This window comes from Acinetobacter genomosp. 33YU (assembly GCF_001990725.1).
GTDB classification, from domain to species: domain Bacteria; phylum Pseudomonadota; class Gammaproteobacteria; order Pseudomonadales; family Moraxellaceae; genus Acinetobacter; species Acinetobacter seifertii.
In genome coordinates, this window is record NZ_LFZQ01000010.1 from 118,245 (window position 1) to 175,915 (window position 57,671).

At 39.0% G+C, this 57,671-nt stretch carries 55 protein-coding genes, 6 tRNA genes, 1 other RNA gene, 2 pseudogenes and 1 riboswitch (2 of these 65 cut by a window edge); of the genes and pseudogenes, 35 read left to right on the plus strand and 29 right to left on the minus strand.

Annotated elements, in window-relative coordinates; genetic code table 11:
- Window positions 1-2,319: the 3' portion of a DUF6160 family protein gene (locus tag AC056_RS13230; protein WP_213033494.1), read on the plus strand. Its footprint begins 93 nt before the window's first position; only the last 2,319 of its 2,412 coding nucleotides appear in the window; its start codon lies beyond the left edge, outside the window; it ends in the stop codon at window positions 2,317-2,319.
- A gap of 159 nt (window positions 2,320-2,478) precedes the next feature.
- The gene (locus AC056_RS13235; protein WP_077163861.1) at window positions 2,479-3,432 is read left to right on the plus strand and encodes a DUF6160 family protein; all 954 of its coding nucleotides are present in this window, start codon (window positions 2,479-2,481) and stop codon (window positions 3,430-3,432) included.
- Between the two features lie 77 nt (window positions 3,433-3,509).
- On the opposite strand, the gene AC056_RS13240 is transcribed toward AC056_RS13235, so the two are convergent.
- Together AC056_RS13240 and AC056_RS13245 are read right to left on the minus strand one after the other, a co-directional pair.
- Window positions 3,510-4,454 (minus strand): tRNA dihydrouridine synthase, encoded by a 945-nt coding sequence (locus AC056_RS13240; RefSeq protein ID WP_139344660.1) that lies wholly within the window; start codon window positions 4,452-4,454, stop codon window positions 3,510-3,512.
- An 84-nt stretch (window positions 4,455-4,538) separates the two neighbouring features.
- Window positions 4,539-5,348, minus strand: coding sequence for a cytochrome C assembly family protein (locus tag AC056_RS13245; RefSeq protein WP_004703432.1), 810 nt, complete (start codon window positions 5,346-5,348; stop codon window positions 4,539-4,541).
- 140 nt (window positions 5,349-5,488) lie between these two features.
- Between AC056_RS13245 and ffh the strand changes: the two genes are divergently transcribed.
- Window positions 5,489-6,901, plus strand: a complete 1,413-nt coding sequence (gene ffh / locus AC056_RS13250; protein ID WP_004703430.1) for a signal recognition particle protein — start codon at window positions 5,489-5,491, stop codon at window positions 6,899-6,901.
- Window positions 6,902-6,950: 49 nt separating this feature from the next.
- Here the strand turns inward: ffh and AC056_RS13255 are convergent, their stop codons facing one another.
- Both AC056_RS13255 and AC056_RS13260 read right to left on the minus strand, forming a co-directional pair.
- Window positions 6,951-7,685 (minus strand): pantothenate kinase, encoded by a 735-nt coding sequence (locus AC056_RS13255; protein WP_077163863.1) that lies wholly within the window; start codon window positions 7,683-7,685, stop codon window positions 6,951-6,953.
- A gap of 15 nt (window positions 7,686-7,700) precedes the next feature.
- Entirely contained in the window at window positions 7,701-8,453 is a 753-nt protein-coding gene (locus tag AC056_RS13260) for a biotin--[acetyl-CoA-carboxylase] ligase (RefSeq protein ID WP_077163864.1), read from the minus strand.
- Between the two features lie 30 nt (window positions 8,454-8,483).
- Here AC056_RS13260 and AC056_RS13265 point away from each other — a divergent pair, with 30 nt between their 5' ends.
- The 7 genes from AC056_RS13265 (at window position 8,484) to AC056_RS13295 (ending at window position 19,056) form a co-directional block, all read left to right on the plus strand.
- Window positions 8,484-9,287 (plus strand): sulfite exporter TauE/SafE family protein, encoded by an 804-nt coding sequence (locus tag AC056_RS13265; protein WP_068936127.1) that lies wholly within the window; start codon window positions 8,484-8,486, stop codon window positions 9,285-9,287.
- A gap of 252 nt (window positions 9,288-9,539) precedes the next feature.
- Entirely contained in the window at window positions 9,540-10,235 is a 696-nt protein-coding gene (locus AC056_RS13270) for a GntR family transcriptional regulator (RefSeq protein ID WP_019457052.1), read from the plus strand.
- Between the two features lie 10 nt (window positions 10,236-10,245).
- Window positions 10,246-13,695, plus strand: a complete 3,450-nt coding sequence (gene smc / locus AC056_RS13275; RefSeq protein WP_077163865.1) for a chromosome segregation protein SMC — start codon at window positions 10,246-10,248, stop codon at window positions 13,693-13,695.
- Window position 13,696: 1 nt separating this feature from the next.
- On the plus strand, window positions 13,697-14,719 hold the full coding sequence (locus tag AC056_RS13280; RefSeq protein ID WP_077163866.1) for a cell division protein ZipA C-terminal FtsZ-binding domain-containing protein: 1,023 nt from the start codon (window positions 13,697-13,699) through the stop codon (window positions 14,717-14,719).
- A 94-nt stretch (window positions 14,720-14,813) separates the two neighbouring features.
- Window positions 14,814-16,850, plus strand: a complete 2,037-nt coding sequence (gene ligA, locus AC056_RS13285) for an NAD-dependent DNA ligase LigA (protein ID WP_077163867.1) — start codon at window positions 14,814-14,816, stop codon at window positions 16,848-16,850.
- Between the two features lie 255 nt (window positions 16,851-17,105).
- Window positions 17,106-17,570, plus strand: a complete 465-nt coding sequence (ftn, locus tag AC056_RS13290; protein ID WP_001214863.1) for a heteropolymeric bacterioferritin subunit Ftn — start codon at window positions 17,106-17,108, stop codon at window positions 17,568-17,570.
- 292 nt (window positions 17,571-17,862) lie between these two features.
- Entirely contained in the window at window positions 17,863-19,056 is a 1,194-nt protein-coding gene (locus tag AC056_RS13295; RefSeq protein ID WP_077163899.1) for an MFS transporter, read from the plus strand.
- A gap of 68 nt (window positions 19,057-19,124) precedes the next feature.
- Here the strand turns inward: AC056_RS13295 and AC056_RS13300 are convergent, their stop codons facing one another.
- Window positions 19,125-20,555 (minus strand): alpha,alpha-trehalose-phosphate synthase (UDP-forming), encoded by a 1,431-nt coding sequence (locus AC056_RS13300; protein WP_213033495.1) that lies wholly within the window; start codon window positions 20,553-20,555, stop codon window positions 19,125-19,127.
- Window positions 20,543-21,394 carry a trehalose-phosphatase gene (otsB, locus tag AC056_RS13305; protein WP_139344661.1) on the minus strand — a complete coding sequence of 284 codons (852 nt, stop codon included), beginning with the start codon at window positions 21,392-21,394 and terminating at the stop codon, window positions 20,543-20,545. The genes AC056_RS13300 and otsB overlap by 13 nt, the downstream gene beginning before the upstream one ends.
- A 354-nt stretch (window positions 21,395-21,748) precedes the next feature.
- On the opposite strand from otsB, the gene AC056_RS13310 reads away from it, so the two are divergent.
- The 5 genes from AC056_RS13310 (at window position 21,749) to bioD (ending at window position 26,404) form a co-directional block, all read left to right on the plus strand.
- A complete protein-coding gene (locus AC056_RS13310) occupies window positions 21,749-22,480 on the plus strand; it encodes a hydrolase (protein ID WP_077163868.1) in 732 nt (243 codons plus the stop codon).
- A 93-nt stretch (window positions 22,481-22,573) separates the two neighbouring features.
- Window positions 22,574-23,854 (plus strand): adenosylmethionine--8-amino-7-oxononanoate transaminase, encoded by a 1,281-nt coding sequence (gene bioA, locus AC056_RS13315; protein WP_077163869.1) that lies wholly within the window; start codon window positions 22,574-22,576, stop codon window positions 23,852-23,854.
- A gap of 1 nt (window position 23,855) precedes the next feature.
- Complete coding sequence (locus tag AC056_RS13320; RefSeq protein ID WP_077163870.1) at window positions 23,856-25,013, plus strand: 8-amino-7-oxononanoate synthase; 1,158 nt, start codon at window positions 23,856-23,858, stop codon at window positions 25,011-25,013.
- Complete coding sequence (bioC, locus tag AC056_RS13325; RefSeq protein WP_077163871.1) at window positions 25,010-25,759, plus strand: malonyl-ACP O-methyltransferase BioC; 750 nt, start codon at window positions 25,010-25,012, stop codon at window positions 25,757-25,759. Before AC056_RS13320 ends, bioC begins: the two co-directional genes overlap by 4 nt.
- On the plus strand, window positions 25,760-26,404 hold the full coding sequence (gene bioD / locus AC056_RS13330) for a dethiobiotin synthase (protein ID WP_004703405.1): 645 nt from the start codon (window positions 25,760-25,762) through the stop codon (window positions 26,402-26,404).
- Between the two features lie 62 nt (window positions 26,405-26,466).
- On the opposite strand, the gene rluB is transcribed toward bioD, so the two are convergent.
- From rluB to AC056_RS13355, 5 genes are all read right to left on the minus strand, one after another.
- Window positions 26,467-27,390, minus strand: coding sequence for a 23S rRNA pseudouridine(2605) synthase RluB (gene rluB, locus AC056_RS13335; RefSeq protein ID WP_004703404.1), 924 nt, complete (start codon window positions 27,388-27,390; stop codon window positions 26,467-26,469).
- Window positions 27,391-27,431: 41 nt separating this feature from the next.
- Entirely contained in the window at window positions 27,432-28,025 is a 594-nt protein-coding gene (gene scpB, locus AC056_RS13340) for an SMC-Scp complex subunit ScpB (RefSeq protein ID WP_004703403.1), read from the minus strand.
- On the minus strand, window positions 28,022-28,813 hold the full coding sequence (locus AC056_RS13345; RefSeq protein WP_031944538.1) for a segregation and condensation protein A: 792 nt from the start codon (window positions 28,811-28,813) through the stop codon (window positions 28,022-28,024). The genes scpB and AC056_RS13345 overlap by 4 nt, the downstream gene beginning before the upstream one ends.
- 224 nt (window positions 28,814-29,037) lie before the next feature.
- Window positions 29,038-29,655, minus strand: a complete 618-nt coding sequence (locus AC056_RS13350; protein ID WP_077163872.1) for an L-threonylcarbamoyladenylate synthase — start codon at window positions 29,653-29,655, stop codon at window positions 29,038-29,040.
- 89 nt (window positions 29,656-29,744) lie between these two features.
- Window positions 29,745-30,407: an elongation factor P hydroxylase gene (locus AC056_RS13355; protein WP_049066122.1), complete on the minus strand. Its 663-nt coding sequence runs from the start codon at window positions 30,405-30,407 to the stop codon at window positions 29,745-29,747.
- Between the two features lie 96 nt (window positions 30,408-30,503).
- Between AC056_RS13355 and AC056_RS13360 the strand changes: the two genes are divergently transcribed.
- The 6 genes from AC056_RS13360 (at window position 30,504) to lysM (ending at window position 34,178) form a co-directional block, all read left to right on the plus strand.
- Complete coding sequence (locus AC056_RS13360; protein ID WP_077163873.1) at window positions 30,504-31,064, plus strand: YceD family protein; 561 nt, start codon at window positions 30,504-30,506, stop codon at window positions 31,062-31,064.
- A gap of 74 nt (window positions 31,065-31,138) precedes the next feature.
- Window positions 31,139-31,324: a 50S ribosomal protein L32 gene (rpmF, locus tag AC056_RS13365; RefSeq protein ID WP_000290730.1), complete on the plus strand. Its 186-nt coding sequence runs from the start codon at window positions 31,139-31,141 to the stop codon at window positions 31,322-31,324.
- 152 nt (window positions 31,325-31,476) lie between these two features.
- The gene (fabD, locus tag AC056_RS13370; RefSeq protein ID WP_004703394.1) at window positions 31,477-32,463 is read left to right on the plus strand and encodes an ACP S-malonyltransferase; all 987 of its coding nucleotides are present in this window, start codon (window positions 31,477-31,479) and stop codon (window positions 32,461-32,463) included.
- Complete coding sequence (fabG, locus tag AC056_RS13375; protein WP_000191300.1) at window positions 32,460-33,194, plus strand: 3-oxoacyl-ACP reductase FabG; 735 nt, start codon at window positions 32,460-32,462, stop codon at window positions 33,192-33,194. Before fabD ends, fabG begins: the two co-directional genes overlap by 4 nt.
- An 84-nt stretch (window positions 33,195-33,278) precedes the next feature.
- On the plus strand, window positions 33,279-33,515 hold the full coding sequence (gene acpP, locus AC056_RS13380) for an acyl carrier protein (RefSeq protein WP_001279871.1): 237 nt from the start codon (window positions 33,279-33,281) through the stop codon (window positions 33,513-33,515).
- A gap of 189 nt (window positions 33,516-33,704) precedes the next feature.
- Window positions 33,705-34,178 (plus strand): peptidoglycan-binding protein LysM, encoded by a 474-nt coding sequence (gene lysM / locus AC056_RS13385; protein ID WP_004703391.1) that lies wholly within the window; start codon window positions 33,705-33,707, stop codon window positions 34,176-34,178.
- A 45-nt stretch (window positions 34,179-34,223) separates the two neighbouring features.
- On the opposite strand, the gene AC056_RS13390 is transcribed toward lysM, so the two are convergent.
- Window positions 34,224-34,991: a hydroxymethylpyrimidine/phosphomethylpyrimidine kinase gene (locus tag AC056_RS13390; protein ID WP_077163874.1), complete on the minus strand. Its 768-nt coding sequence runs from the start codon at window positions 34,989-34,991 to the stop codon at window positions 34,224-34,226.
- Between the two features lie 97 nt (window positions 34,992-35,088).
- Here AC056_RS13390 and AC056_RS13395 point away from each other — a divergent pair, with 97 nt between their 5' ends.
- Window positions 35,089-35,763, plus strand: a complete 675-nt coding sequence (locus tag AC056_RS13395) for an HAD-IA family hydrolase (RefSeq protein ID WP_077163875.1) — start codon at window positions 35,089-35,091, stop codon at window positions 35,761-35,763.
- 58 nt (window positions 35,764-35,821) lie between these two features.
- Here the strand turns inward: AC056_RS13395 and ribB are convergent, their stop codons facing one another.
- Entirely contained in the window at window positions 35,822-36,481 is a 660-nt protein-coding gene (gene ribB / locus AC056_RS13400; protein ID WP_077163876.1) for a 3,4-dihydroxy-2-butanone-4-phosphate synthase, read from the minus strand.
- Between the two features lie 90 nt (window positions 36,482-36,571).
- Window positions 36,572-36,722, minus strand: a riboswitch (FMN riboswitch).
- Between the two features lie 175 nt (window positions 36,723-36,897).
- On the opposite strand from ribB, the gene AC056_RS13405 reads away from it, so the two are divergent.
- Both AC056_RS13405 and AC056_RS13410 read left to right on the plus strand, forming a co-directional pair.
- Window positions 36,898-38,679, plus strand: coding sequence for a DUF2157 domain-containing protein (locus AC056_RS13405; protein ID WP_077163877.1), 1,782 nt, complete (start codon window positions 36,898-36,900; stop codon window positions 38,677-38,679).
- Window positions 38,679-39,239: a GDYXXLXY domain-containing protein gene (locus tag AC056_RS13410; RefSeq protein ID WP_077163878.1), complete on the plus strand. Its 561-nt coding sequence runs from the start codon at window positions 38,679-38,681 to the stop codon at window positions 39,237-39,239. Before AC056_RS13405 ends, AC056_RS13410 begins: the two co-directional genes overlap by 1 nt.
- 52 nt (window positions 39,240-39,291) lie before the next feature.
- Here AC056_RS13410 and panD read toward each other — a convergent pair whose 3' ends face one another.
- The 11 genes from panD to AC056_RS13465 all read right to left on the minus strand — a co-directional run bounded on the left by panD (window position 39,292) and on the right by AC056_RS13465 (window position 45,364).
- Complete coding sequence (gene panD / locus AC056_RS13415; protein ID WP_004703382.1) at window positions 39,292-39,672, minus strand: aspartate 1-decarboxylase; 381 nt, start codon at window positions 39,670-39,672, stop codon at window positions 39,292-39,294.
- A 130-nt stretch (window positions 39,673-39,802) separates the two neighbouring features.
- Window positions 39,803-40,384, minus strand: a complete 582-nt coding sequence (gene pth / locus AC056_RS13420) for an aminoacyl-tRNA hydrolase (RefSeq protein ID WP_077163879.1) — start codon at window positions 40,382-40,384, stop codon at window positions 39,803-39,805.
- 20 nt (window positions 40,385-40,404) lie between these two features.
- On the minus strand, window positions 40,405-40,701 hold the full coding sequence (rplY, locus tag AC056_RS13425; RefSeq protein ID WP_002050375.1) for a 50S ribosomal protein L25: 297 nt from the start codon (window positions 40,699-40,701) through the stop codon (window positions 40,405-40,407).
- A gap of 97 nt (window positions 40,702-40,798) precedes the next feature.
- Window positions 40,799-41,749 (minus strand): ribose-phosphate pyrophosphokinase, encoded by a 951-nt coding sequence (locus AC056_RS13430; protein ID WP_004703381.1) that lies wholly within the window; start codon window positions 41,747-41,749, stop codon window positions 40,799-40,801.
- A gap of 36 nt (window positions 41,750-41,785) precedes the next feature.
- A tRNA-Gln gene (locus AC056_RS13435) sits at window positions 41,786-41,860 on the minus strand.
- Window positions 41,861-41,952: 92 nt separating this feature from the next.
- Window positions 41,953-42,027, minus strand: a tRNA-Gln gene (locus AC056_RS13440).
- Window positions 42,028-42,045: 18 nt separating this feature from the next.
- Window positions 42,046-42,120: transfer RNA gene (locus AC056_RS13445), tRNA-Gln, on the minus strand.
- Between the two features lie 26 nt (window positions 42,121-42,146).
- Window positions 42,147-42,221, minus strand: a tRNA-Gln gene (locus AC056_RS13450).
- Window positions 42,220-43,053 (minus strand): 4-(cytidine 5'-diphospho)-2-C-methyl-D-erythritol kinase, encoded by an 834-nt coding sequence (gene ispE / locus AC056_RS13455; RefSeq protein ID WP_004703380.1) that lies wholly within the window; start codon window positions 43,051-43,053, stop codon window positions 42,220-42,222. Before ispE ends, AC056_RS13450 begins: the two co-directional genes overlap by 2 nt.
- A gap of 18 nt (window positions 43,054-43,071) precedes the next feature.
- On the minus strand, window positions 43,072-43,650 hold the full coding sequence (gene lolB / locus AC056_RS13460) for a lipoprotein insertase outer membrane protein LolB (protein ID WP_077163880.1): 579 nt from the start codon (window positions 43,648-43,650) through the stop codon (window positions 43,072-43,074).
- Between the two features lie 4 nt (window positions 43,651-43,654).
- Window positions 43,655-45,364: a tetratricopeptide repeat protein gene (locus tag AC056_RS13465; protein ID WP_174744443.1), complete on the minus strand. Its 1,710-nt coding sequence runs from the start codon at window positions 45,362-45,364 to the stop codon at window positions 43,655-43,657.
- A gap of 88 nt (window positions 45,365-45,452) precedes the next feature.
- Between AC056_RS13465 and hemA the strand changes: the two genes are divergently transcribed.
- Window positions 45,453-46,736: a glutamyl-tRNA reductase gene (gene hemA / locus AC056_RS13470; protein WP_077163881.1), complete on the plus strand. Its 1,284-nt coding sequence runs from the start codon at window positions 45,453-45,455 to the stop codon at window positions 46,734-46,736.
- Here the strand turns inward: hemA and AC056_RS13475 are convergent.
- Together AC056_RS13475 and AC056_RS13480 are read right to left on the minus strand one after the other, a co-directional pair.
- A complete protein-coding gene (locus AC056_RS13475) occupies window positions 46,733-48,598 on the minus strand; it encodes a DNA primase (RefSeq protein WP_077163882.1) in 1,866 nt (621 codons plus the stop codon). The genes hemA and AC056_RS13475 overlap by 4 nt on opposite strands.
- A gap of 158 nt (window positions 48,599-48,756) precedes the next feature.
- Window positions 48,757-49,893: an outer membrane protein assembly factor BamD gene (locus AC056_RS13480; RefSeq protein ID WP_077163883.1), complete on the minus strand. Its 1,137-nt coding sequence runs from the start codon at window positions 49,891-49,893 to the stop codon at window positions 48,757-48,759.
- A gap of 71 nt (window positions 49,894-49,964) precedes the next feature.
- On the opposite strand from AC056_RS13480, the gene rluD reads away from it, so the two are divergent.
- The 3 genes from rluD (at window position 49,965) to AC056_RS13495 (ending at window position 52,541) form a co-directional block, all read left to right on the plus strand.
- Window positions 49,965-51,017, plus strand: a complete 1,053-nt coding sequence (gene rluD, locus AC056_RS13485) for a 23S rRNA pseudouridine(1911/1915/1917) synthase RluD (RefSeq protein ID WP_004703372.1) — start codon at window positions 49,965-49,967, stop codon at window positions 51,015-51,017.
- Between the two features lie 11 nt (window positions 51,018-51,028).
- The gene (gene pgeF, locus AC056_RS13490; RefSeq protein WP_077163884.1) at window positions 51,029-51,766 is read left to right on the plus strand and encodes a peptidoglycan editing factor PgeF; all 738 of its coding nucleotides are present in this window, start codon (window positions 51,029-51,031) and stop codon (window positions 51,764-51,766) included.
- 223 nt (window positions 51,767-51,989) lie between these two features.
- A complete protein-coding gene (locus tag AC056_RS13495) occupies window positions 51,990-52,541 on the plus strand; it encodes a flavodoxin family protein (protein WP_019456634.1) in 552 nt (183 codons plus the stop codon).
- A 51-nt stretch (window positions 52,542-52,592) separates the two neighbouring features.
- Here the strand turns inward: AC056_RS13495 and smpB are convergent, their stop codons facing one another.
- Window positions 52,593-53,069 (minus strand): SsrA-binding protein SmpB, encoded by a 477-nt coding sequence (gene smpB, locus AC056_RS13500; protein ID WP_004641603.1) that lies wholly within the window; start codon window positions 53,067-53,069, stop codon window positions 52,593-52,595.
- Between the two features lie 135 nt (window positions 53,070-53,204).
- Here smpB and coaD point away from each other — a divergent pair, with 135 nt between their 5' ends.
- The 7 genes and pseudogenes from coaD to AC056_RS13530 all read left to right on the plus strand — a co-directional run bounded on the left by coaD (window position 53,205) and on the right by AC056_RS13530 (window position 56,201).
- Window positions 53,205-53,696 (plus strand): pantetheine-phosphate adenylyltransferase, encoded by a 492-nt coding sequence (gene coaD / locus AC056_RS13505; RefSeq protein ID WP_004703369.1) that lies wholly within the window; start codon window positions 53,205-53,207, stop codon window positions 53,694-53,696.
- Window position 53,697: 1 nt separating this feature from the next.
- Window positions 53,698-53,961: a YfhL family 4Fe-4S dicluster ferredoxin gene (locus AC056_RS13510; protein WP_004703368.1), complete on the plus strand. Its 264-nt coding sequence runs from the start codon at window positions 53,698-53,700 to the stop codon at window positions 53,959-53,961.
- A gap of 27 nt (window positions 53,962-53,988) precedes the next feature.
- An RNA gene (gene rnpB / locus AC056_RS13515) (RNase P RNA component class A) lies at window positions 53,989-54,343 on the plus strand.
- A 64-nt stretch (window positions 54,344-54,407) separates the two neighbouring features.
- Window positions 54,408-54,484 (plus strand) — tRNA-Met (locus tag AC056_RS13520).
- A 148-nt stretch (window positions 54,485-54,632) separates the two neighbouring features.
- Window positions 54,633-55,559 (plus strand): annotated as a pseudogene (locus AC056_RS13525) (porin); the annotation flags it as partial.
- A pseudogene (gene cntB / locus AC056_RS19695) lies at window positions 55,560-55,967 on the plus strand (carnitine monooxygenase, reductase subunit CntB); the annotation flags it as partial.
- A gap of 157 nt (window positions 55,968-56,124) precedes the next feature.
- Window positions 56,125-56,201: transfer RNA gene (locus tag AC056_RS13530), tRNA-Met, on the plus strand.
- Between the two features lie 43 nt (window positions 56,202-56,244).
- On the opposite strand, the gene AC056_RS13535 is transcribed toward AC056_RS13530, so the two are convergent.
- Window positions 56,245-57,273 carry a hypothetical protein gene (locus tag AC056_RS13535; protein WP_077163886.1) on the minus strand — a complete coding sequence of 343 codons (1,029 nt, stop codon included), beginning with the start codon at window positions 57,271-57,273 and terminating at the stop codon, window positions 56,245-56,247.
- Window positions 57,266-57,671, minus strand: the 3' portion of a protein-coding gene (locus AC056_RS13540; RefSeq protein WP_049065950.1) for an NAD+ synthase. It continues 1,220 nt past the right edge of the window; only the last 406 of its 1,626 coding nucleotides appear in the window; its start codon lies beyond the right edge, outside the window; its stop codon occupies window positions 57,266-57,268. The genes AC056_RS13535 and AC056_RS13540 overlap by 8 nt, the downstream gene beginning before the upstream one ends.

Consider the following 57,671-nt stretch of genomic DNA (forward strand, 5'->3'; position numbering starts at 1 on the left):
GAAGCTTTAACAGATGCTGATTTGAGTGCAGTCAACGGTCAAGATGGAATCTCGATTCAAACGACTTTTAATGAAATTAATATTGATAATGCTTATTGGGATGACCATGCGGGCACACCAACAAGTGCTGATCAGGTTTTAAGAGCGCAAGCCAGTGGCGTAAAAATACAAAAAAGTAATGCGTCCACCCAAACCTTAGGAACAAACTACCGTTTAGATGTGGGAAGTAATACAGCTACAGGTAAAGCTGGCATTGATTTTTCTATGCAAAGTAGCCCATCCCTCATTACCGTAAATAGTGTCAAAGTTTGTAATAGCTCTGCTACATGCTCCCCTACGCTAGGGCAGTTGGCTATACAAACAACTTCTCCTTTAAATTTAGCACTGACTACTCAAGATGGTCTATTTAGTCCAAATAGCCAGTCAAATATGACATTAGGAATAAACAACGCAAATATTTATTTAGGCCAGTTAGATGCACGCAGTCAGCTCAATCAACTGATATTAAAGAATTTTAACTTTAATTTTGTTGGTAAAGGTGTCATGTTCATCGATCCCGTTAGGGGCATTGTTTTACAAACTAATACTGGATCAAATGTAGCTGCTGTTGGGCAAACACCAAGTACGACTTATGGTTATGTAGACTTTAATCGGGTAGCAGACTCAGCTTCGGGCTTAACAGCTGGTACTTATGTAGATAGCAATGGTAAAGCGACTAATTCGGGTCTTAACATTGAAGTAATGCTTAGCTCTAATGTTGATAAAACTAATCCTTATGGACTAGATGCGACCAATACACCGCAAAATTCAAAAGGTTTAATTCGGCTAGGTGCCAGTGGACGTATGGTAAATAGTTATTTACAAGTCCGTGGTATGGATGGTTCTTCAGATACTACAACTTTAGGTACTGCAAATACTGCTTCGGGTACGAGCTCAAGTAATAGTACTTTGGGTAATACTGGAATTGCCTTCCGTATGAAAGGTGAATTCACTAAAGATAATGATTCAATGCTGGGTTCAGATGGTAAAGCCACGACTTTAGAAATTGGTGGGGCAGGTTTAAATGCTTATGGTTTCGAGTTCGGCAATTTAACAGGTCTTAACTCAGCTACGCGCGGTTATTTTGATAGCGGAAATATTTATTTAAATCTTGCTGATACAAAAACATTATTAATGCCAAATAATGCGACCTTAAACAGTATTCGTTTAGGGTCGGGTACTTTAACAACCGCCGCCGATTATCAACATAATATTCACCGTGATACGGTGACTAATCCATTTAGTTTGATTCTTGCAATGCGTGGAGCCGAGTTTCAAGCATTTTCAAGACGAGGTCGTTTTACCACAAGTGCGAATGTTGCTGCTGCCAATCAATTTGCAGATAACGGTTTAACTAACCAATGGGGCTTGGCTTTACCTTTTTATAATTTAAATGCCAATGCCGCAGTTTACGGTTTAGATGCGCCTGCAAATAGCGCTTTTTACTATACAAAAAATGCTAACGGTAAACCCATTCAAAATGTTGTAGGTACTTCCGGAACAACTTCGCGTTTAGGATTTGGTGTCGCTGTTGGAACAACAGGTCGAGATACAGGCGGTACAAAAACAACTTCAATTTTATTAATTGATGGTTCTCCAAATGCTAATAATGCGGGCAATCCTACCGACTATTACATGGGCTTACGTAATATCGATATGTTCTTAAAAGGTAATGGCAGTATTGGTTTAGAAAATGGCAGTCTCAATATTAGTTTAAGAGAGATGCTCATTGCTTTATCAACTGAAATTGCAGCGGGCTATTTGCCAGGCGCTAAATATAAAACTTGTCCGGCAACAGGGTCTTGTACCTCACCAATTGATAACTTTGCCAGAAATAATGACGTTTTATTTGGCTTAAAACTACGCTTAGGTGGTGATTTAAATTTATCGATTGTGCCAAATAGTTCAATCGCTGATGGTAGTGCTTTAACTGTACTCGGTGATTTCACAATGCCAGCCACAGCAACTGGAAATACAGTTCAAATTAGTGACCCAATTGATGGTTCGGCAATTGGTTTTGATAATATTACCGGAAAGCTAGCATTTAATACTGCTTTAGTAGTGGGCAAAGATACAGCAAGTGGTTTAGGTAAAGTGGGGGTAAATACCGCAGTCTACTTTAACCCTGATAAAAGTATTGATGGTGCTTTACGTGTTAAAGATATTAATTTCTATCCACCTTCAACAGGTGCAGGCGCACGTTTAGGTGAGCTTGCTATTACGGGTGGGCGTTTAAATAGTAACTTTAGCATCGTACCGAGAAATGGTGCTTTTAACTAACTAGAATAAAGTGGCGATATCGCCACTTTTTATAAAAATTTATTTTGAATGTGATTGGATTTGCATTCGTCGGTTATATCGATAATTGTTTTGTACCCATCTATTATTCTGTTAATCTGAACAAATAATAAACGTTTGTCTCTTAAGGATTAGAGCGACATGAAAAATAAAAATATAGTGTGCTGGTTATTACTTACCAGTAGCTCAAGTGTTTTTGCGATGCAGCCTTTAGATGACCAAAGTCTTTCAGCGGCGACAGGTCAAAATGGTTTAACGCTAGGCATTCAGGCCGATAAAGTTAAATTTAATCAGGTTGCATTGATTGATACCAATGGCATCGCCTCTACGTCTTACAATAGTAAAGCTGGTCTTGTCATTGCAGGGAACTCTACGAATCCTGTTCCAAGCATAGAGTTTATTAAAGCAGCTGTATCGACTAATCCTTCTTTTAATATTGCTATTGATACCGATGCAGGTGCGGGTAAGTCTTTTGTAAATTTAGCTGTCACGATGGGTAGTGATGTAAATGGGATTCGACTTACACCGTTTTCAGTTTATTTGGCACCTAACACTTCAGTATCTAGCCCTGCTGATTATGCGGTGAGTAGTTATGCGCCAAAATCCATTTTTAGTTCGGGAACCACGGTAAATACAGGAGTAAAAGAGCTTGTTCGCTCTACAGGTAATCTTGATATTAACTTTGTGCAAACCAATAAACCTCGTTTAAACATTCAGTTGGGGCATGCTGCTCAGTCTGTTATGGTTAAATTTGGTGGAGCACTTCAATCTATTTGTTCTGCCGCTGCGGGTTGTCCAATTACGTTAGTGTCCGATACTACAGGTGCTTCATTTGGATTTAAATTTGCAGGAACAAATGCAGCTACAGGTTTTCTTCTTGATGGGTTTTATGCTGGGGTCGATCCAACAGGATTAACTTTTGGTAATGTAGGTGCATCTAGTAAATTTGATGCATCGCTTAACAATGTCACTTTAGGAAATTTAGCAACACAAAGTACAACAACTTTTAATAATTTACCTAACGGGTCTATGGGGAGTTTTGGAGTTACAGGCGCTTCAGTGACTGACTTTAAAATGAAAGTAAGCGGTTTCTAAAAAATAATTACTTAACCTGAAATACCAAAATAGGGTGGCTATATCAACAGTCACCCTATTTTATAAATTTTAAGTAATTAGCTATGTGATGAGCTAGTTTGTTCTAATTGATGAACAATTTCATCTAAAGCCTTAATACGTTTTACTTGATCCCACAGTTCTTTGGCTTGAGGGTAGGCTTTGGTCATCATGCCTAACCATTGTTTATAACGACCAACCATCCCAATTTCTGTTTTTGCCTGACCATTTAAAAAACGGATTTGTAAGTCAACCAATTGCTCCCAACTAAATATAGCCTCATCCATATTTTTACGAATGCATTGTGTTAAATCAGGAGTCGTTACAGCACCGCGACCAATCATTAAATCTTCACAACCAGATTGCTGTTGGCAGGCCTTTGCATCTGCATTGTTCCAGATTTCGCCGTTAGCAATGACATTAATTTTTAAAGCTTCTTTGATTGGTAGAATTTTTTCCCAATAAGCTGGTGGTGTATAGCCATCTGCTTTAGTTCGCGCATGTACTGTTAACCAGCTTGCGCCAGCATCTTCAACCGCGTGCGCATTTTCCATGGTGTGGTTTTCATCGAGATAGCCTAAACGCATTTTTGCTGAAACAGGAATATGCTCTGGTACAGCATCACGGACAGCTTTAATCAGCATATGTACCACGTCTGGTTCATCAAGAAGTACCGAACCACCTCGGTGTCGATTTACGGTTTTGGCAGGACAACCAAAATTAAGGTCGATCGCAGGAGCACCTAGTTCAACCACTTTGGCTGCATTTGCTGCCAGCATATCTGGATTGTTTCCTAAGAACTGCACATGAACAGGTGTACCTGCTGCTGTTTTACCGTCGTTCTTTAACTCAGGGCAAAAACTATAATAGATATGGTCTGGTAAAATACTGTCTGTAACTCGAATAAACTCGGTTACACACCAGTCGAAATCACCAACAGATGTGAGGGTATCCCGCATGATCGGGTCAGTTAAACCTTCCATTGGAGCGAGTATGAGTTTCACAGTCTGTGCCACCTGATTAAAACAAAAACAGCGTTATACGGGATATGTATAACGCTGTCTAGTAGTGCTGAAATTTTAATTGTTTTATCGGCCTAATATCATTTCAAGTACAAATTTACTGCCAATAAAACCAATTGCTAAAAGTGCAAAGCCAATTAGCGTAAAACGAATCGCTTTTTGACCGCGCCATCCAAGTTTGTAATGCCCAATCAGTAATGAGCCATAAATAATCCATGAAATAATACTAAATACGGTTTTATGAGCGAGGTGCTGAGCAAAGAAACTGTCAACAGTTAAAAAGCCAAATGCGAGAGCAATGGTTAATAAAATAAAACCAGTAATAATTAAGTCAAATAACAACGATTCCATGGCCTGAATAGGCGGGAGTAAATTGACCCAAAAGCGTTTTTTTTGTTTCTTTTTGAGTTCACGATTTTGGAACCATATTAAGATCGCGTGTATAGTTGCCATCAGTAAAACTGCATAGGCGGAAAGTGAAAGAATAATATGAGTATCTAGGCCTAACGAATGCTGTTCAATAAATTGATCAGGTTTACTAAAGCCAAAACCTAAAATAAGTCCAATCGCTGCTACAGGAATACCGAGTAAGTTTAAAGGTACAATTGGACGGAAAGTACTAAAAATTAAACTTAACAACAACATAAGCCATGAGGTAAAGGATACTAAATTAAAAACATCATAGTTAATTCCTAATGGTGTCAGCATGGCATTACATAAAACTGTACCGTGTAATAGCAGTGCCAAGGTTGTAACAAAAGCAAATAACCATGGGTTTGGTTCACGTTTTGACATTAAACGTATGAACAGATACCAGAAAGAAGTGGTATATGCGATGAGTGCCAAAATTGTGTAAACCAAGGGGAGGCTAATCATGTCAAACCTTTTTCAGGATTAATTCATCTAGATAAGATATAAATTCGCTGCGAACTAAAGTATCCTATAGCATTCTATGCATAAATTTTCTATTTCGAGAAAGATTTTTTTGCAACTAGCCATTTTAAGCGGATTTTGCAATGTTTGATACCTTAACAGAACGACTCACACAGAGTTTAAGAAATGTTACTGGCTCAGGGCAGCTGACCGAAGACAATATTAAAGATACCTTACGTGAAGTACGTATGGCTCTTCTTGAAGCCGATGTCGCGTTACCTGTAACTCGTGAATTTATCGCGAAAGTTAAGGAAGAGGCATTGGGCCAAGAAGTGATGACTCAGTTATCTCCAGGCCAGGCATTTGTAAAAATTGTTTATGACGAACTCACCAAGATGATGGGTGAGGCGAATGAAACACTGGATTTAAGTGCTAAGCCTCCAGTTGTTGTATTACTTGCCGGTTTACAAGGTGCAGGTAAAACGACAACTGCTGCCAAATTGGCACGATTCTTAAAAGAACGTCAAAAGAAAAAAGTAATGACGGTTTCTGCCGACGTTTACCGTCCAGCAGCAATTAAGCAGTTAGAAACTGTTTCGGCAGAAGTTGGTGCAGGCTTTATTCCATCAGATCCTTCTGAAAAGCCAATTGACATTGTTAACCGTGCAATTGAACAGGCAAAAATCCAGTTTGCTGATGTGTTGATTGTCGATACAGCAGGTCGTTTACATGTCGATGAAGACATGATGGACGAAATTAAAGAATTACATGCAGCAGTTAAACCGACTGAAACTCTGTTCGTGGTTGATGCCATGACAGGTCAGGATGCTGCAAATACTGCTAAAGCATTTAATGATGCTTTGGCACTTACTGGTGTGATTCTTACTAAAACTGATGGTGATGCGCGTGGTGGTGCGGCACTTTCTGTACGTGCAATTACAGGTAAACCAATCAAGTTCTTGGGTATGGGCGAAAAGCTTGATGCCTTAGAACCATTCCATCCGGACCGTGTTGCCCAACGTATTTTAGGTATGGGTGACGTACTTTCTTTAGTCGAAGAAGTTGAACGTAAAATCGACAAAGAAAAAGCCGAGAAAATGGCGAAAAAATTGCAAAAAGGTGGAAGCTTCAACTTTGAAGATATGCTAATGCAATTTGAGCAAATGAAAAAAATGGGCGGCATGATGGGCTTCTTAGACAAGTTGCCTGGCATGAGCGGTGCAGGAATTCAGCAAGCAATTGAGCAAGCGAACCCTGAAAAGCAAGTCAAAAAGATGGAAGCTATTATCCAGTCAATGACTGTTAAAGAGCGCCGTAACCCTGACCTGATGAACCCAAGTCGTAAAAAACGTATTGCGGCAGGTTGTGGTATGGATGTTGCGGAAGTGAATAAACTCATTAAGCAACAGGCGCAAATGGCTAAAATGATGAAGAAGTTTGCGAATCCATCTGGTATGAGCAAAATGATGCGTTCTTTAGGCAATATGCAAAAGCAGTTTGGCGGCGGCGGTGGCGGAATGGGACCACTGTTTGGTAACAACGACCAAAAGAAATAAATTCATAAAATAAAAGGCGCTCAGAGCGCCTTTTATTTTGTTCTGTGTTTTAGTCTTTAGGGTAATGAGCAATATATTGTTGCAACCCTTTAAGTAAAAGATCTGTTTCAACAGTAGGTTGGTACTTCTGTAGAAATTTAGCAAAAAGAGAGGCATCACCACCAGTCAGCAGCAGCTTTTTAGGAGATTGCTGCATAATATTTTCGATGGTACTAATGAGGCCTAATAAAATACCGTGGTGTACTGCATCTACAGTGTTATTGCCCGGGTTCAGATTATCAAAAGCTGAATCTGGAATTTTAATACCTTTGGTATTTTGAATGAGTGCATCGCGCTGCAAATATAAATTAGGGAGGATGTAACCACCTAAATGTTGTTTGCCTTGCGTTAAATCAATCGTAAGCGCTGTTCCACATCCAATAATGCAATAGTTTTCTTGTTCCTCAGCAACAGCAAGTACTTGTAACCAGCGGTCAATTCCGAGCTGACTTGGCACTTCATAGCCACATTGTAGGCCTGCATATTTCGAGTGGACTTTGGCAAAAACCACTGGAATTTCAAGCCATTTTAAAATCTGCTGAATACGTTGGTTGTTCTCAGTATCGAGAACTGAAGAAATTCCAATTCGATGCAGACCTTGGTGTTTAAAGTGTTGGATTAACCCAAGTAATAAATCGGCAGGAGACTGCAAATGTAGCTCGGCTGCATGTTCAATAATTTGCTGATTTTCAGTAATCCAGTATTTTAAACGGGTGTTTCCGATATCAAGCCATAAACTTTTCATTGGGAAAATACCTGATTACTGAGTTGATTGTGGTCTTAAACGACCTTGATAAAACTGCTGTGGTTCTGGAGTTTCAAGAATTACCGCACCTTCATTAGAAATTCCAACAAAACGGCCATGTACCAATCCTTGACTATGTTCAAACTGAACTAACTGATTAAGCCATGCTGCATGGTGGTTAAAACGACCTGCTAGGTTATAACAACCATGATCAAACCAGCGAGCTGCATTTTGAATTGCAATATAAAGCTCTGAAATTAGCTCAAGCCGACTCATTTGCTCTAGACCTAAATCTTCTAAAGAGGTGATTGGCTGATCACTATCAGTCACTGGTGGTGTCTTTAAATTAATACCTACGCCAACAATAGCCTGATGTTGGGAAAGTGGTTCGACCAAAATTCCACCCCATTTCCCATGCACACTATACAAATCATTTGGCCATTTCACTTGTAAGCTTAAAGCTTGTAACTGCGGGATTTGCAAAATATTTAGAGCAACTTCAAGTGCTAAGCGACCATCTAAGGGTGTTCGAGTTTGCACCAATGTGCTTAAATAAATGTTTCCTTCAGGTGAAATCCACTGCCGTTGATGTTGACCTCGCCCTTGAGTTTGTTGAGCACTGCAAACCAAGCCTGTTGTAATGCCTTTTTGGGCAATTTCACGAATATCATCATTGGTCGAAGTTGTGGTTGCTTTTAATAAAACCACTTCTGGAAGCTGGTTTTTTGCGCTTAAAAGTTGTTGTAGTTGGCGAGTCTCTAAATCCATGTTGAATATGAGCAGAGTGGTAAAACATTTATGGAGTTAATCATATATTTACTCATTGGCGCAATTGCTGGTTTTACTGCCGGATTGTTTGGGGTTGGTGGTGGACTAATTATTGTACCAATCCTCTATGTCGTGTTTACTCAGTTGCACTATGACCCAGCGGTAATCATGCATATTGCAGTCGGAACATCGCTTGCCACCATTATTGTGACATCATTTAGTTCAGTTTCTGCCCATCATAAAAAAGGTGCAGTCCTCTGGCCTGTTTTTCGTAATTTGGCACCTGGGCTAGTGATTGGTTCATTCTTGGGGGCGGGTATTGCTGATTTGATGTCTGGTCAGCATTTACAGCTTCTTATTGGTGTTTTTGCTGTTGTAATGGCCTATCGTATGTTTAAAGGCGCAAATGTGGTTGTTGACCCATCACGCCAACTTCCTTCGACGCCTATGCAATTTATGGCAGGTGGTGGTATTGGTATTGCCTCTGCAATTTTTGGTATTGGTGGCGGTAGCTTAACTGTTCCGTATTTAAACCGTCATGGCGTAGTCATGCAAAAAGCAGTCGCGACTTCTGCTGCTTGTGGTTTGCCTATTGCTGTTGCAGGTGCGATTGGCTTTATGTGGTTTGGTGCTAAAGAGCACATTTCTGTACCTAACACGATTGGTTATGTGCACATCTATGCATTTATTGGTATTAGTGTCATGAGTTTTGTGACGGCTAAACTTGGTGCTAAGGTTGCGCATGCTTTATCGCCACAAATGCTAAAAAAATGCTTTGCTTGTTTGCTCGTGGTGGTTGGAAGTTACTTTATTTATAAAGGCATTATGAATTAAAAATCGCTTTTATTCAGAAAAATATAGAAAAGAAAGCTTAGACTCACAAAGTTTAAGCTTTTTTTATTTGAAGCTTTTAAAAGCCTAAAGATAGGTTTTTTATCCGATTTAAGTATGGATTTTGGGTGGGTTGGCTTAAAATGCAATAAAATTGTCAGACAATGACATAGTTTTTAATAGATGGGATCAGTTAAAAACAAGAATGCGAAAGAAAAGCATGGATTAATGCATATAAAAAGTAGCGGGTGATTTATGAATCTCGAAGAGACAGAAAGTCTTTCTGAGCAAATTGTCAAATATATTAGCGAACAGATTATTAGCGGCGAATTGGTCGAAGGTGAACGCATACAAGAGCTTCGTATTGCGAAAGAGCTCGATGTAAGCAGGGGATCAGTTCGTGAAGCATTATTATTACTCGAACGTACGCATTTAATTGAAATTTTTCCGCGTCGCGGTGCAATTGTCTCAGAAATGTCTGCACAACAAGTGAAAGCACTGTTTGATACAAACGTGATGCTATTAGGGCATATTGTACAACGCATCAGTGAAACATGGCGTGCACACGAAGCTGATCAATTACAGCTGTTACAAGAACAATTATTTGAGCATGTAAAAGCAGGCGATATCGAAAAATTCTACGATGCCATTTTCCAATATCTCGCTGAACAGCAAGATATGGTGGGTAATCCTTATTTAATGAAATTCTATAAAGAATTATTACCTTCACTACGTCGCAGTTATTTTTTGACCTTAAATACCTCTAAAAGGGAACTGCAAGAAGCGTTTGCATTATTTAAACTCGTGACTGATGCAATTTTGATCCGAAAATCACAACAAGCCGCTTTATTTATGGAAGATTTTTGTCGACACTTACGTAACCTTGTGTTGGAATCGCTGACACGAATGAAACAGATTGAATTGGCTTGGGCAAGACGCTCACGCCGCTAGTTAGGGCATTATGCGTTTAAGCAGTTTAAAACTTTCCGGCTTTAAATCTTTTGCAGATAGTACAACTTTAAATTTTAAGGCGAACCGCACAGCAGTGGTTGGTCCAAATGGTTGTGGCAAATCCAATGTTATTGATGCGATCCGCTGGGTGATGGGTGAGTCAAATGCTCGTCAGCTTCGTGGTGGTAGCATGCAAGATGTTATTTTTACCGGAACATCCAAGCGTAAGCCAGTGGGTGTTGCTAGTGTAGAACTGCGTTTTGACAATACCTATGGCAAATTGGGTGGAGCCTATAACGCTTATAATGAGCTCGCTGTCCGTCGTCAGGTGACCCGTGAAGGTAAATCTGAATATTTCTTAAATGGTACACGTTGTCGTCGTCGTGATATTACCGACATTTTCTTGGGAACGGGTTTAGGGCCACGCTCTTATGCTGTGATTGAACAGGGCATGATTAACCGTTTGGTTGATGCCAAGCCTGAAGAAATGCGTATTTTTATTGAAGAAGCAGCGGGTGTTTCACGCTATCAAGCTCGTCGACGGGAGACTTTGCAACATCTTGAACATACTGAGCAAAACCTTTCACGTTTAGAAGATATTGCGCTTGAGTTAAAATCTCAGCTTAAAACGCTAAAACGCCAGTCAGAAGCAGCGGTTCAATATAAAACCTTAGAAAGTCAGATTCGTACCCTAAAAATTGAAATTTTGTCTTTTCAGACAGATAAAAGTGTACGCCTACAAGAAGAATATACAGTTCAAATGAATGAACTGGGCGAAACTTTTAAGTTAGTTCGCTCTGAGCTAAGTACAATTGAACATGATTTAGAATCGACCAGTGCTTTATTTCAGCGACTTATTCAGCAGTCTTCACCGTTACAACAAGAGTGGCAGCAAGCTGAAAAGAAACTGTCTGAACTTAAAATGACTCTAGAACAAAAACAGAGTTTATTTCAGCAAAATAGTACGACACTGGTTCAATTAGAACAGCAAAAAGCTCAGACGAAAGAGCGTTTACAACTTTCTGAACTACAGTTTGAAACATTGAATAATCAGCTAGAAGAACAAACTGAAGCTTTAACAACGGTTGAACATACTGCAGCCGAAGCAGAACAGAACTTTGCTGGCTTACAAGCACAGCAAAAACAAGCACAGCAACAGTTTGAACAAGTAAAAGCTCAGGTTGAAAAACAACAGCAGCAAAAAATGCAAATGTCTGCGCAAATTGAGCAGCTAGGCAAAAATGTTCAGCGCATTGAGCAGCAAAAAGAAACGCTGCAACATCAGGCAAGTCAGATTCAATCGCAAGTACACGAAGATGAACAAGGCGAGCTTGAGCAACTACAGCAGCAGCTTGGTCGTGAAATCTCAACGTTAGAGGCTGAAATTGAGCAATCTGTGCAACAGATTGAACAGTTTCAACAAGCGCATCAGGCAACCAAAAATCAGCAACAAACACTGAAAACAGAAATACAGGTTTTATTATCTGAGCAGAAAAACTTAAGCCAGCTTGTTGCTAAACAAAGTCCAAAGCAAAACCAAGATACGCTACGTTTAATGCAGGCTTTAGAGTTAACGGAGCAGGGTAAGCCACACGCGCAGATTATTGAAAAGTTTTTAGCAAAATGGTTGCAGGCACATATTGTTGAAACTGAACAAGCCTTTCAGGAAGGAATTGCTCGCCAGTTAAAACCGTCAGAACAAACAAGCAAATTTAAAGGAAATTTGGCCTGTTTAAATGACTGGATTGCATCACCACAGCTTTCAATATTTTCAAATGTAGCGATTGCGCAAAATTTATCTGATGCTTTAAATGAGCAAAAGCAACTGCAACACGGCCAGTCTGTTTTGACTTTAGATGGCTACCATGTCGGGCAGGATTGGGTAATTGCTCTTATGTATGATGACGAAAGTCAAAGTGCACAAGGTATGCTCAGCCATCGTATTCGTCTAGATGAAATTGAACAAGTTATTCAAAAGCAGCAACCCGAACTACAAGCATTAGATCAAGTTACTGTTCAGGAAAAAGAAAAACTCGTACAGCTACAAGCAGACTTACAGCAGAAACAACAAGTTATTAAACAAAAACAAAAAGACTTGCAGCAGCTAGACGTGCAAATTGCTAAACAGCAAACTGCGGCACAAGCATTTTTACTGCAAAAACAGCAATTGAAAGATCAACTCGCTCAGTTAGACTTGCAACTTGAAGAAGATGCAATGCAAAAAGACGATCTTGAAATTGATTTGCATGCGCTTGCGATGAAGTTAGAAACTATTTTACCTGACTATAAAACTTTGCAATTTCGGGTAGAAGAATTAACAGAGCAGCTTGAAGAACAGCAACAAGTCTTGCAACAGCAGCAGCAAGAACGCGAGATTTTACGTCGGAACAGCACGCAGACGACACAACAGATCGAATTGCTTGAGAAAGATATTTCATTCTTACAGAGCCAATATCAACAAATTAATGCACAAATGGAGCAAGCGAAAAAGTTTGTTGACCCTATTCAGTTAGAGTTACCAAACCTAGAGTCCGAGTTTCAACAACAATTTGCTCAAACTGAAAAGTTGCAAAAGAACTGGAATGAATGGCAGCTTGAACTCAATAGTGTGCAGGAAAAGCAACAAATACTCACAGACCAACGTCATCAATATCAGCAAAAAGATGAGCAAGTTAGAGAACAACTTGAAGCGAAACGGTTAGCATGGCAAGCAGCCAAATCTGACCGTGAGCATTATCAAGAACAGCTTAAAGAGCTAAATGCTGAACTTCAAACGGGCTTGAAAATAGATTTAACCGAGCACCAGCAAAAACTGGAAAAGGTACAAAAGCAGTTTGAAAAAATCGGTGCGGTTAACTTGGCAGCCTCACAAGAGTTTGAAGAAGTTTCTCAGCGTTTTGATGAGTTGAGTCACCAAATTCAAGACTTGGAAAATACGGTAACTCAGTTAAAAGATGCGATGAAAAGCATTGACCAAGAAACCCGTAAGCTGTTTATGACAACTTTTGACCAGATCAATCAAGAGTTGCAAAACCTGTTTCCAAAGGTTTTTAATGGTGGTGAGGCAAGTTTAAGTCTGGAAGATGACTGGCAATCTGGGGTTAAGCTCATGGCGAGACCACCTGGAAAGAAAAATAGTTCTCTAGCATTACTTTCCGGTGGAGAAAAAGCGTTAACGGCGTTAGCATTAGTATTTGCTATTTTCAGGTTAAACCCGGCACCATTTTGTGTACTCGATGAAGTAGATGCACCACTCGATGATGCGAATGTACAGAGATATTGTAATTTGGTAAAAGAGCTTTCTGAACATGTACAATTCATTTACATTACACATAATAAGCTGGCGATGACCATGGCAACTGACTTGTTGGGTGTTACTATGCCTGAACCGGGCACATCAAAATTAGTCACTGTCAATTTAGAACAGGCAAAAGAATACGGGTTAGTTTCGGAGTCATAGAATGGAAATCAATACGATTATTGGCATCGTTGTTGCCATTATTATCATGCTAGTTGGCTTAAGAATGATTTTAAAAAAGCCGAACCACGCTGAACCCTCGCTAGACAGTGATTTGCATATTAATCCTGAAAGTAATCAACCGGTTATCCCTCGTCATGTACGAGATCAACTTGAACAGCCTGAAGCGGTCGCAGCATCAGCAAATGTGGCTGAACGAGTGGAACCAACTTTAAGCGAGCGAGTACAACCAGAAGAAAAGGAAACAAAAGAAGTAGAACAAGTTCAAATAGACCAGACACCGGCACCCGTTGTAAATACGCCAGTAGAAGAAGTCAAAGCTGAAGAAACTACTGTAAGTCCAACTGCAAGTGAAAATAGTTCAGTTGAGTTAACTGATACTGTTTCTGCTGACCCAGAAGCTATAAGCTCATCTGAACAAAAAGTTGCAGAAGATCAGCCAAAAACTGAACCAGAATTAAGTTTAAATCCAAATATTGAAACTGCTGAAATTGCTGAATTTGAAGGTGAAAGTAATATTTTGGATGTTCATTTACATGAGCAACAACGTTATGACGACGAAAGTGCATTAGCAGTAGCAGAGCAAATTATTGCATTAAATGTTTATCCGAATCCGCGCCGTGCGTTATCGGGTGATAAAGCGCTGAAAGTACTTTTAAAATATGGCCTACGTTACGGTGAAATGTCTTGTTTCCATCGTTATGAAAATACCGATGAACCAAGTGCACTCATGTTCTCTGTACTTCGTATGACAGATAACGGTCCTGCTGGTTTCGATTTGGAAACTTTATCTGCTGAACAAGTTCAAGGCTTGGCATTTTTCCTTGCACTTCCAAACAGTAAAGCAGTTACGGGTTTTGACATGATGACCAGTATTGCAGGCCTAATTGCTCGTGAAATTGATGGTAAGGTTTATGATGAAAATAACCTCGAGTTTACGCCGCAGTTAAAAGAACACTGGCGTCATCATGTGATTGATTATCGTCCTGCACAGGCAACAGCCTAGTTTAAATTTTTTGTATAGGTTGCGATAATTGCAACATATCTAGTCGCAGCTCAGGGTGGAGAAATTTCCACCCTTTTTTATGGTGAATAATATAATGGCAATAACTTCCGTGATCGAACAGATGCGTCAGCTTATTCAACTGATTGCAAAGCATAACCATGCCTACTATGTCATGGATCAGCCGACAATCTCGGACAGTGAATACGATCATTTATTTCATCAGCTAAAAGCTTTAGAAGAGCAAAATCCTGAACTTATCCAAGCTGATTCACCAACAACGAAAGTAGGTGGACAAGCACTTTCAAAATTTGAGAGTGTGACGCATGTAGTGCCAATGCTTTCACTGGGCAACGTATTTAACCAAGAAGATTTATTTGCATTTGCACGCCGTGTAGAAGAGCGACTACCAAACCAAAAAGTACAATACGAAGTTGAGTTAAAACTTGATGGTCTTGCGATTTCTCTATGGTATGAAAATGGAGTCCTAGTTCGTGGTGTAACTCGTGGCGATGGTGAAACGGGCGAAGACATTACGCAAAATGTAAAAACCATTCGTAACTTGCCTAAAGTTCTGCACTCTGAAAAGTACGAAATTCCACGTTTGCTCGAAGTTCGTGGCGAAGTACTCATGCCAAAGTCTGGTTTTGAAAAACTCAATGCTGACCAAGAAGCAAAAGGTGAAAAAACCTTTGCTAACCCTCGAAATGCAGCAGCAGGAAGTTTAAGACAGCTTGACCCGAATATTGCTGCTAGTCGGCCTTTAGCATTTTATGCATATGGTATTGCGCAGTGTGAGCCAAACCATAACTTAACGACCATGCATGATAGTTTGCAATGGCTAACAGAGCTTGGATTCCAAATTGCTGAGCGTCAATACTTGTGTAACTCAATTCAAGAAGTACAGCAGCGCTACGAACAAATTCAGCAAGAGCGTCCAAACCTCCAAGTTGAAATTGATGGTATGGTCGTAAAGGTTGATGACTTAAAGCAACAACAACAACTTGGTTTTTTAAGTCGTGAACCACGCTGGGCAACTGCTTATAAATTCCCTGCACAAGCTGCACTGACCACTGTTGAGCAGATTGACTGGCAAGTAGGCCGTACTGGGACTTTAACACCTGTAGCACGCTTAAACCCTGTTTTTGTGGGTGGTGTGACTGTTTCTAATGTGACTTTGCATAATATTGGTGAAATTCATCGTCTAGATGTACGTGTTGGTGACACGGTAAGTGTTTATCGTACGGGTGACGTTATTCCTAAAGTAGAAAAAGTTTGGCCAGAGTTCCGTCCCGCTGATGCAGAAGTTGTTCATTTACCTGAAAACTGTCCAGTATGTGCATCTCCTGTAGTTATGCCTGAAGGTGAGGCTCTTGCACGTTGTTCTGGTGGTTTATATTGTGCTGCACAGCGTATTGAGGCTATTCGTCACTTTGTATCGCGTAAAGCTCTGGATATTGAAGGTTTGGGTGATCGTTGGGTTGAGTCTTTATTACACCTCGATTTACTCAAAGATGTTGCTGATATTTACCATTTACATGAACACAGAGAAACGCTGTTGGGCATCGAAAAAATGGGCGAAAAGTCGGTACAGAACCTTATTGATGCCATTGAAGCCAGTAAGAAAACAACGCTTGCGCGTTTTATTTATGCCTTAGGTATTCGTGGGGTCGGTGAGACAACTGCCAGAATGTTAGCCAATACATTCCAGACATTAGAGGCTCTTAAAGCTGCTGATATTGAAGCTTTGAAGAAAACTCCTGATGTAGGCGATATTACTGCTGAATGGATTGCTGATTTCTTCTTGGCACCGCATAACATTGAAGTACTTGATCGTTTAATTGCTGCTGGTATTCATTGGGATGCACCAACAGCACCAACACGACAACCATTAAACGGTGAAAGCTGGGTACTTACAGGTACACTAGAGCAAATGACACGTGATCAGGCGACTCAAATGCTGCAAGCATTAGGTGCACGTGTAAGTGGTAGTGTATCGAGTAAAACTAAATGTGTGGTTGCGGGTGAAAAGGCTGGTTCAAAACTAGAAAAAGCAGCGAAATTAGGTATTCCTGTCATGAATGAAACAGATTTCTTATCACTCATGGCGGGTTATGGGCAGACTTTGAGCTAAAAGACTTAGCGAAATAAGAACCATTGATTTTAGTTACAAATTTATAAATTGATGGTTCATGCCATATTTGAACGCTTGTTTTGAGCTTATAAATCGGACAAGCGTTTCTTTTTGCAGAGGAAATTTAAATAACTTAAACTGCAAATGCGTATGTTTCTCATTTTAATTTGATAAAAATCATAAACTTAACTATTTTTTGTTTTGCAATCATTTTTAAGTTTGCCCATAATAGACTCATACGATAGGAGATTTATTATGCGTGGCAATCCAGAAGTCATAGACTATTTAAATATGCTCATTGGCGGAGAGTTGGCTGCCCGTGATCAATATCTGATCCATTCTCGTATGTATGAAGATTGGGGTCTAAACAAGATTTATGAGCGTATTGACCATGAGATGCAAGAAGAAGCTTCTCATGCTGATGCAATTATTCGTCGTGTATTGTTTTTAGGTGCTAAACCAAACATGCACCGAGAGGATATCAATGTCGGTACAGACGTTGTATCTTGCTTAAAAGCTGATTTAGCACTTGAATATCACGTGCGTGAAAAATTAGCGACAGGTATTAAACTGTGTGAAGAAAAAGGCGACTACATTAGTCGTGACATGTTACGTCAACAATTATCAGATACCGAAGAAGACCATACTTACTGGCTTGAAAAACAGTTGCGTTTAATTGAACTGATTGGCCTACAAAATTATATTCAGTCTCAAATTTAATGATTTGAAGAACCTAGCTTAAGCTGGGTTTTTTATTCACTCGTTTTAATAAAACAAAGTCACTGCTAGACGTTAATATTGTCAAATTGAATATATTCAAAGCCTTACTATATAAGGCTTTGGTAGTTACAAAAAAGTCAGAAAAATTGTGTCAGACCCCATGTTTTTTTTATGGAATTGGATATAATTTCGCCAATAAAAACCCTTGCCTGAAACTTAATATGGCAAGGGTTTTTCTATGGGGAATCGGTTGGTATGGATCGCCAATGGTTTTATGGTGAGCTTCGCGTATATGTTATTTTCCAAGTCTGCTGTTTTAGATACAGCTTCTCTCTTAAGCACACAACGATTAGCAACTCGTCTCAGCTTTTTTAGCTTGGGCTTTGCGATATCTGCTTGGGCACCACTCATTCCTTATGCACAGCAACGTTTAAACCTAAATCATGCAAATTTTGGTCTATTGCTTCTTTGCATGGGAATCGGTTCAATGATCGCTATGCCTGCGACAGGAGCTTTAGTTAAGCGTTGGGGATGCCGTCCATTAATTGCAGTGGCAACCATACTTTTAATGGTGTTATTACCAAGTTTAACGATCTGGCATAGTCTTGTATCGATGGCTGTGGCGTTATTTATTTTTGGTACAGCAGCAGGCAGCCTCGGCGTTGCTATCAATTTGCAGGCAGTTGTGGTGGAAAAACACAGCTTACGTGCACTCATGTCTAGTTTCCATGGTATGTGCAGCCTTGGTGGTTTAACAGGTGCCATGCTTGTCACCACGCTACTAGCAATTGGCCTTTCACCACTCATGAGTACGCTGTCTGTGGTCATGATTTTACTGGTCGTTAGCTTTGTTGCTATTCCATCTGCTTTAACAACCTTTGAGCAAGATGAACAAGGTGCAGCTGAAATAACTGACGCACCTAAAAAAACTTCGCGCCCGAATGGTACTATTCTCTTGATTGGAATGATGTGTTTCATTGCCTTCTTGTCAGAAGGTGCAGCAATGGACTGGGGTGGTATTTATTTGACTAGTAAATATCAGCTGAATCCTGCCTTTGCGGGGCTGGCTTATACATTCTTTGCACTTAGTATGACAAGTGGTCGTTTTGCAGGACATCTCTTGTTAAAACAATGGGGGGAGAAAACCATTGTGACCTATAGTGCAATTGTTGCCGCGCTTGCTATGGTCACTATTGTGATGGCACCTGTTTGGCAAGTTGTAGTATTGGGTTATGCACTTTTAGGTTTAGGATGCTCTAACATTGTGCCTGTTATGTTTTCTCGTGTTGGCCGTCAAAATGACATGCCTAAAGCAGCAGCGCTTTCTTTGGTTTCAACTATTGCATACACAGGGTCATTAAGTGGTCCAGCTTTAATCGGTTTAATTGGTCAGTGGACCAGTCTAACCACAGTCCTATCTGGGGTAGCTGTCTTATTAATCATGATTCCTGTACTCAATCGCTTTACGCTTGTGAAGGCAAAGTAACTTAAGCTAACTCACCAGCCGAAAAGAACATCGAGAAAAACTTCTCGATGTTCTGTGAGTGTGAATTATTATAAGACATGATAAGTGGGTAAATACTTATCTTGTAATGAGAATTTAGATTTCGTGAAAGTCGGAGCATTTTCTAAATCTTTCAAGAAATTATTACGCCAATCACTCAAGTCCGTGGTTGCTAAACCCTCTATTAACTGTTCATAACGATTAATACGTTCAGCTTTAGACATCTCTAGAGCGGTTTTTAGAGTATCCATCATTGCTGCTCGATCTATTGGGTCAACAATCAAGGCCTGAGTCATTTGTTCAGCTGCACCAGCATATTTAGATAAAATTAGTACACCTGGGTTTTCTGGATCTTGAGCCGCAATATATTCTTTTGCGACCAAATTCATACCATCACGTAGTGAACTAATCCAACAAATATCAGAATTGCGATAAATATGCATTAGGCTGTCATGTTTAACGGTGTCATAGCAGCAATCAATTGGACGCCAGTCTTCCTGTGCAAACTCTTGATTAATCAGCTCTAACTTGGTTTTAAAACGTTGATATAAACGTTGATAAGCTGGAATATCTGTACGTGAAGGTGTTGCAACTTGTAGATGACGTACTAGCCTATGATATTCAGGATTGGTTTCCAAAAAGGTTGCAAATGCATTGAAACGCTCAAGTAGACCTTTTGAATAATCAATACGGTCAACACCGATAATAGTTTTTTGACGTGGAATATCTTCAAAGTTAAATACATTTGCTGTTTGAAATGCCTGTTGGGCTTGGCGCTGAATAAGTTCAGGTTGTACACCAATAGGGTAGGACTTAATCAATACTTGACGCTTTTTATAACTGATTCGGTCGCTTAGTATTTTTTGAGCTTCAAGTAAGCCCATACAGGTTTGCATACATGTGTTTTGGTCAGCTTGGGTTTGTAGACCAACTACATCATATTGGCAAAGGTCTTGTACTAGTTGTAATGCAACTGGAATTTTGCGCCAAATGTTTAAGCTTGCAAAAGGAATATGTAAAAAGAAACCGAATTTATTCTGTATTCCTAATTCGCGGCAATGACGAGCTACACTAAAAAAGTGATAGTCATGTACCCAAATAACATCATCCGGCTGAGCAATTTGTTTTAATTTTTCGGCAAATAAACGATTGACCCGTTGGTAAGTATTATATTCTTCAGCATCATATTCGATCAGATCGTCTCTATGATGCATAGCAGGCCATAAGACCTTGTTAGCAAAACCGCAGTAATACTGTGCATATTGCTGATGTGTAAGAGGGCAGGTAATGTAGTCAATCCCATGAGAATATGCCTGATCGAATTCAGGTGCTTCGGTATCGGTAATTTGTTGACCATTCCAGCCCAACCAAATACCGTTACTGTCATTTAATGCGTCTTGTACAGCTACTGCAAGGCCACCTGCTGAAGCCTTACCTGATGGCATACTTATTCGATTCGATAACACGATTAATTTAGACATATTTGTTCTCCATTCTGATCTTGACTATTTTTGACGTATAACTTTTTTATTTTTTCGAGAAAGAAAAAAAGAAAATTAGAAACGCTATTAATATCTTTTAATCTATATTGAGCTTCTGTTTCACCAGAAGCTACTTTAATTGAAGTGCCAAATTGTTGATTAATAAATGTGAAACCCGATTCATCTGTTAAGTCATCTCCTATAAATATCGGATGAATTGACGGTAAATTAAGATGATTTAATATAGTTTGAATTGCTTTGCCTTTATCTGCCTGTTTAGGTACTAATTCAACTACAAATTTTCCTCTATTTAATTTTAGTTGAGGATGAAAATATTTAACCTGTTGCATAATATAAACTGCATTATTTTCTAATTCTGGATTTTTTCGATAATGTAAAGCAATAGAATATCCTTTATCCTCAATTAATAAATCGGGATATTTTTCACAAGATTTTATAATATCTTCTTTTAATTTATTAAAATTAATATCACTTAAGTCTGGACGAATATAAGTGCTAGAGTCAAAATAAATATCTAAACCATGTAGCCCGGCTATAGGAACTTCAATAGACTGAAGCAGCTTACTCGCCGTTTCAACATCACGACCTGTTACAGCAACCACTGGTATATTTAATTCAATAATTTTTGTTATAACTTCTAATGTAGTATTAGGAATAAAACTATGTTCAGGGTGAATTTGAAATGGAGCTAATGTTCCATCAATATCTAGAAATAAACAATAATTTTTATCTGAAGGTAAGGTATTTATAATATCATTGGGTGTAACAAAATATGTATCTTTTTCTCTCCCATCAGATATTATACTTTGACTATTCATATTAATCTGCCCAATATTTTCGATCAATAATTAATCTTCTAGCATTAAAATGAATTGATGAGTCATTTTTTTTAATAAAAAAACATAAGTATTAACATTAATTACATTGCACAATGGATTTATGGGTGAAGTGTGGATTATGTTGTTTTTTGATTTGCTTCAATGTTTAGATAATTAAAGTTTTGTATGTTTCATATGAATAATTTAGGCCTTAGTTATCAATATATTTCAGAATATTAAACGCCTCTAAATGTCTAATTTTACTTTGTGAAATTTAATTTTATATTGATTTTAAAAGATATTTAAAATTGATATTAATATATAATCTTGCAAAAGTTGGCTGTGGACAGGCATATGAAGTTACAAAATAAAATCTTATTGATTACAGGTTGGGGAGTAGGCATAGAACCTTTGCAATCACTTAAATTGCACTTGGAAAAAGCTGGTTTTGAAACACAACTGATTAATATTTTTAATGTTTTAGATCGTAACTTTCAAGCACAGCTTGATTTAGTGGCTGAAGTTGATGTGGTAATAGGCTGGTCTCTAGGTGGGCAGTTAGCAACTCAACTGGTTGATATTCTTTACAAGCAAACAGGGCAAACAAAAACTTTAATTACGCTCGCTTCAAACCCTTGTTTCGTTGCTCATGATAATTGGCAAACCTCAATGCCTGCCGATGTATTTAGTCAATTTAAAGCGTCTTTTTTACAGAACCCACAAACCACTTTAAAGCGTTTTTATTATTTGATTACACTTGGCTCATCTCAAGCGAAACAAGATTGGATGAGTGTACAAAACATCGCAAATCCACCCGCACAGGAAATACTGGTAGACGGTTTAAAAATGCTAGAACAGTTAAACTTGGTAGATAACTTAAAAAACTATTTAGGTCTACAGCTTCATCTGTTTGCTGAGCAAGATAATGTCATTCCTTGCAAAATTATCGAGAATTTTAAGGATTTCGCTACAGAAAACATGACTTATAAGTTACTAAAAGACGCTACACACGCTTTTCCGTACTTACAGGTAGAAAGAACAATTGAAGAAATCTGCCAATTTTTAACAATTCATCAGCAAAGTTAATAAGCTTTGATTGATATCGCAATTTTCTTTCATTATTAACAGGTTTAACATGTGTTCAATGAGAGATTTGAACGCTGTAAAAGGGTATAGAGGATGACCGATAATTTTGATTTGGAACATATTTGGCATCCATATACTTCAATGACCCAACCGTTACCAACATTCAAAGTTAAGCGTGCTTATGGTGCGACGATTGAACTCGATGATGGTAGAACTTTAATTGATGGCATGTCCTCTTGGTGGTGTGCAATTCACGGCTATAACCATCCTGAACTCAATCAGGCAGTGACAGATCAATTACAGAACATGTCACATATCATGTTTGGGGGGTTAACTCATGATCCTGCGATTGAGCTTGGTAAAATTCTTTTAAAAATTACACCGCCAAGTCTCGATAAAATTTTCTATGCAGATTCAGGGTCGGTTGCCGTTGAAGTTGCTCTGAAAATGGCTGTGCAGTTCTGGGCAGCACAAGGCCAACCGCAAAAAACAAATTTTATTACTACGCGTTCTGGTTACCACGGTGATACATGGAATGCGATGTCTGTATGTGATCCTGTTACAGGCATGCACCAAATTTTTGGTAGCAGCTTACCGAACCGTCTTTTCGTGGCTGCACCACAAACCAAATTCCATGAAGAATGGAACCAAAAAGATATTGCCGAGCTAGAACAAGCCATTCAGCAAAATCATGAAGATCTTGCCGCACTCATTATTGAACCAATTGTTCAAGGTGCAGGGGGCATGCGTTTTTATCATCCTGAATATTTACGTCAGGCTAAAGCGCTTTGCGAGAAGTATCATCTGTTATTAATTTTTGATGAAATCGCTACTGGCTTTGGCCGTACCGGTAAGCTTTTTGCGTGGGAACATGCTCAAGTCGAACCGGATATTATGTGCTTAGGTAAAGGTTTAACAGGCGGCTATATGACGTTATCTGCGACCTTAACAACAAAGCATGTTGCAGAAACGATTAGTCGCGGTGAGGCTGGAGTATTTATGCACGGCCCAACCTTTATGGCCAATCCGCTTGCTTGTGCTGTTGCCTTAAAAAGTACGCAATTATTAATTGAGCAAGATTGGCAGGCCAATATTAAGCGAATTGAACAACAGCTTAGCCAATATTTAATGCCTTTAAATCAGCTTGATTATGTTGCTGATGTGCGAGTGCTCGGGGCGATTGGTGTAGTGGAACTCACCTTTAATGTTGATATGAAGATTTTACAGCAACAATTTGTAGATCGTGGAATCTGGATTCGTCCTTTTGGCAAACTGGTTTATGTGATGCCACCTTATGTCATTACTCAACAAGAGCTAAGCGATTTACTTGAACAATTGGTTGAAGTTGTTAAAACATTGCAGGGAGCGCATTAAGATGTCATTGCTTGATCATTTTGCTACCGAGTTAGATGAGTTAAAACAACAAGGTAACTTTAGACAATTTACCCAAAATGTGCAGCATGGCCGTTTTATTACTATTCAAAATAAAACAATGCTCAACTTAGCTTCAAATGACTATCTTGGATTGGCGGCTGATCTTAATCTTCGCCAAGAGTTTTTAGATAGCTTACCTTTGGAGCGCAGCTATTTTAGTTCTTCATCGGCTCGTTTACTGACAGGTAACTTTGAAGAATATGAACAGTTGGAAAATAGCCTAAGTCAGGCATTTGGTGGTCGGTCAGCGCTGTTATTTAATAGTGGCTATCACATGAATATTGGTATTTTACCAGCTGTTGCTGATAGCAAAACTTTAATATTGGCAGATAAGTTAGTTCATGCGAGCATGATTGACGGTATACGTTTATCTGGTGCGCAGTATGTGCGTTATCGCCATAATGATTTACAGCACTTAGAGCAACTTCTGCAAAAATATCATGATGATGACAAGATTGAACGAATCATTGTGGTCACAGAAAGTATTTTTAGTATGGATGGTGATGAAACGGATTTAGCTGCATTAGTCCAGCTTAAAAAACGTTTTGCTAAAACCATGCTTTATGTCGATGAGGCACACTCAATTGGGGTGCGTGGTCAGCAAGGCTTAGGATGTGCTGAACAATATAATGTCATTCAAGAAATTGACTTTTTAGTAGGCACATTAGGTAAAGCATTAGCAGCAGTCGGTGGTTACATTATTTGCCATCCTATTATTAAAGATTATCTCATTAATAAAATGCGCCCGCTTATTTTTAGTACAGCTCAACCTCCGATTGTTATGGCTTGGGCAAATTTTATATTCCAAAAAGTATTGGTTGCTCGGCCTCAGCGTGAACACTTAAAAAATATTAGCCAATATCTTCAACAAGCTATTTTACAAAAGGGTTATGTAAGTCCGTCGACCAGTCATATTGTTCCAATTATTGTGGGAGAGAGTCAGGCTGCTATTGATAAGGCAAAACATGTTCAAGAATGTGGCTTTTATGCTATGCCTGTACGTCCACCAACAGTACCTAAAAATAGTTCACGTTTGCGTATTTCTTTAACGTCAATGGTCGAACAACACGAGCTTGAAGCACTGGTGAGTTTTCTGTGAGTCTGAATAAAAACTTAGTTGCCGAGCGTTTTGCTAAAGCAGGGCAAAGCTATTCAGAGCATGCGGTTGTTCAAAAACAAATTTGCCAAAATTTAATGGGCCTATTAAAGCAGTTTTGCCCAAGTACGATGTCACGTGTTTTTGAAATTGGTTGTGGTTCTGGCAATTTAACTCGTCTGCTTGTTGAAGCTTTTCAAATTGAAGATTTAATTTTGAATGATCTGTACTCAGAGGTGCAGGCGCACTTCAATCATCAAGAGCATTTAAAATGGCTAATTGGAGATGTTGAAATATTAGAACTCCCTCAACAGCTCGATATGATTGTTTCAGGTTCTGCTTTGCAATGGATGCAAGATTTATCACGTTTGCTTAAGCGTTGTAATGATGCTTTAAATGACAGTGGTTGGCTATGCTTTTCAACATTTGGCCCTAAGAACCTATTTGAAATTAAAGAGCTAACTGGACAAGGTTTAAGTTATTGGAATCTTGAAAGTTGGAACAATGCCTTAACTCAGGCTGGTTTTGAAGTTTTGCATTTATCTGAGTCAGAAACTCAGCTCTATTTTGATTCGCCTAAAGCTGTATTACACCATTTGAAAGCAACAGGTGTAACGGCAACCGCTCAGCATCGTTGGACTAAGCAAAGTTTACAGCAGTTTTATCAAGATTATGATCGGTTTAAGTACGCTGAGGGATATTCCCTAACATACCATCCGATTTATTGTATTGCCCGGAGAGTGAAGTAAATGAGTGGCCAGATCTATTTTGTCAGTGGGATTGATACCGAAATTGGTAAAACTTACGCGACAGGTTTTTTAGCAAAATTATGGACTGAGCAAGGTAAAAAAGTAATTACCCAAAAACTCATTCAAACAGGTAATGCTGATATTTCTGAAGACATCGAGAAGCATCGTGAAATTATGGGACAAGGTTGGTTTCAGGAAGATCACGATAAGCTGACTATGCCTGAAATCTTTAGCTATCCAGCTTCACCTCATTTAGCAACACGCTTGGATAATAGAGAAATTGATTTTCAAAAAATTGAAAATGCGACTCAAACATTGGCTGAGCGTTTTGAAATTGTATTGTTAGAAGGTGCAGGGGGCTTAATGGTGCCCTTAACCACCAGTCTACTCACCATTGACTATGTGGCTCAGCATCAGTTCCCTGTTATTTTGGTAACATCAGGTCGTTTAGGAAGTATTAACCATACTTTACTTAGTCTTGAGGCGCTTAAGTCCCGTGGGCTGAAATTAAAGGCTCTAGTTTATAATCTAAAAGATGAATCAAAAGATCCATTAATTTCGCAAGATACTTCAAATTATTTGAAAGATTATTTAGCTATTCACTTTCCGGAAGCAGAGTGGATTGAATTGGCAAAAATGAGTTAATTCGACAACAAACTATAAAAAAACCGCTCTAATTTGAGCGGTTTTTGATTTAAAAGTTGATCTTAGAACTTTTTAAATCCACGGTTAAGACCAGTCGATTTACGCTGATTACCGGTGTTTGCTGGTGCTTCTTTTTCATCATCACGACGTTGTTGACGTAAATAGCCACCACGACGCGCTGCCATTGGCTTTTCAGTCATACGGTCAGTACGACGTTTCGCCATACCAAATAAACCTGTACCTTGACGCGGTTTTAACTCAACAGATTTTGCTAAGTTGTCGATATCAGTTTTGTCGAGTTCCATCCAACGGCCAGTACGTAATTCACGTGGTAAAATCACAGTACCGTAGCGAGTACGTAATAAACGGCTTACTTTAAGGCCTTGTGATTCAAAAATACGGCGTACTTCACGGTTACGACCTTCTTTCACCACAACTTGATACCAGCGGTTAATACCTTCACCACCAATTTCAGAGAAAGATTCGAACTTGGCTGGGCCATCTTCAAGCTCTACACCATTCACCATGTTTTGACGTAGTTTTGGTGTTACTTCACCCATTACACGTACAGCGTATTCACGTTCAATTTCATTAGATGGGTGCATTAAGCGGTTAGCAAGTTCACCATCATTTGTAAATAATAATAAACCTGTACTGTTAATATCCAGACGACCTACCATTACCCAGCGGTCATTTGCAATTTGTGGTAAATGATCAAATACAGTTGGACGTTTTTCAGGATCATTACGTGAACAGATTTCACCCTCAGGTTTATAATAAATCAGTACACGACGACGAATTTCGTCTTCGATTTGAAACTGAACTTTACGACCATCAATGCGTAATTCATCGCCTGGTTCAATGCGTTCACCCACTTGGGCAACGCTGCCGTTTACACTCACGCGTCCTGCGGCAATAACCTCTTCCATATATCGACGGGAACCTAATCCGATTCGCGCTAATACTTTTTGCAATTTTTCACTCATGACAGCACAACCTTAGACATAATGATCAACAGTCCACCTCTTTATGATTTCGGTGCATTTGCATCGAGAGCCATAAATGCTTCCTTGGCGTTCTGTAGGGGAGGCAATTGGCCTAAAGAGGCTAGACCAAAAGCATTCAGAAATTGAGGCGTTGTAATTAGCAACGCAGGTCTTCCGGGTAAATCTCTAAAACCGGCTTCTTTAATCCAGTTCCAGTCAAATAGCGTTCTGAGAATCTGACTATTATTAGATACACCACGAATTTGTTCAATATCAGCACGCGTGACTGGTTGATGATACGCAATGACAGCCAACGTTTCTAGTAAAGATGGCGACAGTTTTGTTGGTCGCTCTGGCCAAATCTGCGCAATAATATTGCGATATTTGGATCTTACCTGAAAACGAAAGCCTTGCGCAGTTTCTATCAACTCAATAGAACGGCCATGTTGTAAGAGGGCAAGCTGTTGTAAAAGCTGACGAAGCTGTTGTTTATTATATTGATTATTAAAAGCTTCTTTTAAACGAGCAATTGAAACAGGTGCTTCACTGGCAAAAATAATCGCTTCAAGTTGCAATAAAACTTCGTGATGAATGTCAGCTAATGACAAATCGGTATTATTTTGTTCAAAACTCATGCCGCAGACCCTTGAATAGCCAATGGAGCTTCAACACCTGTCGCAATAATTTTAATCTTTTGTTGTCGGGTTAACTCTAACACAGCCATAAAAGTTACAACCATGCCCATACGGCCTTGTTGCGGATTCAGTAATTCTTTAAAACTTAACACGTCGCCTGACTCTAATTTCTCTTCAATATATGCAATCCGTTCTTCTAACAGTACAGGCTCTTGTGCAATTGTATGTGTTACAGGTTCTGGACGGTTAAATACGCAAAACAAAGCATCATGTAACGCAGAAACATCATAACCTTCATAAACAGGTGCGATATGGCCCAAACTTACATTGGCACTAAACGTATCACGGTCAAGAACTGGCATTTGACCTAAACGCTCAGCAGCTTGCTTAATGCGTAAATAAGTCTCAAGTCGATCAATAAGATCCTGCTTAGGATCTTTTTCAATACTAATAACAGTTGGCTTAGGTAAAAGTAAGCGAGATTTCAAATCGGCCAATAAAGCAGCCATGACCATGTAGTCGGCAGTCAGCTCAATATTTAGGGATTTCATGCTATCCATATAAGCTAAATATTGAGTGGCAATAGGGGCGATATCGAGCTGAACCAAGTCGAAACCGTTTTTCTGAATCAGATAAATTAAAAAGTCGAGTGGTCCTTCAAACTGTTCGAGTAAAATCTCAAAGGCAGCCGGAGGAATATAAAGATCTTCAGGAATCGTGTCGTGCCACTCATCTAAAACACGGATGTGTGGAACGTCTTCCATGGATTGATGAAGTGATTGGTTCATTACGATTATAAGCCACGCGAATTTTCAAAAGCATGAGACTTGTTTTCAAGTCAATAAGAGCTGTAGCAGAAGAACAGCAGATAGTGCAAAACATTCTAAAGGAATTGTGACTTTTAATAAATTGCTTAACGACTAAAGTGTAAAAAAAATCCAAACTAAATAAAGAGTATTTTTTTTCTTGATAATACTTTTTTTTTAACTGTTGGTAAAAAGGGGGTAAGTGCTTATTCGAAAGCACTTACGTCTCCTGCACCATGACGGATAACTTCTGGATGTTCACCCGATAAATCAACAATACTGGTGGTTGTCAAAGTTCCGAACCCACCATCAATAAATACATCAATCCGTTTAGCTAACTGATTTTCAATATCGTAAGGATCATCAAGAGGGTCTTCGTGTCCTGGTAAAATTAGTGTACTTGTCAGTAAAGGTTCACCAAGTTCTTTTAATAAAGCCTGACAAATTGGGTTACTTGGAATACGTAAACCAATCGTTTTCTTTTTAGGATGCATTAACCTGCGTGGAACTTCACTGGTTGCGGGTAAAATAAAAGTCGTAACAGCAGGTGTATTTGCCTTTAATAATCTATAAGTCGCATTATCAACTTTTGCATAAGTGGCGATATCTGATAAATCACAGCACATAATCGCGTATTGATGCTTAGGGCCTAAATCACGAATCTGAGCAATACGTTCCATGGCATTTTTATTACTAATCTGGCATCCGATTGCATAGGCAGCATCGGTAGGGTAGACCACAACATCGCCTGCACGAATACGCTCAACCGCTTGATCAATGAGGCGTTGCTGTGGATTTTCAGGATGTACATGTAAATGCAGCATATTTTAGAGACTCCATCACGCCAGTATTAAAAATAGTATTAGACTTTTCAAACTTGGGAAGCAAGTAACTTACGTAGTTTTTTTGTCATTTAATCAAGGAGTTCACGTTTAAACTCACTTGATTGTAACGCTGCACCTGCTCGCGTACATTGGCAAATACATTCAATGAATCTTGCTGCATCCACAGGTAATTTAGCTTCTCCAGAAAAATAGCGTTGTACTTGTGTATAAACATTATCTTTAAACTTTTTGCCATCTCCGCCATCACCTGTCAGGTTGTCGAGCGAGACTCTAAATTTTCTGCCAAAAGAATGGGAAAATAACCATTCAATGGCTTGAGGTTTGATTTCTACTTGTTCAAATAAATCCTGCTGTTCTTTAGTTCGACCATCTGGCGCATACCAATAACCTAAATCGGGCAACAGACGACGTTTTGCACCTGCAATTGTCCAATGGCTAATTTCATGCAGGGCACTATTGAAAAAACCATGGGCAAATTGAATTTTGGCTGGCTCATGTTCATTTGCTGGGAAATATTCTGGTTCAAATTCTCCACGAACTAATGTCACATTATGGTGGGAAAACCAGTGATTAAAGTGTAAAATAAGCCAATCAACTTGCTCAGACTCTAATTTTGAGCTTGGCCATGGTGAGAGTTGCACCATGTCAGGTAAAAGAGTGTTTTGGTGAGTTGAATGGGTGCAAACGAGTAATGAAGTGTTAACTTCAGGTTGCGGCTGCAACAGGTGCATTGCTTAATTTACCCCGAGTTCTGTCTAAAGAAGTACAAAATTGTATCTTAATCTTTGACAGAGTACCGATGAATTTGTAGAATTGCCGCCTTAATTATGTCAGCAAATACCTTTCCGGCACAGATTGAGCCGTTTAAATGGGCTGAGCAAGGCTTTACATGGTCAGGTCAACTGCCATTGTCTCGTCTTACTCGTATTGCTCGTGAAGCTGTTGGATCAATTGATAACCAATTGATCAACATAGACTGTAAGCTATCAATGGATGCCTATCATCGCATTGTGTGGTTAGATGGTCATATGGAAACAAAAGTTCCAATGGAGTGCCAACGTTGTTTGGAACCTGTTGAAATGTCAATTGTTTCTGACTTTCATATTGCACTTGTAGATGATGAGTCACTGATAGAGCGCTTGGATGAGGATGCTGATTTCATCGTTTTAGGTGAAAGTGAGTCTTCGACAAAAGGTGATTTTGATACACCTGCTTCGATTAACTTGCTCGCATTACTAGAAGATGAACTGTTATTGTTGATGCCTTTATCTCCCAAGCATGATGCTTGTGAACATAAACATCAACCTACCATTCAGAACGTTGTCGAAGAGAAACGGGATAACCCGTTTGATGTTTTGGCAGGTTTGAAGGGTAAACTTAACTCATAATTTGTGTTATGATTATGAGATAAGACAACTGAATTTGTTCTGATCCATTTTTTCGATCTTTGTAAGGAGCCATCATGGCCGTTCAGCAAAACCGTAAAAGTCGCTCTCGCCGTGACATGCGCCGTTCACATGACGCTTTAACCGAGAATGCATTAACAGTAGACCAAGCAACTGGTGAAACTCATCGTCGTCACCACGTGACTAAAGACGGTTTCTACCGTGGTCGCCAATTATTCGCTAAAGCAGCTGATGCTGAATAATTGCATGATATGCATTAAGCGTGATGCTTAAGTATAGAAAAAATGGGAGCGAAAGCTCCCTTTTTTTGTTGTTTTTCGCAATTATAAATATACAAATTAAATGTTAAATTTCCGCTCCAGAGAAATGAGTGAAAACCCAAAAAGGATTTCTTATGTCTGCTAAACGTCTTGAACAAGTAGCTTTAGCCACAAAAACTGCATTTGTGTTTCCGGGTCAAGGTTCACAAAAAGTTGGTATGCTCGCTGAACTCGCAGAACAGTTTAGTGGAGTTGGGCAAACTTTTGCTGAAGCTTCAGACGCGCTAGGATTTGATCTTTGGCACATTGCGCAAAGTGGTGAAGGTTTAGACCAAACACAAAACACCCAACCTGTATTATTAACTGCTAGCATCGCTTTATGGCGTCTTTGGTTAGATTTGGGTGGTTTAGCGCCTAAATACCTTGCTGGTCACTCTTTAGGTGAATACAGCGCTTTAGTTGCAGCGGGTTCAATGAGTTTGGCAGATGCAGTTAAATTAGTTAATTTGCGTGGAAAACTCATGCAAAGTGCTGTTCCTCAAGGGGAAGGTGCGATGGCTGCAATTCTTGGTTTGGCCGATGATAAAGTAGTTGAACTATGCCAGAGTGTAACTGCATCAGGTCAAGGTTCAGTTGAAGCTGCAAATTATAATTCACAAGGTCAGGTTGTAATTGCGGGCAGTACTGCATCTGTACAGCAAGTGATGGCATTAGCAAAAGAACAATCTGCTAAAGCAATTGCTTTACCAGTTTCTGTACCTTCGCATTGTTCATTGATGAAGCCTGCTGCAGAAAAATTTGCAGAAGCTTTGGAACAAACTGCCATTGAGCTACCTACCATTCCTGTAATACAAAATGTCAACGCGGGAATTGCTACCGATGTTGCTCAATTACGTCAGGCATTAACAGCACAATTGTACGAGTCTGTGCAATGGACACGTACCATGCAGTCTCTTCAAGACCAAGGTATTCAGTACATTGTTGAATGTGGTCCTGGTACAGTATTGAGTAATCTCGCAAAGCGTTTACCAAATATCGAAAAAGCTTTTTCTATTGATAGTAAGAGCAAAATGGAAGATGCCCTAAATGCTGTTTTAGTGGCAGAAGGAAAAATTGCATGACACAAGAACGCAAAGTTGCATTAGTAACGGGCGCGAGTCGGGGCATTGGCGCTGCAATTGCCCAGCAACTTATTCAAGACGGTTATTTTGTCGTAGGTACTGCGACTTCTGAATCTGGTGCACAAAAGCTAACAGATAGCTTTGGTGAACAAGGTGCAGGTTTGGCGCTAGACGTGCGTAATCTCGATGAGATTGAAGCAGTCGTGTCTCATATTGAACAGAATTATGGTCCTGTACTTGTTCTCGTTAACAATGCAGGTATTACGAAAGACAATTTGTTGCTTCGTATGTCTGAAGATGATTGGGATGACATTCTCAATATCCACCTTAAAGCCGTTTATCGTTTATCTAAACGCGTACTTAAGGGCATGACGAAAGCACGTTTTGGTCGAATTATTAATATCAGTTCTGTTGTTGCTCATTTTGCAAACCCAGGCCAAGCAAACTACTCTGCTGCTAAAGCAGGTATTGAAGCATTCAGCCGTAGCCTTGCAAAAGAGATGGGTAGCCGCCAAATCACTGTAAACAGTGTGGCACCAGGTTTTATTGCAACAGAAATGACAGATGCACTTAGTGAAGACATTCGCAAAAAAATGAGTGATCAAGTGGCTTTAAATCGTTTAGGTGAGCCACAAGATATCGCAAATGCGGTGAGTTTCCTTGCAAGTGATAAAGCAGGTTACATTACCGGTACGGTATTACATGTAAATGGTGGTTTATACATGGCCTAACGCCGATGTATAAACTTTTAAAAATTTTTATATTCAATTAAACTAGTGGCAAATCAAACGCCACAAGCAATGAGGAGAATTCCTGTGAGCGATATCGAACAACGCGTTAAACAAGCAGTTGCAGAACAACTTGGTCTTAAAGCTGAAGAGATTAAAAACGAAGCATCTTTCATGGATGACTTGGGTGCTGACTCTTTAGATTTAGTTGAACTTGTTATGTCTTTCGAAAATGACTTCGACATCACTATCCCTGATGAAGATTCAAACGAAATCACTACAGTTCAATCTGCAATTGACTATGTAACTAAAAAACTTGGTTAATTCGCATATTGCTGATTAAAAAGAAGGCCACCGTAAGGTGGCTTTTTTTATTTAATCAAAATCATTGATAGGGATACATATTTTTACAAGATCAACCTCAATTGATAGCAGAGGTGTCTCTTTTTTCAAGTATAACAATAAAGGTCAGTTTAATGACTTTACTATAAACAATAATATGAGGACTAAAAGATGGGTCTTTTTGATTTTGTAAAAGGTATTGGTAAGAAAAATACCGCACCAGCAGAACCACAACCAGCTCCAGCAACACCAGCAGAACCTTCTGCACAAGAAGTGGCAAATAAATTATTAGGATTAATTAAAAGTTTAGGCTTAGGGGTAGAAGGCCTATCTGTAACATATAATGGTTCAACTGATACTGCGACGCTTCATGGTCAAGTACAAAGCCAAGCAGACAAAGAAAAAATTATTCTTATTGTTGGTAACGTAGACCACGTTGCGCAAGTAGATGATCAAATGACGGTTGCTACTCCTGAGCCAGAAAGTAAATTTTATACGATAAAATCAGGTGATAATCTTTCAAAAATTGCGAAAGAATTTTATGGTGATGCCAACCAATATCAAAAAATCTTTGAAGCAAACAAACCAATGCTAAAAGATCCAGATGAGATTTTCCCTGGACAAGTTTTACGTATTCCTCAGTAATTGGAATAAATAAAAAGGCGCTTAAAGCGCCTTTTTATTTGGTTGTTAAAATCGTTTTGGAATCTTTTGTCCATTAGGTACAGGCGTTTCAGCATTTTTTAAAACACCAAATAGCCATGTTTCTGCATGTTGTACTGCAATTTTTAAAGAATCACCCAAAGCTAAACGACCTGCAATAAAGCTTGCTAATGAACAACCTGAGCCGTGATATTCACCTTCAAGGCGAGGGCAACTACTACTCGCTGCAAGTTCACCATCAATATATAAACTATTTTTAATGAAGTCAGGAGTATCTTCGTGACCGCCTTTTACTAATACAGCTTTAGCACCCATTTGAAATAGCTTTTCTGTTGCTTGTTCTAAATCATCAATACCTGTTAATGCACGTAATTCAACTGTATTTGGCGTAATAAGCGTTGCTAGGGGAATCAGTTCAACAAATGCTTTAACTAAAGTTGCTTGGTCTCCTAACGAACCGCCACTGTTTGCAACTAAAACTGGGTCAAGTACATATTGATAGTCAGGATGAACACGTAAAAATTCAGCAAGTGCAGCAATATTATCTGTAGTGCCAAGCATACCTGACTTAACACATTTAATGGGTAAATCACCTACAACGGCATTTGCTTGAGCTAATAAGAGTTCTTTTGGGGTTGCTTCAAAGCCAAATACTTGTTGTGAGTTTTGAATGGTGAGGGCAGTACATGCAATTGCTGCATGAGCACCACTTTGTCCAATTGCTTCGATATCGGCTTGTAAACCTGCACCACCTGAAGGGTCTAAACCCGAGAAACAAAGTACGGTTGGACGCACGGTTATTTCCTTTTCAATTTAAATTTACGTTAGTATAAGAGAGTTTGATTAAACTCTCGACCAATTGAACTAAATACTTTACTGGGTTAATGATTGAATGGCTATAAAACATATTTTGATTGATTTAGATGGAACCTTAACAGACCCTAAAGTTGGTATCCATACTTCAATTCGCTATGCAATGGACAAGCTTGGCTATCCATTAGCTGCCGATTTAAATATTGATTGGACCATTGGCCCGCCTTTAAAACCATCACTTGCAAAATTATTGGCTACTCAAGATGATGATTTAGCTGAACAAGCTTTATTGGCTTATCGTGAGCGTTTCTCGGTCATTGGTTTGTTTGAAAATGAAGTATATCCATCTGTAATACAAACACTGAGTGCATTAAAAGACGAAGGATATCGTTTATTTGTCGCTACTGCTAAGCCAACGATTTACGCGAAACGAATTTTAGACCATTTTGAATTAAGCCAATATTTTGTACATATTTATGGCAGTGAATTGACAGGTGAACGAACCAATAAAGCTGAACTTATTCATTATATTCTTGAGCATGAGCAATTAAACCCAGAAGAGTGTTTAATGGTCGGTGACCGTCAATATGATGTTTTAGGTGCGCGTCACAATGGTATTGAGGCAGTAGCTGTGACTTATGGTTATGGAACTGCAGAAGAACTTGCTCAAGCACAGCCAAAAGCAATGATTAATCAGTTCTCTGAACTTTTGGACTATGTTGAAGAACTGGCAGTACAAAAGAAAGTTTCTTAAATATAAATAAGTTTTAATTTATAGGTTTGGCTTTGATCTAAAGCCAAACCTTTTTTATTTAAATACCGTGTTGTTGACGGTATTGAACAAGTTCTTCAATCGTAATAACGGTTAAGTGATGAGTTTGTGCATATGCTAAAACTTGAATGCCTGATGCCATAGTGCCATCTGGATTAGTCAATTCACATAACACACCAGCAGGTTTGAGACCAGCTAATCTGGCTAGATCAATTGTTCCCTCAGTATGACCACGTCGAGTAAGTACGCCACCATTACGTGCACGTAAAGGGAAAACGTGACCAGGACGATTTAAGTCACTTGCAACAGCACCATCTTTAATAGCAGTTTTAATGGTTGTTACACGGTCTTTAGCAGAAACACCAGTTGTAACGCCTTGAGCAGCTTCAATGGTTACTGTAAATGCAGTATGAAACTGACTTGAGTTTTGAGAAACCATTGGTGGAAGATCTAAGTGATCTGCTAATTCTTCTGTCAGGCATAAACATACAATACCTGAGCCATCACGAATCATACGTGCCATGGTCTCAGCAGTTAGCGTTTCCGCTGCAACAATTAAATCTGCTTCATTTTCACGGTCAAAGTCATCCATAACCAAGACTGGTTTGCCTTGACGGATATCTTCTAATGCTTGTTGAATACGCTGCTCAGCAGGAGAGAGGGCTGAGAAAAAAAGTTCTGGTTGAATTAAGCTAGACATAATGAAACGCTCTCGTAAAAATACGGTTGAACATTTCAGGACTGATGTAAAAACAGGCTGGCACTGAAATAAAACGGATTTATCCCAGTTCGTCGTCTTCTTTCATCCGGACTATACCGTCGGCTTTGGAATTTCACCAAATCTGCTCAAATTACACAATTTAAGCTCGTGGGCTTGTTAATTTATATATGAAAATTAACTTTACCACCGGTGGGGAATTACACCCCGCCCTGAAGCGATGGGTTTTATTATAGCGTGCTTGGAGAAATTGGCTAGATGCTTTTGTAGAATGCTAAGTCTCATTATGAATAAGTATTTTTAGAAATCGAAATAGGTTTTTAACAAGAGCTTACTTGTTGGTTTTAAAAGTGAATGCTATGTTTTTTATAGAAAATTATAAATAAAACAGGTTTTTCATGCAGATTAGAGACTTTTATCCGTTTAGGAATACTTTATTTATTCAGCATCTCCATATTTTTAGTTATCTATTTATGGCGGTAAGTATTCTGTATTTGATTGCTGCTAACTGGTTGATGCTTCCTGATAGCATTCAACTTAGCATTCCACCTGTTATATTACTTGTCACCGCTTGGGTGAGCGTAACAGATACCTTAAGCGAGGGAGTTCGGCAGACCTTACATGGTATTTGTGGTTTGATGGTCGGTTTGAGTTTGGCTGTAATAGGACAAGTTTATCAAACAGGTGCAGACAGTTATTTATTGTTCTTGATTTGGACTTTGCTTTTATTACCTTGGTTATATCGACCTAATATTGGTATTTTTACTTTAGTTTGCATTACCAGCCAACTTACACTTTTTTTATTTTTTCGACAGACTTTTTGGGCAGAAAAATTTCCTTATTTATATCTATTCACTCTAAATTTATTAAGCCTTATCGAGTTTTGGGTCTGTATAAAGAAGTATCGTGCATTACGTTTTGTTTTTATCGCTTGGTTTGCTGTCGTTTCAATCATTGGAATGATTCAATACTTATCGAATGCAAACATTCCTTATCTGATCTCGGCTTTCCTTTCAGGAATAATCGCTTTTTATTATTTCTTCCAAAAAAATGATCAATTATGTGCCAGTTTAATGGCTGCTGTTCTTGGTGTGACTGCAACAATATGGCTTGTAGATGGGATTAATCATTTATTTAAAGATTCTAATGAGTTCATTTTTTTACTGATTGCGGGCATTATTTTTACTTGGTTTGCACTTATTAGTTATTTCTTAATAAGAATTTTTCGCCAAAGCCGTTTTTATGTCATTCCTTTAGCAATTGGTGCTTGGCTTGCTGGTTTAGCACTTGCAGCATTTACACTCGTATTTTGGGAGACTATTTCTTTAATTATTGGCATCATATTTGTTGCTATAGCTATAACTTTACTAACAAAATCTCAAAATTATTTCATTCGGCAATTTGCATATTGTTTATTTATTAGTGGCCAAACTGCTTTTTTATTCCATCTTGGATCTGAAACAAATCAAATTTTATGGGTGTTGATTGCCCAGATTTTTATTCTATGTATTAGTTATTTTCTTAAGCCTCATTGGTTCTTTATTTTAATTCAAATGCTCGCAACTTATGGAATAGCATTTTTCTATCTATTGCAACTAGACCATTCAATATGGTCAGTAAACTCTGTTCAAACTTATTTTAATTTAACTTTACTTAACTATTTGATCTTTAGCTTAGTACTGCTGATAGGGATTAAAGCAATCGTATCGTATGAGCGGAGTATTTTCTTAAGTGTGCTGGCCGTTGTGTTGGTGAGCTCATTCTTTGATAATTTTATAGGGCTTGAATTGATTAATTCAGTTGATCAACCATTTTGGTTTTTCTATGTCTTACCAAGTCTATGGTTATTGTTATTTAGTTTTTTCTATCTATATAGGCAGCTTCAAACTATAACTTTTTTTGCTTTTCTCTTTTTTGGAATATTGCTTATTGCACTTGGCTATTTTGAAGTGTTCATTCTATTTGTAATTTTGACATGGGCCTTAAAAACTAAAGATCGCATTGTTTATGGTGTTACGCTCTTTGTATTCGCCTTTGTGTTTTGGCAACTTTATTACAGTTTGCAATTAAGTTTTCTAGCTAAAAGTGCATCAATCTTGGTGTCAGGAATTATATTGTTGGCTTTATATAGGTTGCTCCTACAAGAAGCTAAGAACAATTTTGTTGAGGGAGAAAATTAATGAAAAAGTATTTCTCTCTTATTCTTGCAATAGTCACTGTATTAGTTTTTACAGGTTTGGTTGCGAAAAATGAATGGCATCTACATCAGAGTAAAAGTATTTTTATTAAGCTTAAGCCCGTTGACCCTCGCTCTATTTTACAAGGCGACTACATGGCGCTGGCGTATGAATTAAATTTACAATCTCTTAAATCACCATCAGGAAGCGAAGGTGATGCTTTAGATCAAGTGATTTTTAATCATGCCAATATTCCAGCAAAAGTTATTTTAGATTCACAAAATCGAGTAATTCGTACAATTTTAGACACTAATAACTCATCTGCTGGGCAAAGCTTAATTTTAAAAAATCCTGAAAATCGTTTGCAGGCTTTGTACCCAGCTTCTAGAAGCTTCTTATTTGCCGAAGGTCTAGCTCATTGCTATGAAAAAGCAAAATACGCTGAATTTAAGGTAAATATAAAGGGTGAGGCGATTCTGTTTGATTTGCGAGGAGAAGAGCTACAATCTTTAAATTGTAAGCAGCAGCAAAGCTGGTGGAAGGGTGCGGTTAGGAGTTTATAGACACTATAAAAAAAGCCCGTATTACGGGCTTTCTTGTTTTTTTAATCTTTAATTAGGCAACTTGTACAGGAATGCAGTTCGCTGTGTGGTTGACTGTATTATTTGGGTTTGCATAGACCAAACGTGGTTTGTGAGCATTTGCTTCAGCTTCTGTGAAATCACCAAACGTAGCAATAATAACTAAATCACCAACATCTGCTTGGTGAGCAGCACCACCGTTTACTGAAATAATGCCAGAGTTGTCTTCACCACGGATCGCGTAAGTTGTGAAGCGCTTGCCATTAGTTACGTTCCAAACGTGGATTTCTTCGTATTCACGAATACCAGCTAAATCCATCAATACGCCATCAATTGCACAAGAACCTTCATAGTGAAGTTCAGCATGGGTTACAACTGCACGGTGAATTTTGCATTTTAATAAACGAGATAGCATGGCTAGCGTCTCCTGAGTAGACCTAAGAAGATCTTATAGTGAAATCTTTTGCCTTTGCCGTTCTGGCAAGGTGGCTGATGCGCATTTTGCTCCTAAAAAAGCAAGATAGCAAGCTTGATTGTTCAACAATTTAAGCTGGTTTATACGCATTAATTTGGTTCATAGCTTGTGATACCTGTCCTTGAACAAGTAACTTCGCTTTAGAGAGAGCATGATCAATTGCTCCGTCCATCAAGCTTTGTTCACTGCTTGGCGCTTTTCCAAGTACATGCCCAGAAACTCTTTCTTTTGAACCTGGATGTCCAATACCAATTCGTAAACGATGAAAGTTTGGACCAATATGTGGGACAATATCACGTAAACCGTTATGCCCACCGTGCCCACCGCCTGTTTTAAGACGAATTACACCAGGGTTCATATCAAGTTCATCATGAGCAATCAGAATTGCTTCAGGAGCAATTTGATAGAATTTTGAGAAAGGAACAACACTTTGACCGGAACGGTTCATATACGTCGTTGGTAGAAGTAAGCGAACATCATGCCCCTCTATATTACCACGACCACTGATTCCGTGAAATTTTGGATCATTTTTTAATGTAATGCCATATTTATCTGCAAGCTGTTCAACGAACCAAAAACCTGCATTATGGCGGGTTTGGGCATATTCTGAACCAGGATTGCCCAAACCAACAATTAGCGAAATATTTGACACTAATTTACGCCTTTAAACACTTATGCGCGTTTGAAGTCAGCGTGCATAGGAGTGTTTTTAGATGGGTGACGTTGTAACGCTTGGATTTTAACGTTTTCAACTTTGTCGCCCACTTTGATTTCTACAACTTCTTCAAAGAAAGCATTGCTTTCTAAAGCTTTTACAAGCTCACGAAGTTCTAAAGTTACACTTACAGGCTCAGCGTTACCGCCGTAGATGATAGCTGGAACTAAAGATTCGCGACGAAGGCGGCGGCTCGCACCTTTCCCTTGTTTGTCTTCAGCACGCGCTTGAGCGTTGAATACGAAGTTTGCCATGAGATAAATCCTCATTAAAGATTAAATAAACTAAACTTGCGACCAGTTTAGTGATAGAAAACCCCAGCCAAAGCCAGGGTTAAGAAAAGCTGCAATATTATAAACTATCGAACATCGCGCTGATAGATTCTTCGTTATTAATACGACGAATCGTTTCAGCAACCATGCTAGCAACAGAAACTTGGCGAATTTTACCTAAGTTCAATGCTTCTTCAGAAAGAGGAATTGTGTCAGTTACAACTAACTCATCAATGACTGAGTTACGTAAGTTCTCAATTGCTTTACCTGAAAGTACAGGGTGAGTTGCATAAGCAACAACACGACGTGCACCAAATTGTTTAAGCGCATCAGCTGCTTTACACAATGTACCAGCAGTATCAACCATGTCATCTACAATAACGCAATCACGATTTTTTACGTCACCAATCAAGTGCATAACTTGCGACTCATTGGCTTTTTGACGACGTTTGTCGATGATTGCTAAATCGATATCACCCATCTGTTTGGCAACAGCACGAGCACGTACTACACCACCAACGTCAGGAGAAACCACCATAAGGTTATCATGCTGTTGTTGACGTAAGTCAGCAAGCAAAGCAGGAGTACCATAGATGTTGTCGACTGGAATATCGAAGAAACCTTGGATTTGGTCAGCATGTAAATCAATCATTACGACACGATCAATACCAACAGTGGTAAGCATGTCTGCAACAACTTTAGCTGTAATCGGCACACGTGCAGAACGTGGACGACGGTCTTGGCGAGCATAACCAAAATAAGGGATAACAGCAGTAATACGACCAGCACTTGCACGACGCAAAGCATCTGCCATAACCAAGATTTCCATAAGGTTATCATTGGTAGGGGCACAAGTAGGCTGAACGATAAATACGTCTTTACCACGAACATTTTCAGTAATTTCTACTGAAATTTCTCCATCAGAAAAGTGACCGACTGATGCAGCACCTAGAGGGATATGTAAGTGACTTACGACTTTTTGAGCGAACTGTGGATGAGCATTTCCACTAAAAACGACAAGATTGGGCATGAAGCACCCTTGGCGGTTGGTATGTAATGAAGTAGATGGCAGGGGCGGCTGGATTCGAACCAACGGATGCCGAGATCAAAACCCGGTGCCTTACCACTTGGCGACGCCCCTAATGCGGCAGAACTTTAATATTTTTGCAGTGCAATGTCAAGGATAATCAACAAAAAGCAAGGCAATTAAGTCTGTCTTTAAAATAAGAAGAATGGCAGGGGCGGCTGGATTCGAACCAACGGATGCCGAGATCAAAACCCGGTGCCTTACCACTTGGCGACGCCCCTAAATTTGATGATATATAATGGCAGGGGCGGCTGGATTCGAACCAACGGATGCCGAGATCAAAACCCGGTGCCTTACCACTTGGCGACGCCCCTAATATAATCATCATTACAGGTGAAATTGGCAGGGGCGGCTGGATTCGAACCAACGGATGCCGAGATCAAAACCCGGTGCCTTACCACTTGGCGACGCCCCTAACTTGTAACCTTAAAATGATTAAGAGGAGATTCTTTTAAACTATTTACCACATAAGCTTTACATGGTGAATGCTTAAGAATGTCATCAATATTCATTTCATTTGTTACTTCAGTAAAAACACAAGCACCTGTACCTGTAAGCTTTGCTTGACCAAACTGATCAAGATATTGCATTGCTTCTTCAACTTCAGGGTATAACTTTCTAGCCAAAGGCTCAAAGTTATTTCCAAAATTAGAAGGTTCTAACTGATAGGCGCAAAATTTAGTGGTCTTAGAGTCTCTTGTCAATGTTTTTTGTGAAAAAAGCAATTGAGTGCTGATAAAACAATCAGGTTTTAAAATAATGAACTGTTTTTGATCTAAGTCTATGAATGATAAATGTTCACCTATGCCTTCAGCCCATGCATTTTTACCATAAATAAAAATAGGAACATCAGCACCGAGCTTTACGCCATAGTCAGCAAGTTCATCCTGACTTAGTCCACATTGCCATAATTGATTTAAAACAATGAGGGTTGTGGCAGCGTTTGAAGAACCTCCGCCTAAACCTGCGCCCATTGGAATATTTTTCTCAATTTTGATGTGTAGACCAGAGAGTTTTTTTGCATGCGGTTTAAGTATTTGAGCAGCTTTATAAATCAGATTTTGTTCAAGTTGAACCTCTCCTAAACCCTCAATCTGGATTTCATCTTTATCAATAAGAGAAAAAGTCATCCAGTCATATAAATCAATGAGTTGGAAAATGGTTTGTAATTCATGGTAACCATTTTCACGACGTCCTGTGATATGTAAAAACAGGTTGAGCTTAGCTGGAGAGGGAACTCGAATCATAGATTTAAATAATTAGATTTAACGGTTTTGGATGACCATTGTAATACGGTTTTCTTTATCTTCAGCAAGTGCCTGCTTCAAAACCAGTTTATTTGGCAAAGTTTGTTCGCCATCATAACTAAAATTGACTGTCCAGCCATCTTCGATGAGTTGGCTCACACGATTTGCATTATCTTTGCTGATTTGGGCATTTAAAGTTGCTGGCTTTGCCAAAATCCAACTGGTTAGATGAGTAATGGGTGCTTGCCAACCAGTAGCACGTTCTAAAAGTTCTTCAGGTGATGCGGCTGTAATCACGCCAGTTTTAGCACTGTTTAAAGTAACTTCACCTGGTTTACCCTGAATTTGTGTCTTTCCAACACCTAAAATACCACTTAATTCGATATCAAAATTATCTTGTTGCTGAACCCATGTGAAGAATGCACTACCACTTTGCTGTGGGGTGCGCACACCAATTTTACCTTGTAAGTTGAAATGTTTTTCATCTTGCACTTGGTGGGAAATTGCGGGTTTGGGCTGAGTAAAATGCTGACAACCGGTTAAAAATAACACACTTGATCCACAGATCGCTGTGCACAGTTGGGCAAATTTGCTCATATATTTAACTCTTTTTTGCTGATGTAGGTAAAATTAACGCATCAAGCTGGTGTAATTGTGGATCATTCGCGTGCTTTTGTTTCAGTTGTTGTAACACAGCACTAAATTCAGTTAATGATCCTTGCATATACAGTGCCTTAGCGTAACGAATCCCAATATTTATGTTATGACTAAGCTCGTAAGCTTTGCCTAAAGCTTCCGCTGCGCCCTCATAATCATTTTGTAAAAATGCGATATAGCCCAGTGTATCCAAAATCGAAGCTTGTTCTGGTGCATATTCCAATGCTTGTTCAGCATATTGTCGTGCTTCTTTTAGTCTACGGTTTTGTAAAGCCAGCGTATATGCATAGGCATTCAGATAGGTCGGACTATTTGGTTCTAACTGTAATAATTGCTTAAGTGTTTTATCAAGTTTATCGCGGTCGGTATAAGGGTCTAATAATAAAACTTCTGCATAGATGAGTTCAGGATCATCTGGTAAGTTTTTGATTGCTTCATCTAATAAATTTAATGCAGCTTTTTTATTGCCCATTTTCTTTAAAATTTCGGCTTGTGCCTGATAGAGAAAGCTTGCATGCTGTGGATAATTAACTCGTTCTTGAGTTAAAAATCGTAATGCATCATGTAAATTTTCTTGTTTATCATAGATCGCAATTAGATTTCGTCTTGAAACAATGTAGAGGCTACCATCAACTAAACGGTAATAAGCTTTGGCAGTTTCATAGTGCTGTTTTCGCTCAGCATTAATAGCTAAGTAGTAATATGCTTCGTTTTGATATTTTGCAGAGTTGCGTAAATCAACTAAATATTGTTCAGCTTTATCATATTGCTTGAGGTCAATACTGGTTAGACCTGCAATAAATAATGCTTCTTCAGCCCGAGGATTACTCTCAATAATTTTTTCTAATTTTTCAAGAGCAAGTTGAGGCTGATTAATCTGAATGAGATAACGGACCTCAGCTAAGCGAATATCTAGATTTTTCTTATATTTACGGCTTGATTTTGCATACCATTTTAAAGCACCTTCTTGATCATTTAGAGCAATCAATAGGTTCGCTTTCATCAAGATAAAGCTGGTTACTTTTGGACGACGGCGTAGCGCACGGTTAATGGTATTTAGAGCAGGTTCTAATTGACCATTTTGTGCTTCTAGATTAGCAATAAGCGCTAAAATAGAAGGATTTTCCTTTTCTGCACTTGAACGTAAAGCCGTTAATAAAACATCTCGGTCTTGTGCATTTTCGGGAGCAATACTCGCCAGAATTTGTTCAAGATCGGCAGTTGGATCAATTTTTAAAATCTTATCTAAAGTTTCGGCAGCAAGCTGGTATTCATGTGTTTTTAATGCAATATGCGATAAATAAAATAAAGCAGGAACATCTTTGGGTTCTTGAACCACCCAATGTGTTGCAACATTTAATGCGGCTTGTAGATCGTTATATTCAAGAGCGACATCTAGTGCACGCTGTTTAATTGTTGTTGAGTTGCTTCTAATCGCAAGCACAGTGTAGTTGTGTAGTGCTGTAGGAATATCGTCGTAAGCTAAAGCAAACTCTGCGACCATACTCTGTTGTAGAGCCTGATCAAATGAATGCACTGCATAGGTCTCTTGCAACGGACGTGCATAGACATATGAGGACATGCTACCTAACAATAAGAATGTGGTAGAATACTGTCTTATCGAAGCACCGTTAAAATTAATACGGCTATTCATTTGACGCAATTTTTATTGATCCAAAGTAATGCTTTTTATGACACCGATGTTGCACAATAGCATAAATTTAGCGAAATGATGATCTGATATGTCTTTCTTTGCATTGGGTGTCAACCATCAAACAGCTTCTGTAGAACTCCGCGAGCAAATTGCTTTCAATGCAGAGCGATTAAGTACTTTGCTTGCCGAGCAACGTTATCACGAGTCTTTAAAAGACTTAGTGGTTGTCTCGACCTGTAACCGTACAGAAGTCTACGCCATGGCGGAAGATGCCGAAAGCCTTCTGAAATGGTTAGCCGACGCCAATAATATTGATGTAAAGCATTTAATTCATCATGTTTATCGTTACGAAAATGCTCAAGCCATCACACATTTAATGCGTGTCGCAAGTGGTTTAGATTCACTCATGTTGGGTGAGCCACAAATTTTAGGGCAGGTAAAAAGTGCTCTAGCATTGTCTAAAGAAGCGCAGACGGTTTCTCCTGAATTAAATAGCGTGTTTGAATATGCTTTCTACGCAGCTAAACGTGTTCGGTCAGAAACGGCTGTAGGTAGTCATGCAGTTTCAATGGGTTATGCTGTTGCACAATTAGCTTTACAAGTCTTTAGTAAACCTGAAAAGCTCACAGTAATGGTGATTGCGGCAGGCGAGATGAACAGTCTGGTGGCTAAGCACTTAGCAGAAATGGGTGTTGCCAAGATTATTATTTGTAATCGCAGTCGTGAGCGTGCCGACCAGTTAGCACAAGAAATTACACATCAAGTTGAAGTTGAGATTATTGATTTTTCAGCTTTATCAGAAAATCTATATCGTGCTGATGTTGTTTCAAGTTGTACAGGCAGTTTGCATCAAGTGATTGCTTATGCGGATGTCAAAAGTGCGTTGAAAAAACGTCGTTATCAGCAAATGTTGATGGTGGATTTAGCAGTACCGCGTGATATTGACCCTAAAGTTGAGTCACTTGATGGAGTCTATTTATACGGAGTTGATGACTTACAAAGCGTAATTGATGAAAACTTGGCTCAACGTCGTCAGGCGGCTGTTGAAGCTGAAGTCATGGTGAATCAATTAGCAACTCAATTGATTACGCATCAAAAAGTCAAAGAAGCAGGAGGTACAATCCATGCTTATCGCCAACATAGTGAGGAAATTAGTCAGCAAGAGCTTACTCATGCCTTGAATACTTTGCACAATGGTGTCAATCCAGAACAAGTGCTCAAAGAATTTGCCCACCGCTTGACACAAAAGTTAATGCATCCAACCTCTATGTTGTTACGTGAAGCTGCTAAAGCAGAAAGTCCTGATTACTTTGAGTGGTTACAACAGCATTTACAGGATGTATTTGACCATGAGCGAAAGCCTAAAAACTAAGTGAGCAGTCTTAAGCTAATTTGTTTGGTGAGCTCATTGAGTTGTTGTCTTAAGTTTCTTGACTCAACTAATGAAATTTTAGATTTCAGTTTTTGACGTAAATATCTTTCTTGTAAACCCAATGCATATTCTTTAGCAAGTTTATCTGCTACTTCAGGTGCCTGAGTTAATGCCTGAATATTGGTTCTTTGCATAATATCTGCAACTTCATGGCAATAAGTGCTACATGCACCTAAAACATAATAAGTCGCTAGCTCTTGGTCATCAGGCAATTCATCAAATATACGATTTAAAATGGCTAATATTTTAGCTAATAATTCATCTTGCGGAATATAGGCACGTAATCCTTCAAAATGAATATAAAGGAAAGGGTGGTGCATCAAGATTGCAACAGCAAAGTCTTCATCTTTTGTTTGGATATTAAATGACAACGATGCATCATGACTAACTTGTGGGGTAAAGCGCTTGCCTAAACCTAATTTTTCACGGAAAGATTGAGTTAATAGATAGCGGAAGGAACCTTGTTTGGGTAATAACTCGGTGAGTTCTCTTAACTCACCCATGACAAGACTCTTACCTTCAGGCGTACTGATATTATGCTGACCAGTAAGATGAGCAAAAACAAAGTCCGATAGTAACGGAGCTTGGTCCAATAACTTTTGGAAGTTTTCGAGCCCTTCACGACGAATTAAGGAGTCTGGATCGTGGTCATTTGGCAATACAAAAAATTTAAGCTCGCGACCGTCGTTGAGTAATGGTAATGCAATTTCTAAAGTTCGACGTGCTGCTTTTTGACCAGCAGCATCACCATCAAAGGCAATCGTAATTCGATTATTTTGTTTAAATAAAATATTAAGATGTTCTGTATTACTCGCCGTTCCTAAAGTCGCGACAGCACCAGTAATGCCATATTGCTGTAAAGCAATGACATCCATATATCCTTCAACCATTAACCAGTCATTAGATTTTAATTTTCTGCCTTCATATAAACCATAAAGTAATTGGTTTTTATGGAAAACTTCTGAGTCTGGTGAGTTAATGTATTTGGGTTTAATTTCGTCATTGAGCGCACGACCACCAAACCCTACTACACGGCCTTTAGGGTCTCGAATTGGGAAAATCACACGATCGCGTAAAAGGTCAAAATCACGACCGCTGTCACTGGAACGAATGAGTCCAAGTTGCTTTAAGCCTTCAATGTCGTAAGGGAAAGCTTTTTCTAAATGTTGCCAGTCTTCTGGAGCATAACCTAAACGCCAGAATTGAATTGTTTGGTCGGTTAGGCCGCGTTGTTTAAAGTACTTTTTAGCTTTTTGACTTGTAGGTAATTGGTGTTCGTAAAATTGAGCAACATTTTCCAAAAGGTCGTATAAATTACCTTCTTGTACAGGTTCATCAAAACTAAATGGCTGTTCGAACTGTGCAAAAGGATCATCAAAATATACTGGTTCAAGCGTATTGTATTGATCATCTATAGGTGCTTGAGTATTTGGTTCTACAACTGCTTTTGCTGTAACTGGTGGCTTGGTAACTTGGCGTGTATAAGACAGTTTTTTATTATCAGTATTGTCTTTGGGTAATTCGATACCCGCATTACTCGATAACTCCTTCATCACATCGATAAAGTTTCGGTTATCAATATCCATTAAGAAACGAATTGCATTACCGTTTGCTTGGCAGCCGAAGCAGTGATAGTACTGTTTATCGCGATAAACATGGAATGATGGAGTTTTCTCTTGATGAAAAGGGCAACAACCAGAATATGTTCGTCCGGTCTTTTTCAATTTCACACGTTGACCGATCAGATCGACAATATCTGTGCGATCTAGAATCTGATCAATCGTATGCTGTGGAATTGCCATAATTCAGATAACCGTGTTTAAACTAATGATGCGATAGGTCAGATTATTCTGACATGATGAAACGAGATATGCCCGATAAATATTTTACTATTTTATAAAAACAAACAGGCAAGTCATATCACTTGCCTGTTTGTTGGTTATTTTTAAGCTGTTATTGCTTATTGAGCAGCGTCGCCAGCTTCAGTCGAAGATGCTGCTGGTGCAGTTGTTGCACCTTCTGCTGCTTTTTCTGGTTTATCAAGTAAACCGAAGCTTAAACGGTTAGTCCAACTGCGTTCAGTTTTTGGAGGCTCAACTGGTGCTTGAGTTGTTTCTTGAGTTTCTTCTTTACCTGAACTACCCATTTTACCTGAACTACCCATTAAGCCAAAGCTTACACGGTTAAGTAGACTGCGTTTTGGTTCAACTGGAGTAGCTGTTTCTGCCGCTACAGATTTAGATTCGCGACCAAGAATACCCAAGGTAGCACGGTTAATCCAGTTGCCTTCTTTACGCGCAGCGCGCATATTTACCGTGCCATTTTTATTAACAAGGCTAGGATAGTTAAGTTTTAGAACTTCGATGTATTGTTGTGAAGTTGCTTTATCACCCAGTTGGTCATAGCTATATGCCAAAGTTGCTAGGGCTTCTGGCACTTGAGGTGTTTGTGGGTAGTGTTCAATTACCCATTGCGAACGCTCAGCCGCTGCAACCCATGCTTTACGTTTAACGTTAAAGCGAGCAGTATTCATTTCACTTTCAGCAAGCTCTTGACCAATAAACTTCATACGCTGTGCTGCATCGACAGAATATTGGCTGCTTGGGAAGCGGCGAATCAGGTCAACGAAGTTTTGATAAGCAACTTTTAAATAACTGATGTCACGATGAGATTGTTGCAAAGATGTGTAACGCAACAAGCTATCATAGTTCAGTTCCATGTTAGATACGCCACGAACGTAGTAAGCATAATCTACATTTGGATGCTGAGGATTTAAACGAATAAAGCGTTCAGCTAAAGCAATCGCGCCTTCATAATCTTTTTGTTTAAATTTTGAATAGAGAAGTTCAAGTTGTGCTTGTTGTGCGTATTGTCCAGTTGGATAATAAGTATCAATCGCTTCTAAAGATTTAGCAGCGTCAAGATATTGCCCACGATCAAGAGATTTTTGAGCTTTGTCAAAATACGCTTGTTCACTAGATTGAGGCCCAGTATCGACCACTTCTTTTTTACTTGGATTGCTGCTACAGCCCACAAATGCAGACGCTAAACCTAAAGATAGGGCAAGCATCGTAATTTTATAACGTGGTAGCGACATAAAAACTCCTCTGTTATGTTGGGCAATGAGCTACAATTGCGCTATTAAACCACTTTTATCTCAATGATCAAATGACTTCAGCACAATCTTCAAACACAAACTTCTCTGAAACTGACTTCAATTTACTTGAAGATTCTGAGGATGCAGATAACCATACTTCTGATACAACTGCAACACGTTTATCGTTGCAAGTTCAGTTGGATGAAAGCTACTTAGGGCAACGTATCGACCAAGTTGCAGCTATGGTGTGGAGTGAGTTCTCCCGCGAAAAACTGAAACAATGGATGAAGGAAGGTCATCTGTTGGTAAATGGTAACATCGTAAAACCTAAATATCGTTGTGAGGGTATTGAAACCCTAACTTTAAATGTTGAGTTAGAAGCACAGACGACCAGTCAGCCTGAAAATATCCCACTTGATATTGTTTATGAAGATGAAGATATTTTAGTTATTAATAAACCAGTCGGTATGGTGGTACATCCTGGAGCGGGTAATAGTTCAGGAACTTTAGTGAATGCATTGCTTTACCATTTCCCAAAACTGGCAGAGCTTTCACGTGCTGGTTTAGTACATCGTATTGATAAAGATACGAGTGGTTTATTGGTTGTTGCAAAAACGCTAGAAGCCCAATTTTCTTTAAGTAAGCAGTTGGCAAATAAATCGGTTTATCGTTTATATGACTTAGTTGTTTATGGAAATATCATTGCTGGCGGTACGATTGATGAGCCGATTAAACGTCATCCTGTAGACCGTGTGAAAATGGCGATTTTACCGGGCGGACGCGATGCAGTGACTCACTACAATGTAAAAGAACGTTTTAAAGATTTTACTCGTGTACAAGCGCGTCTTGAAACAGGCCGAACTCATCAGATTCGTGTGCACTTTAGCTACATTGGTTATGGCTTGATTGGTGATCAGGTTTATATGAACCGTGTACGTGTGCCTGCTGGTGCATCTGAATTACTCATTGAAACTTTACGTGGTTTTAAACGTCAAGCATTACATGCAGCTAAATTAGGTTTAAAACATCCGCGTACTGGTGAAGAAATGCAATTTGAAGCGCCGTGGCCTGAAGATTTTACTCAGTTAGTAAATGTGTTACGTTCAGAAAACGCAGCCTACTAAGGAACTGAATTATGGAATTTGTTCAAGGTTTACCACAAGGTGTTTTTGTAGGGCAGACGCGTATTCAACATCCTTTGGCTTTGCCAACGGACCAAACTGAATTAACGGGTTTTAATCTTGCTTTGCATGTTAATGATGAAGCTGGACGCGTTCAGCAGCATCGAATGATGCTTTTAGATGAGTTTGCTCAGTTTGGCGTTAAGAAAATGACATGGATGACCCAAACACATAGCACGATTTGTCATACGGTAAATGAACAAATTCCCTTTACGGCATTAATAGGTGATGGCTTGGTTACTCAAACCAAAGGCCATGCATTAATGATGATGACTGCCGATTGTTTACCTGTGGTACTTTGCAATGCAGAGGGCACTGAAGTCGCTAACTTACATGCAGGATGGCGAGGTTTGGCAGGTGGTATTATTGAAAATACAATTGCTGCTATGCAAAATCCTCCAACTTGGGCATGGTTAGGTGCTGCGATTAGTCAACCCTGCTTTGAAATTGGAGCGGAAGTTAAAACTGCTTTTTGTAGTAAGTATCCTGAATTGAAAACAGCTTTTGTTGATGGAGCGGCACCAGATAAATTTCATGCAGATTTATATGCGATTGCTCGCTTTATTTTGCAAAGACTCGGCGTGAAACAAGTTTTAGGTGGAGACCAGTGCTCGTATCAACAGCAAGATGAGTATTTCTCTTACCGCCGTGATGTTAAAACGGGTCGTATGGCAACTTTTGTATTTATGTAGTTTATAAAAATCGCAATTCACTTTAATAAGTGTGATTGTTGTGATATCAATCTCTTATGTTATTTAGACTTTTAAATAATATAGGAGATTTTTTTATTTTTTGGATTTTTAATATTGACTCAAATAATCCGTTAAAAAGCTAATTTTTGATATTCACAGATCGTGGTTTAGCAAGTTTTAATAAAATGATAAAATAGGAAAAACCGCTCAAAATATTAAACTTATGTCTTTGCCTGAAAAACATCTCTCAATTGTCTATCACAGTCCTTATGGTCACACTGCAAAGGTAGCGTCTGCTATTGCTGCTGGAGCGGAAGTGATGGGCGTTAAAGTACATGTGATGAATATTGAGCACATTGACTGGGATGTTTTAGATGCTTCACAGGGAATTATTTTTGGCTCGCCAACGTATATGGGCAGTGTAACTGCTGATTTTAAAAAGTTTATGGATAGCACATCCAAACGTTGGAAAAATCGCTTATGGCAAGGCAAGTTGGCTGCTGGTTTTGCAAATTCGGGTGGTTTGAGTGGTGATAAGCTTGCAGTTTTGCAGCAGCTTAATATTTTTGCGATGCAACACGGTATGCTGTGGTCTGGTTTGCCTTTAATGACAACTGGTCATACTGAAACTGATTTAAACCGTTTATCAAGTTGTTTGGGCTTAATGACACAGTCAGATAATGCACCTGTTGAGATTACCCCGCCACAAGGTGATTTAGATACTGCTAAATGGTTTGGTGAATATATCGCTGGTCTTTTATATAGATTAAATTAAGTAAATCATGCGATATAAAAAAAAGCCTCTAAAAGAGGCTTTTTTACTAAATTATTTATGAAATATACGGGCTTTATCACGCTGCCAGTCGCGGTCTTTTTCAGTCGCACGTTTGTCGTGAAGCTGTTTACCTTTCACAAGCGCAATTTCCAGCTTAACTAAATGACCTTTCCAGTAACACGCCAAAGGAACGCATGAGTAACCTTTTTGGTTAACTGCACCCATGAGGTGTTCAAGCTGACGTCGAGAGAGCAATAACTTACGAGTACGTGTTGCTTCAGGAACAACATGGGTTGAAGCCGATAATAAAGGCTGAATTTGTGAGCCAAGTAAAAATGCTTCGCCATTTTTGAAAATGACATAACTTTCTGTCAAAGTCATACGCCCAGCACGTAAGGATTTCACTTCCCAACCTTGAAGTGACATGCCTGCTTCAAATTTTTCTTCGATAAAATAATCATGACGGGCACGTTTGTTTTGTGCGATGGTTCCGCCATTATGTTTCTTTACTACTGTTGCTTTCGCCATAATTCAAACTTCCACAATTGCCTCTATTGTGCCGTAAACTGATGCCAAGGTGAAGTTTTTTCCCACATATCAATATTTCGCCTCATGTATAACTTTTGCTAAAATAGGCGCACAATACAATTAGAGTACTAGCGGATGTCTAAAACGCGTGTAATTTATCCTGGAACATTTGACCCTATCACAAATGGGCACGTTGATTTAGTTACTAGAGCATCAAGAATGTTTGATGAGGTCGTAGTAGCTATTGCAATTGGACATCATAAGAACCCTTTGTTCAGTCTAGAAGAGAGAGTTGCACTGGCACAATCATCATTAGGTCATCTATCAAATGTTGAGTTTGTAGGTTTTGATGGCTTACTGGTTAATTTTTTCAAAGAACAAAAGGCTACAGCGGTACTTCGCGGTTTAAGAGCAGTTTCTGATTTTGAATATGAGTTTCAATTGGCTAATATGAATCGCCAGTTGGACCCACATTTCGAAGCAGTGTTCTTAACACCTTCTGAACAGTATTCTTTCATTTCTTCGACGTTGATTCGAGAAATTGCACGCTTAAGAGGTGATGTAACCAAGTTTGTTCCGCAAGCTGTGGTTGAAGCTTTTGAACGTAAACATCAACAAGGTTGGTAAAGTGTCGTTATATATCACCGATGAGTGCATAAACTGTGATGTTTGTGAACCAGTTTGCCCAAATGAAGCTATTTTTATGGGGGAAGTGATTTATGAAATTCATCCAGATTTATGTACAGAGTGCGTTGGTCACCATGACCAGCCACAGTGTCAATTATTTTGTCCAGTAGACTGTATTCCTAAAGATCCGCAGCATGAGGAGACGGAAGAACAGCTATTAGACAAATATAAAAGATTAATTGCTCAAAAAAGCACAAGCAATTAGTGAATAAATTTGTTAATATGCGCCCCTGAAGTGAGCTGGATGGTCGCTGCTGTGGAGGTCTTCGTGACTGAAGCAGGAGAGGAAAGTCCGGGCTTCATAGGGCAGGGTGCCAGGTAACGCCTGGGCGGTGAAAGCCGACGGAAAGTGCAGCAGAGAGTAGACCGCCTCATTCGTGAGGTAAGGGTGAAAGGGTGCGGTAAGAGCGCACCGCGTGTCTGGTAACAGTTCACGGCATGGCAAACCCCACCAGAAGCAAGACCAAATAGGAATCCTAGGTGCGGCCCGTACTGGATTCGGGTAGGTCGCTTGAGCGTATGAGTGATTGTACGCCTAGAGGAATGACCATCCTCGACAGAACCCGGCTTATAGGCTCACTTCACCTCATTTTATTTAAAATTTTTCTTGACGCGCGGTAAAGAAGCTAAGATAATGCGCGCACAGTTTACGGCTATGTAGCTCAGTTGGTTAGAGCACCGCACTCATAATGCGGGGGTCACAAGTTCAAGTCTCGTCATAGCCACCATTTTACAGACCACGCTCCTGCGTGGTCTTTTTTTATGCTCATTTTTTGATTAAACACAGTTTGTAAAGACCGACTTTATAGTTCCAGCATTGTTTGTCCAAGCCAATTTCTTCATGTTCTTATAACACTTAACAAGGATGTTGAAGACATGAAAAGGTCATTATTATTTTTAGGGATTCTGAGTTTATCTGCGGATGTACAAGTCTCTGCGGCTGATTTGAGTTGGGGTGATCCAACTTTAGATTCGGGTCAATTTAAAGTGTCTGGTGCGGTACGTTCCCGTTATTTGCATAAGGACTATGTGGTTGGGGCCAATGAAGGTTCTCAAAATGATGACTGGCGACTCACAGATATTAAATTAGTTTTGGGTTATGAAAATCCAGATTGGATTGCAGGTCTAGATGCCCGTTGTTATCAATATAATCGTTTGTGTGACGCAATTTTCCTAAAAAAAGCATGGGCAGGCTATAAGCTATCTGACCAGCAAAGAATTACGGTAGGTTTACAGCCTGTTGATTTTGGCTTTGGCGAATTTTGGGGAAGTAGTTATTACGAGACGCTTTTAAATACCGTTGGTTTAGAAGATATTGATAATTTAGGTATTAAATATAAATTTGCAGATGACAAATACAATTTGACCTTAGGTTTCTATCCAACAGATGGAGGAAATTATAAGGGAACATCAAAAGACTCAAGCCGTTACAGTGGTAGTAATTTTGTTGAGGCAGACGATTTGGCTACTGGGAACAATATTAAAGAAAAAAATATGTGGATTGCTCGAGCATCTAGAAAATTTGAGCTTGATAAAACTCAAAAATTTTCGACTGAGCTAGGTGGGTCAGCTTGGTATTCTGATTTAGAAAATAAAAGAACAAATATAAATGGACACCGTAAATCATGGAATATTTTTGCTCAAACCCAATATCAAGCATGGCAATGGATGTTCTTGGCAGGCAAGCAAGATGTCACGAATGGTGATGATTTATTGCCAAATAGTTCAACTATTGGTGCATTCGACTATCCATATCAAGTCGCCAATAAAGGTAAGTATTTGGTTAATGAAATTAATTACACCTTGCAGCCAAAAGGCACACATGTCTATGTATGTGGTCCTAAACCCATGATTGATGCAGTGATTGATTGCTGTAATAAACACCGTTACCGCGATGAGTACATTCACTGGGAACAATTTGCCTCAACAGTTCCTGAAGATGGTGAAGCTTTTACGGTAGTACTTGCTAAGTCTAATCAAGAAATTGAAGTACAAAGTAACCAGACTATTTTACAAGCTATCGAAACATTAAATATCGATGTGGAATGTTTATGCCGAGAAGGCGTTTGTGGTACGTGTGAAACTGCTATTTTAGAAGGTGAGGCAGAGCACTTCGATCAATACTTAAGTGATGCAGAAAAGGCTTCACAAAAGAGCATGATGATTTGTGTATCAAGGGCAAAAGGTAAAAAGCTCGTATTAGATCTTTAATATATTTCTGTGGCCGATCAATTGCTTAAATTGTAAATTTGTTAAAAAATGAACAAATAATGGTGATCTGAATCTTATTTGTTCATTTGGTGGACATTAAGAGTTTTGAAGTATTGACCTGTTATACAGAACTATAGATAATGCGCACACAGTTTACGGCTATGTAGCTCAGTTGGTTAGAGCACCGCACTCATAATGCGGGGGTCACAAGTTCAAGTCTCGTCATAGCCACCATTTTAAAAACCACGCTCCTGCGTGGTTTCTTTTTATCTATTTTTTACTCATTAAAATGTTTTTCAATCATATCGAGTGTTTTTGAGCTTTGATAAAAAGGAGCTAAGAGCGCTTGAAGTAACGGTTCCAAAATACCGTGCTCATTAAAGGCATCCATAACTTTCGGATAAAAGCGTAAAGCTTCAGTTTGTAAGTCAGTTTCGGTTAAACCAATCTCACTTAACACTTCAAATAAACTTTGATCTTTATAAAAATCATAAAAAACTTCGACGCCATACAAAATAAGATCTTGCATAAATTGCGACTGGCGCAACTCTTTCCAGTATTCATAAATTAAAACAAAGAACTCTTCCACATCGAGAGGAGTGAGCTGTTTCATAAACTCATACATTTTTTTATGTCTAATATCTTCCCAGATATGACGCACTAAGCTTTCTAAATCTTCAGCCGACAAAAGGCTTAATTCTGTAAGCTGTTCATGAATAAAACTAGCAATCCACGTTTCAAGTTTGTGCTCGAGACGTTGTTGCTGTAAAAACGAGAATTTTTTAAGTTTATGTTGCCATTCAAAATGGTAGTCATTTACTGTCGAGGCAGTTAAAAATTTTGGTAATTTTTGTTCTAAGGTTGAAGTAGCAATATATTGGCAAAGCTGTTGAACAGAAGGGCTAGTTCTTAAAAACTCATTCAGATATTGAGGAATATGCTCCATTTCCAAAAACTTGGAAAGCCACATTTCAAATTGGTGGTCAGATACCAAGTCTTGTAGCTGGATTGGAGATTTCATCGCAGATAAATAAATACGCTGTGCAATTTCCCCAATAAACTCAAGTAAGCCAGCGCCAAGTTGCATTTCAAAAGCATAACGTTTCACAACGGCTTGTAATTGTTCTAAATCTACAACTTCATGAAGCTTAATTTCGTCAGCATGTTGCATAAAAAGTTGAATGAACTGCTGGAAATAAATAGGTGAGTTTTCTATTGATAATTGTTTTTTGAAAAATTCCACCTGCTCAAGCAAAAGTGCTTGAGCAAGTGCTGTGGTTTTTGATGAGTTTTTCTGCTCAGTCATTCGCTGTCCAACCGTTGACAATCGGATAACGTCGTTCGCGACTAAATGCACGAGAAGTAATTCTCGGGCCAATCGCACCTTGACGACGTTTGTATTCATTACGATCAACTAAACGGATAACTTTTTCAACAACTTCTTTATCAAAACCTTTGGCAATAATGTCTGCCTGACCTAAATCTTCTTCAATATACGCATAAAGAATGGCATCCAATACATCATAAGCTGGTAGAGAGTCTTGGTCTTTTTGATCTGGACGAAGTTCTGCAGAAGGTGGACGAGTAATGACACGCTCAGGAATAACCGGAGTTTCACTTAAGCTATTACGGTATTTTGCTAGTTCAAACACGATAGTTTTATAAACATCTTTTAGAACAGCAAAGCCACCCACCATGTCGCCG

What these genes read in the sequence shown, in the direction of transcription:
- AC056_RS13235 (WP_077163861.1), top strand. Translation starts at nt 2,479, where the DNA reads ATGAAAAATAAAAATATAGTGTGCTGGTTATTACTTACCAGTAGCTCA.
- AC056_RS13245 (WP_004703432.1), bottom strand. Translation starts at nt 5,348, where the DNA reads ATGATTAGCCTCCCCTTGGTTTACACAATTTTGGCACTCATCGCATAT.
- ffh (WP_004703430.1), top strand. Translation starts at nt 5,489, where the DNA reads ATGTTTGATACCTTAACAGAACGACTCACACAGAGTTTAAGAAATGTT.
- AC056_RS13255 (WP_077163863.1), bottom strand. Translation starts at nt 7,685, where the DNA reads ATGAAAAGTTTATGGCTTGATATCGGAAACACCCGTTTAAAATACTGG.
- AC056_RS13260 (WP_077163864.1), bottom strand. Translation starts at nt 8,453, where the DNA reads ATGGATTTAGAGACTCGCCAACTACAACAACTTTTAAGCGCAAAAAAC.
- AC056_RS13265 (WP_068936127.1), top strand. Translation starts at nt 8,484, where the DNA reads ATGGAGTTAATCATATATTTACTCATTGGCGCAATTGCTGGTTTTACT.
- AC056_RS13270 (WP_019457052.1), top strand. Translation starts at nt 9,540, where the DNA reads ATGAATCTCGAAGAGACAGAAAGTCTTTCTGAGCAAATTGTCAAATAT.
- smc (WP_077163865.1), top strand. Translation starts at nt 10,246, where the DNA reads ATGCGTTTAAGCAGTTTAAAACTTTCCGGCTTTAAATCTTTTGCAGAT.
- AC056_RS13280 (WP_077163866.1), top strand. Translation starts at nt 13,697, where the DNA reads ATGGAAATCAATACGATTATTGGCATCGTTGTTGCCATTATTATCATG.
- ligA (WP_077163867.1), top strand. Translation starts at nt 14,814, where the DNA reads ATGGCAATAACTTCCGTGATCGAACAGATGCGTCAGCTTATTCAACTG.
- ftn (WP_001214863.1), top strand. Translation starts at nt 17,106, where the DNA reads ATGCGTGGCAATCCAGAAGTCATAGACTATTTAAATATGCTCATTGGC.
- AC056_RS13295 (WP_077163899.1), top strand. Translation starts at nt 17,863, where the DNA reads ATGTTATTTTCCAAGTCTGCTGTTTTAGATACAGCTTCTCTCTTAAGC.
- AC056_RS13300 (WP_213033495.1), bottom strand. Translation starts at nt 20,555, where the DNA reads ATGTCTAAATTAATCGTGTTATCGAATCGAATAAGTATGCCATCAGGT.
- otsB (WP_139344661.1), bottom strand. Translation starts at nt 21,394, where the DNA reads ATGAATAGTCAAAGTATAATATCTGATGGGAGAGAAAAAGATACATAT.
- AC056_RS13310 (WP_077163868.1), top strand. Translation starts at nt 21,749, where the DNA reads ATGAAGTTACAAAATAAAATCTTATTGATTACAGGTTGGGGAGTAGGC.
- bioA (WP_077163869.1), top strand. Translation starts at nt 22,574, where the DNA reads ATGACCGATAATTTTGATTTGGAACATATTTGGCATCCATATACTTCA.
- AC056_RS13320 (WP_077163870.1), top strand. Translation starts at nt 23,856, where the DNA reads ATGTCATTGCTTGATCATTTTGCTACCGAGTTAGATGAGTTAAAACAA.
- bioD (WP_004703405.1), top strand. Translation starts at nt 25,760, where the DNA reads ATGAGTGGCCAGATCTATTTTGTCAGTGGGATTGATACCGAAATTGGT.
- rluB (WP_004703404.1), bottom strand. Translation starts at nt 27,390, where the DNA reads ATGAGTGAAAAATTGCAAAAAGTATTAGCGCGAATCGGATTAGGTTCC.
- scpB (WP_004703403.1), bottom strand. Translation starts at nt 28,025, where the DNA reads ATGAGTTTTGAACAAAATAATACCGATTTGTCATTAGCTGACATTCAT.
- AC056_RS13345 (WP_031944538.1), bottom strand. Translation starts at nt 28,813, where the DNA reads ATGAACCAATCACTTCATCAATCCATGGAAGACGTTCCACACATCCGT.
- AC056_RS13350 (WP_077163872.1), bottom strand. Translation starts at nt 29,655, where the DNA reads ATGCTGCATTTACATGTACATCCTGAAAATCCACAGCAACGCCTCATT.
- AC056_RS13355 (WP_049066122.1), bottom strand. Translation starts at nt 30,407, where the DNA reads ATGCACCTGTTGCAGCCGCAACCTGAAGTTAACACTTCATTACTCGTT.
- AC056_RS13360 (WP_077163873.1), top strand. Translation starts at nt 30,504, where the DNA reads ATGTCAGCAAATACCTTTCCGGCACAGATTGAGCCGTTTAAATGGGCT.
- rpmF (WP_000290730.1), top strand. Translation starts at nt 31,139, where the DNA reads ATGGCCGTTCAGCAAAACCGTAAAAGTCGCTCTCGCCGTGACATGCGC.
- fabD (WP_004703394.1), top strand. Translation starts at nt 31,477, where the DNA reads ATGTCTGCTAAACGTCTTGAACAAGTAGCTTTAGCCACAAAAACTGCA.
- fabG (WP_000191300.1), top strand. Translation starts at nt 32,460, where the DNA reads ATGACACAAGAACGCAAAGTTGCATTAGTAACGGGCGCGAGTCGGGGC.
- lysM (WP_004703391.1), top strand. Translation starts at nt 33,705, where the DNA reads ATGGGTCTTTTTGATTTTGTAAAAGGTATTGGTAAGAAAAATACCGCA.
- AC056_RS13395 (WP_077163875.1), top strand. Translation starts at nt 35,089, where the DNA reads ATGGCTATAAAACATATTTTGATTGATTTAGATGGAACCTTAACAGAC.
- ribB (WP_077163876.1), bottom strand. Translation starts at nt 36,481, where the DNA reads ATGTCTAGCTTAATTCAACCAGAACTTTTTTTCTCAGCCCTCTCTCCT.
- AC056_RS13405 (WP_077163877.1), top strand. Translation starts at nt 36,898, where the DNA reads ATGCAGATTAGAGACTTTTATCCGTTTAGGAATACTTTATTTATTCAG.
- AC056_RS13410 (WP_077163878.1), top strand. Translation starts at nt 38,679, where the DNA reads ATGAAAAAGTATTTCTCTCTTATTCTTGCAATAGTCACTGTATTAGTT.
- panD (WP_004703382.1), bottom strand. Translation starts at nt 39,672, where the DNA reads ATGCTATCTCGTTTATTAAAATGCAAAATTCACCGTGCAGTTGTAACC.
- rplY (WP_002050375.1), bottom strand. Translation starts at nt 40,701, where the DNA reads ATGGCAAACTTCGTATTCAACGCTCAAGCGCGTGCTGAAGACAAACAA.
- AC056_RS13430 (WP_004703381.1), bottom strand. Translation starts at nt 41,749, where the DNA reads ATGCCCAATCTTGTCGTTTTTAGTGGAAATGCTCATCCACAGTTCGCT.
- ispE (WP_004703380.1), bottom strand. Translation starts at nt 43,053, where the DNA reads ATGATTCGAGTTCCCTCTCCAGCTAAGCTCAACCTGTTTTTACATATC.
- lolB (WP_077163880.1), bottom strand. Translation starts at nt 43,650, where the DNA reads ATGAGCAAATTTGCCCAACTGTGCACAGCGATCTGTGGATCAAGTGTG.
- AC056_RS13465 (WP_174744443.1), bottom strand. Translation starts at nt 45,364, where the DNA reads ATGAATAGCCGTATTAATTTTAACGGTGCTTCGATAAGACAGTATTCT.
- hemA (WP_077163881.1), top strand. Translation starts at nt 45,453, where the DNA reads ATGTCTTTCTTTGCATTGGGTGTCAACCATCAAACAGCTTCTGTAGAA.
- AC056_RS13475 (WP_077163882.1), bottom strand. Translation starts at nt 48,598, where the DNA reads ATGGCAATTCCACAGCATACGATTGATCAGATTCTAGATCGCACAGAT.
- AC056_RS13480 (WP_077163883.1), bottom strand. Translation starts at nt 49,893, where the DNA reads ATGTCGCTACCACGTTATAAAATTACGATGCTTGCCCTATCTTTAGGT.
- rluD (WP_004703372.1), top strand. Translation starts at nt 49,965, where the DNA reads ATGACTTCAGCACAATCTTCAAACACAAACTTCTCTGAAACTGACTTC.
- pgeF (WP_077163884.1), top strand. Translation starts at nt 51,029, where the DNA reads ATGGAATTTGTTCAAGGTTTACCACAAGGTGTTTTTGTAGGGCAGACG.
- AC056_RS13495 (WP_019456634.1), top strand. Translation starts at nt 51,990, where the DNA reads ATGTCTTTGCCTGAAAAACATCTCTCAATTGTCTATCACAGTCCTTAT.
- smpB (WP_004641603.1), bottom strand. Translation starts at nt 53,069, where the DNA reads ATGGCGAAAGCAACAGTAGTAAAGAAACATAATGGCGGAACCATCGCA.
- coaD (WP_004703369.1), top strand. Translation starts at nt 53,205, where the DNA reads ATGTCTAAAACGCGTGTAATTTATCCTGGAACATTTGACCCTATCACA.
- AC056_RS13535 (WP_077163886.1), bottom strand. Translation starts at nt 57,273, where the DNA reads ATGACTGAGCAGAAAAACTCATCAAAAACCACAGCACTTGCTCAAGCA.